Source organism: Moraxella boevrei DSM 14165 (assembly GCF_000379845.1).
Lineage (GTDB): Bacteria > Pseudomonadota > Gammaproteobacteria > Pseudomonadales > Moraxellaceae > Faucicola > Faucicola boevrei.
The window spans coordinates 57,672-115,342 of record NZ_KB903809.1 but is presented as its reverse complement, the minus strand read 5'-3'; the positions used below and the strand labels follow the sequence as shown (position 1 = coordinate 115,342).

Here is a 57,671-nt window from a genome sequence, read left to right as displayed (position 1 = left end):
CAAAATTTTCCTGCTCTTTTTTGACAATAGCCGTTAAATTATTTAGATTTTCTAATTGAAAGTTTTGAACATTATTTAGATTATTATCAAAATTGGTTAAATTATTTGTTTGAATGAAATTTATAATTTCGTTCGGTAGATCATCCGTTTGAATAACATTTCCCGTGGTCATCACCATCAGCCAACGGCAAATATTTTCCAATTCTCGCACATTGCCTTGCCAAGGGTAATCGGTCAAATACCGCAAGGCATCAGAGTTAAGCGTTTTGTGTGGTAACTGCATTTGACTCGCCAATTTTTGCATAAAAAAATCCAAGAGTAGCGGAATATCTTCCTGACGTTCTCGCAAAGCAGGCAACTGCAAGCGAATGACATTGAGCCGATAAAACAAATCTTCCCGAAATTTGCCGAGTTTTACCAAATTTTCCAACGGTTGATGCGTGGCGGCAATGATACGCACATCAACTTTTATCGGTTTTTGTCCGCCCACTCGAAAAAACTCACCATTAGCAAGCACTCGCAACAGCCGAGTTTGTGTGGATAAGGGCATATCACCGATTTCATCCAAAAACAACGTACCGCCATGTGCCTGCTCAAAACGCCCTTGACGAGCGGTAATTGCCCCTGTAAACGCCCCCTTTTCATGCCCAAACAGCTCCGACTCAATCAACTCATGCGGGATTGCAGACATATTTAAGGCGATAAATGGGCTATTTTTGCGTGGCGAATGCTGGTGTAACGCATGGGCAATTAGCTCTTTTCCTGTACCTGACTCACCTGTTATCAGTACAGTCATTGGGATACTTGCCAACCGTCCAATCGCACGAAATACTTGCTGCATCGCAGGGCTTGTGCCAATAATGCCTGAAATCGGTTGATAATTTTGGCTTTTTTTATCGTTTTTCACTTGATTATGATTTAAATTTTTATCAAAATTATCATCAAGGTAATTATTTGGTTTTTGTTGACTATCATATTGCTTTTGGTTGTTTTCTTGATAACATTGCCACGCTTTTTCCACGATTGCCAACATCGTGTCAAGGTCAAACGGCTTTGGCAAATACTCAAACGCACCTGTCTGATAGCTGTCCACGGCTGACTGCACGTCCGCATGGGCGGTCATAATAATCAGCGGAATGCGGGGAAATTGTTCGCTAACTTTGCTACTAAAATCCAAACCATTCATCAATGGCATACGAATATCGGTCAAAATTACATGGGGAAAATGAGCAAAATCTTTTGTATTTTCAAGCAGTTGCCAAGCCAATTTTGCATTGCCAAACGTTTGCACATCAAACCCTGCATCGTCAAGCGTATCTTGCAAAATCGTGCGTAACGCCACATCATCATCAATCACCCAAATTTTTTTAGCATTGTTCATTGTTTTATCCTTTATTATTTTTTATTTAAAAATTCTAAATAGTCAAGCTATTTTGTTGAAATGGTAAAAACATCTGAAATTCGGTTTTGCCACACACCGATTGTACCTTAATTAGCCCTTGATGCCGATGTACGATATCTTGCACTACCGCAAGCCCCAAGCCTATACCGCCCGCACGCCCTGTTACCAACGGATAAAAAATCTGTGGCAACAAGGTTTTATCAATGCCAAAACCATTATCTATCACATTGATTTGTAATACATTTTTGTGGCGAATGTGATTAATCGTATATTGATAGGCAATGCGAGTTTGTACGGTTATGGTTGGCTGTGGCTCGTTCACAACTGCTTGGATAGCATTGTTTAGCAAATTAAAAAAAACTTGAATAAGCTGGTCTTTATCTGCCATAATTTCAGGCAATGACAAATCATAATCTTTAACAAAATCAATACTTTGATGTTGATTTTCCAACAAAGTTAATATTTGCTGTATCGGTTCGTGAATATTTAGGCGTTGCCAATTTGGTAAGGTTGGTTTACCAAGTAATTGCCCAACCAAGCTATCTAATCGTTTGGTTTCACTAATAATAATATTTAAATAATTTTCAATTTTCACAAGTTGTTTTTGATTATCATTTTCTAAATTTATTAAACTCTGCTTATCAATTAGCTTTGGTAAGGTGCGTTGTAACAGTTGAGTTGCCCCCAAAATCCCTGCCAATGGATTTTTGACTTCGTGAGCCATACTGCGGATAAGTTGGCGAGTGATATGGTGCTGAGCCTGTTGCTGTTGTTCTTGTTGTATCAAAGTTTGTCGGTCTTTCCCCCATAACTCAATTACAAAACCAACACCTTGTTTTAATTCAATCGGCGAAACTCCATAATCCACCAAAATCGGCTGAGTTACGCCATGAATTTTGATATCATGTTGGATAAACACTTGATAAACTTGTTTGGCATTATTAAGCTGTTGTGTAAAATCATGGGTAAAATTATCCCTCTCTGCTGATGTATCAATCGGTTGTAAAATATGAAAAATAGACACAGCTAATATTTGGCTGAAACTTGCCGATAAAATCTGCTCGGCGGTACTATTGGCAAATATAATTTGATAATTTTCATCTAATAATAATACGCCTGTTAATAAGTTTTGCAATAAGTTAATAGATAATTGTTGTGAAATAAGCGGTAAATTGGAATATATCATTTGGTTTAACAGTGCTTAGTTAACAAGGGTCTAGTGGGCTTTAATGATGGTTGGTAATGTATCACAGTTGCACGAAAAACAAAAGTCTAGCGTGGCAAATTTTCGCCGAATTTCAGCAAAAATTTCGTGCTTTTGGGCAAAATTATTTTTACAATAATGTTAAAAAACGTTAAAATAGACGGTTTAATTTTTATTACAAATTAAGTGAACATCATGAGCCAACCGCAAATTTTTAATCCACAACAAAAAAACCACCACCAAGCTAACCATAATGAAAACCGCTCAGTTTCCCAAACCGCTCAATTTGCTGAAGGGCTAGAAATTCATCACGACAAAACGCCAAAAATCGGCTTTGTGTCGCTTGGTTGCCCAAAAGCATTGGTAGATAGTGAACGTATCATCACCGAATTGACCAAAGATGGTTATCAAGTCGCCAGTAACTATGACGGTGCGGATTTGGTCGTGGTCAATACGTGTGGTTTTATTGAAAGTGCAGTACAAGAAAGCCTTGACGCCATTGGCGAAGCGATTAGCAAAAATGGCAAAGTCATCGTAACAGGATGTCTTGGCAAAGATGCAGACAAAATCCGCAGTATGCACCCTGCTGTTTTGGCAGTGACAGGGGCTCATGCTTATGAAGAAGTGATTAATGCGGTCAGCCACCATGTGCCAAAACCACAAAAAAACAAAACTTACGACCCAAAAATTGACCTGATTAATGATGCAGGCATCAAATTAACCCCAAAACATTATGCTTATGTGAAAATCTCTGAAGGCTGTAATCATCGTTGTACCTTTTGTATTATTCCGTCTTTGCGTGGCGATTTGGTGAGCCGTCCGATTAATAGCGTGATGAAAGAAGCGTCCGCCCTTGCCAAATCAGGCGTAAAAGAATTACTCGTCATTTCGCAAGATACATCAGCCTATGGCGTTGATTTAAAATATAAAATGACGTTTTGGGACGGTATGCCAATCAAATCAAAGTTTTATGATATGTGCGAAGCATTAAACCGTCTGGGCGTGTGGGTGCGTTTGCATTATATTTACCCTTATCCGCACGTTGATGATGTGGTAAAACTGATGAGTGAAGATAGATTGTTGCCTTATTTGGACATTCCATTTCAACACGCCAGCCCAAATGTGCTAAAAGCCATGAAACGCCCTGCTCACAGCGAAAATGTGCTAGAACGCATTGCCAAATGGCGAGAAATCTGCCCTGATATCGTCATTCGCTCTACCTTTGTGGTCGGTTTTCCGGGAGAAACAGAAGAAGATTTTGAGTATTTGTTAGACTGGCTAAAACAAGCTCGCCTTGACAGAGTGGGCTGTTTTACTTATTCAGAGATTGACGGAGCGGTTGCTAACGATTTGCCAAATCCTGTGCCTGAAGCTATCAAACAACAACGTTATGAAAGACTTATGGCACTACAACAACAAATTTCAGCCGAAAAACTGCAAGAAAAAGTTGGCAGAACCTTAAAAGTCTTGGTTGATGAAATTGATGAAGAAGAAAATATCGCCATTTGCCGTAGTTATGCGGACGCACCAGAGATTGACGGTCATGTGTATGTGGATAACCTACCTTTAAGTGGGGATGATACAGTCAAAGTTGGTGATTTTTTGACGGTTACCATTGATGAAGCAAGTGAGTATGATTTATTTGCCAGTTTTAACTAATGGCTTTTTTGCAAGTTCCACAGGTTAATTAAGGATAATCAATGAAACATTTGCTAAGTTTGCTATTATTGAGCGTGTGTTTTATCGGTATACGCCAAAGTTTTGCCCAATTACAAGGCTATTCAGCTTATACAAATTTAAACAAATGTGAATCTGTACCTACGGAAGCAAGCGAATTATACACCGAGCGATGTCAAAGTTTAGATAAAAATTATACAGTTATTCAACACGCTTATGAATTTCAAATTTGGTTAAAATTAATGTATCAAGATGCGAGTTTGGCTTATCAAACCACATTTAGACCAATGAATTTGGGTGAAAAATTAGAGTGGCGGTATCATTTAAAAGATAAACAAAAACAATATTATGCGTTAATTTATCGTGTTAATGAATATGATGATGTTAATCCAACCATTTTGATGCACCCACCAACAATCTCAAATCTTTTGATAATAAAACTGTATAAAGAGAAAAGTTGCATTATCGGCAAAGTTGATGCTCATCAAAACAATGCCAATCAAATCGCAAGACAAATCGCTGACCATAGTTTAACCCAAAAAATGCCATGCTTACAAACAATGGCTAAACCCGAACCTAGCAGAGAATATTAATTTTTATATGAAAATTCCACCCCAAAAAATCGGCACACTCACCCATGTCCGCACAGGCAAAGCCATGCCATTTACCCGAGAAAAACTCAGTGCCATTGACAAAACCCCCACCACCGAAGTCCGATTTGTCAACGAACTTGGTATCGCCGAAGACGAACAAGCCGACCGCCGTCATCATGGCGGGCATCTAAAAGCCGTGCATCAAATGTCCACTGAAACTTACCAACGCATTAACGCCCACTTTGGCACAAACGTGGCTGTCGGTGCGTTGGGCGAAAATCTCACCGTACAAGACCCCAACTTTAACATGAATGAAACCAACGTCTGTATCGGTGATATTTACCGTTTTGGCGACGGTGCGGATGCGGTGGAATTGCAAGTCATTCAACCACGCCGTCCGTGTTATAAAATCAATGACGTGATTAATATGGTTGAACCAACTAAGCACCTTGTCGCATCGTGGCTCACCGCTAACGGTATTAGCGGTTGGTATTATAAAGTGGTAAAAACAGGCAACATGCAAGCAGGGGCGAATGTGGTTTTGGTGGCTCGTCCCTACCCATTTGCCAATTTACAAACCCTTTGGCAACTCACCAACCAAAAAGGCAACATTGACAAAGCCATTCTTGACCCTTGGCTCAATATTGAGTGTTTAGAAAATAGTTGGAAAGAAAATTTAGCCAAAAAAATGCTTTAATTTTTGGCAAAAATTTGTTATTTTATCCGTTTTAAATCAATTAATAACTAGGAAAAATTTATGACTCTCAAATGGTCTGACACGCTAGACATCGCCATTGCATTGGCAGAAAAACATCCCAACGAAGATGTGCAATATATTCGTTTTACCGATTTGCACCGTTATGTTACTGAATTAGAAGAATTTGACGATAATCCAGAAAAATCCAACGAAAAAATTTTAGAAGCCATTCAAATGGCGTGGTTAGATGAATTATAATCAAAAAAATCGTTCGTCTTCAGTTTGTCGAAAGATGACGATAAAGATGACGATAAAGATGACGATTTTGCTATAGTTTGACAGGCTTATTAAAAACGGAAAACCATCTTATCCTAAAACCGCTGTTTACGCTGAGTGGACGAGCCGATATTCATCGCTTCACGATATTTGGTAACAGTTCGCCGTGCGATATCAATGCCTTGGGCTTTTAGATTTTCGACAATGGTATTATCAGACAGCGGTTTTTTTGGGTCTTCATCATCAATCATTTGCTCAATCATCGCACTAATCGCGGTAGATGAAACACCTTCGCCGTCTTCGCTCATCACATGACTTGAGAAAAAATATTTTAAATTAAACAATCCCTTAGGCGTGAGCATGGTTTTGCTCGTAGTAATGCGTGACACGGTGGACTCATGCAAGCCGACTTCGTCCGCCACATCCTTTAAAATCATCGGTTGCATGGCGGTCGCTCCGTGGTCAAAAAACCCTTGCTGACGTTTGACAATACAAGAGGCGACTTTAAGCAGGTTTTGATTACGCTCTTCAATACTACGAATAAATAGGCGTGCATCGTACAAATTTTCACGCAAATACAGATTTTGCTCGCTTTCATCATTGCGTTTGATTAAGTTTGCGTAATCTTGATTAACACGCAACTTTGGCAAGGTGTCAGGATTTAGACTTACTTGCCAACCGTCTTTATTTTGAGCCACCAAAATATCAGGGATATCATAACTTTCTGGGGCAAAATCAAACTGACTCTGGCTTTGCTGATACGCCAATGCAGGATTGGGGTCTAAAGTGCGGATAAGTGTTAACGCAGGTTGAATATCTTCAATATTCAAACCTGTTTCTTTTAGCAAGGCATTGATATTATTAGAAATAAAAAATTCAGGATAACTTAACAGTTTTTTGGCATTTTCTAAATTTTCGGTATGCTTTGGCAAACGATTTAGTTGTAATAACAAACATTCTGGTAAGCCTCTCGCCCCCACGCCGAGCGGTTCACAGCTTTGGATTTGCTTAATCACCACCTCAATATCTTCGGGCGTAATTTCCACCTCGTCAATCTGATAAAACGACAACATCATATCCAAACTGTGGAATAACTCCTCGGTCGGCAGATGAATAAAGCCCCTATCGTCCATGCTATCGATCAAATATTCGGCAATCACCATTTCAATATCAGACAAGTGTTTAAAATTTAACTGCCAACGTACGTGGTCTTGGATATTGCCCTGCGTACTAAATTTATAATCATCATCCAGCTCATCAGCATCCACTTGCGACAAGCCCGTCGGCTCATGGATATAAACTTGATCCCACTCAGTATCAATGGACATTTCTAAGTTATCACTAGCAAAATGCTCGCTACTATCCACCGCATCATTGCCATACTCTTGATAATCACTATCTTGGTTGCTTTCATCGCTTGTATCAGATTGGCTTAATTTGCTTAGGCTATTTTTTTGCCAATTATCAAATGTTTCCACATAGTTGTCATGATTTTCAAAGTCATTCGCACCCTTGTCAACGTTGCTAAAATCGCTAACATCATCTTGCGAAAAGTCATCTTTGCCAAAATCTTGTCCTGTATTGCTAAAATCATTTTCATAATTAGCATCAAAATCCGCATCAAAATCATTGTCAATGTCATTGCCAAATTCATCTTGTTCCACCCGCTCCAACAGTGGATTATTATCCAACTTTTGTTGAACTTCTTGCTCAAGCTCAAGACTTGACAACTGCAACAACCGAATCGCTTGTTGCATCTGGGGGGTTAGGCTTAAACCCGTTGTAAGTTTTGTTCCCAGTGCCATTTTCATAACAAATCACCACATTTTTTAGCAAAAATATTATTTTGTTTGACAATATCAATCGGTGCGTTTATTTTAACCAATATTAGAAAAAATCACACAACTAGCCGATATTTTAACATTTTTTGGCTAATATCGGCAAAAAACGTGCTAAAATGCGGTAAAATTTTTACAAAAAACCGATAAAAAGGGTAAAATCCATGCTGAAAGTTGCGTGTGTTCAATTAAACAGCCAAACCGATATTCTGGCAAATCTTATCCAAATTGAAAGTGCGGTAAAAACAGCGGTCAGCCTTGGCGTGTCGCTCGTGGTGTTGCCTGAAAATGCGTTTTGTTTTGGCAAACAAGGTTTGGCAAGTCGGCATTTTCACGCCTTGCAAGATTGGTGTGGCAAATTGGCAGAACATCATAAAACTCATCTGCTTGCAGGGACGTTGCCGTGTCCGTTTCGCCCTGACGGAACGCCTGTCGCAGACGGCAAATTTCGTCAAAGCTCGCTATTATTTGAGCCGTCAGGCGATTGCGTGGCACGTTATGACAAAATTCATCTGTTTAAAGCCACCGTCAACGACCGCACTGCCAACTATGATGAAGGGCAAACCTTTGAAGCGGGCAACGAGCCTGTGGTCGCCAAAACCGCCATTGGCAACATCGGCATGATGGTGTGTTTTGATTTGCGTTTTGCCAGTTTAGCGGTACGCTTGCGACAGCTTGGGGCACAGTTACTCACCGCACCGTCCGCCTTTACTTACACCACAGGCAAGGCACATTGGCAAGCATTGCTCACCGCTCGGGCATTGGATAGCCAATGTTTGATGCTTGGTGCGGGGCAAACAGGCACGCATTTAATTAACACATCACAAAAACAGCAACAGCGAGAAACATGGGGACACAGCCAAATTGTCAATGCTTGTGGCGAAATAGTAGGTAAAATCGTGGGTGAAAAAGGGGATGAAAATATTGCCAACAATATTGCCGAATTGCCAATTACTCAACAAGCCACGTCTTGGCTCAGTTTTAGTGACAATCCTGCTGATAAAAAACCCGATAATTATCAGTTAGTTATTGCAAGCTTTGACAAATCTCAACAACAGATTTGGCGAGAAAATATTGACTTAATGGCAAGTCAACATTTTATCATTAATAACCCTTGTTAATTAATTAATTTATACAAAGTAAAAATTATGAATAGTACCTTATTTGATTATTTGAAAAAAAGTCCATTGTTTGCCAATTTTGACCCTTATATGTTTCAAATATTGGAACAACGCTTGATTTTTAAAGAACTTTCAGCCCATGAATTTTTATTTCACGAAGGCGAACACGGCGACTATGTCGCATTTGTGTTGGTCGGTAGTTTAGATGTTTTAAAAAAAGACTTAAAATTAACTAACGAAAAAACAACCAAAAATTCGCAAAATTTTATCCATATCGGCAATATTGAGCAAGGCGATACAATCGGCGAAATGGCGTTAATTGACACGCTGACACGCTCAGCAACCGTGCGTGCATCAGAAACCACGGCATTGGTATTACTGACCAAAAAAGATTTTGAAAATTTGCTAAGCGATTACCCAAGGGTAGCGGTTGAGATTTTGCGTGGCATTGCGATTTTGCTCAGTTTGAAATTGCGAAAAACCACCGAAAATTTAAGTCGTTCGCATTAATTTTTTTTAAAAAACTCATTTAAAAAACCCATCAATCAAGAACGGCGAGAACGTGGGTGAGCGTTGTCATATACCTTTGACAAATGCCCAAAATTCAGATGGGTGTAAACTTGGGTGGTACTAATGTCGCTGTGTCCGAGCAATTCTTGCACACCACGCAAGTCGCCACTATCGCTTAAAATATGCGATGCAAAACAATGTCGGAGCAAATGCGGATACACGTCTTGCGACAGATTGGCAAGTTTGGTATGGTGTTTGATGCGTAACTGTACGGTTCTGGTTGTCAAGCGTTTGCCAAATTTTTCACTGATAAAGACCGCATTATCGGCGGTATGTTCGTTTTGCCATAACTGACGGTAGGGCAAATAATCTTGTAAGGCTTGCCACGATTTTTGTCCGATTGGCACAAGGCGAGTTTTGCCACCTTTACCCAATACTCTCAATATTTGTTGGTTTTTATCAATATCGCTAAAGTTTAGCCCCACCAATTCCCCCACCCGCAAGCCACTGCCATACAACAACTCCAGCATGGCTTTATCTCTCACCCAAAGCGGAAGTTGCTTGTCATCGTCAGGCGGTGGTTGGTCTAATAATTGGTTAATAACATCCACATCGAGCAAAGTCGGTAAAGGACGTGGCGAACGTTTTAAACGGTGGGCGGTGGTGGGATTTTTTTGGATAAGTTTTTGTTTTAACAACCATTTAAATAATTGACGTAACACGGTTAATTCGTGCTGAACACTCGTTTTTGACAGTTTGTCCCTGTCTAAGCGATTGGCAAGATAATCGCTAATATTTTGACGGTGAACTTGGTGAAACTCATGATAACCAAGCTGTTGTAAAAACTGCAAAAAAGGACGTAACGCTTGCCGATAAGTGCGTATCGTGGCAAGTGTGTAATGCTGTGTGGTTAAAGTGGTGAGCCATTGCTCGGTTAACGTCAGAATATTACGCATCTTCTACCGATATTGGGGCAACAGGTTTCATGCCTGCCCCTGCCATTAAGCCTTCTGGGCTAAATACACCTTCATACACAAAGGTCGCAGGGCCGGTCATATACACAGGATAGCCGTCTTGCCAACGTATAATCAAGCTACCGCCGTACAGCTGAGCCCGAATATCCACACCTTCATCTAGCCAGCCTTCACGCACACCTGTCGCTACCGCCGCACACGCCCCTGTGCCACAAGATTGGGTTTCGCCCACGCCACGCTCATAGACACGCAGACGGATATGACGGTCGTTCATCACTTGCACAAAGCCAACATTCACCCGTTCAGGAAAGGCAGGATGCGATTCAATCGCTTTACCAAGTCGCTCCACATCCGCCGTTAAAATATCATCCACCTTAATCACCGCGTGCGGATTACCCATATTTGCCACATACAGGGTGACAGGCGTACCGTCCACATTCAGACGATAGGAATTTTGTACTTTGGTAATGGCTTTTGGGGTAAATGGAATATCATCAGGCTCAAATTTTGGCTTGCCCATATCTACTTGTACCCAGCCGTAATTATCAGTGCTTAAGGTAATCACCCCGCTTGCGGTTTCTACACGGATACGCTGTTTAAAGGATAACTTGCGAGCTTGCACAAACCGAGCAAAACATCTTGCACCATTCCCACATTGCTGAACTTCTGAGCCGTCTTGGTTAAAAATACGGTATTTAAAATCCACGTCAGGGCGAGTTGGCGGTTCAACGATTAACAACTGGTCAAACCCAATCCCCAAATGACGATCGCCCAACAACCTAACAAAATCTGACGTTAAATCAAGGCGTTGGGTAACCAAGTCAATCAGCATAAAATCATTGCCCAAACCGTGCATTTTTGTAAATTCAATCAACATACTATTTCCTTAACATTTTTAGTTTTCTTGATTTATCTAATACTATATTAACATGATATGCCATAATTGATAAGTGTTTTGTCAAATTTACCCCAATTTATCTAATTTTTAACAAAAATCAATCCAACAAATGTTCACACTTCCACAGACTTTCGAGTGTTTCACGTTCACGGATTAGGTGAGCCTGTCCGTCGTCAATTAACACTTCGCACGCTCGTGGACGGCTGTTATAATTGCTTGACATGGTAAAGCCATACGCCCCTGCCCCTGTAATAGCAAGCAGGTCATTTTCCACCAAGCTTAATACACGATTTTTTGCCAAAAAATCCCCTGTTTCACAAATTGCCCCAACGATATCCCACGTTTTTGGCTCACAGTTAGTATTTAGAGTAACAGGCACAACCGCCATCACCGCTTCATACAACGTTGGACGGATTAAGTCATTCATGGCACAATCCACCACTGCAAAATTTTTGTGATTGGTCGGTTTTAAAATATCCACTTTGGTAACTAAAACCCCTGCATTCGCCACGATACTCCGTCCTGGTTCTAAATACACTTTTAAGCCTAATTTTTGTAATTTCGGCAATAAAGCATTGGCAAAATCCGCTAAATCTACAGGAATTTCATCAGTATAACGCACGCCAAGACCACCGCCCAAATCAATATGTTTTAAGTGAATGTCTTGTTGCTTTAATTGCTCGATCAATTCAATCACTTTATCCAATGCGTCCATAAATGGGCGAATTTCGGTGAGTTGCGAACCGATATGACAATCAATACCAATAATGTCAAGATTGGGTAAATCTTTAGCGATTTTATACACATTTACGGCATCATCGTGGCTAATGCCAAATTTATTTTCTTTTAAACCTGTAGAAATATAAGGGTGGGTTTTGGCGTCCACATCAGGATTGACACGCAATGAAATCGGAGCGGTTTTGCTTAATTTTACCGCCACTTCACTAATGCGATTTAGCTCGCTTACCGACTCCACATTAAAGCATGCGATACCAACGTCCAACGCTTTTTCAATATCGGCATGACTTTTACCAAGCCCTGAAAACACGATTTTTGTTGGGTCGCCACCTGCTTTTAATACACGAGCCAGCTCACCACCTGTTACCAAGTCAAACCCTGCCCCAACTTTTGCCAAGGCTTGCAACACGGCAAGGTTGGAATTTGCTTTCACCGCATAGCAAATTTGGTGAGAAATGTCAGAAAAACTGTCATCATAGGCTTGATAATTTGCCAAAATCGCTTGTTTGCTGTATACATATACAGGCGTGCCAAACTCATTAGCAACGGTGTTTAGATCCACGCCGTCCATCGTCAAACGGTTATCGGCATATTCCAAAAATGGCAAATGGGCAACGTGCTTTCTTGGATTAACGGTAACAATATCATCGTGAGTCATGGGCTTTCCTTTTGTTTTTTTAAATTATTTATAAATTAAAATTAATAAGATTGTGAATTTTCGTCCGAAATTTCATCCGCTTTATTTTCCAAATTATTGTCTAAACGATTTTCGCTATTGCTCAAATTATCAATGTCGGCTTGCTGTTGACGGTTTAAATCCGCCAAACTTGCATCATCATTTATCGCTTGGGTTGGGATAGCTTGGTTCGATTTCTTGGGCAAATATAAGTCGCCTTTTTGTCCACAAGCGCTTAATATCAATGCTCCGCAAGCTAACCATACGCCCATTTTTGTATTTTGCCAAACCGTTTTATTTGTCAACATAAACAAGTTTCCATTATTAAAATTTATCAAAAAAAACACGCTATTTTACCTTGTTATCGTGCATTTTGATAGCAAAAAATCCATGCTTTTTTGCATCATAAAGATTCACCAAATTTTGTTAACTAGCTATACTAATTGCCACAAGCACCATTAAAAAACTTTCGGCAAAAAGCACTTGCTTTTTAAAACGGTTTTGAGTAAAATAGTCGCTTTCATTACGCTGATAGCAACGTCAAGTTTATTCCAAATCTTGTCAAAATTGTAAATGGTTTTGCCATTTGATATCATTTTAGCATTGTAATAATTAATTCCCCTTTATTGTCATACCTTTACTCACCTAGTAAACCAAAACTAGCAAAATAGAAAATGACACTTGAGATTGCAATGCTCAAATAACACGATTTTTGTGTTGAACATACTTTAATCGACCTTAACCGCCTATAAGAAGGTTAACACCGATTAAAGAACCGAGTTTTGCTTTTTTGCGTGTAATTTTTACACTTAAAACTAAATTGTTAATAATAACGACAAGCCTAATGGTTAGGATTGTCGGTTGTTGTTGATGTTTATTTTTAAGATTTTGTTTTTAAAAGGTTTTTTATGACAAGTATCAATGATTTTTTAACCACCGCTCACCAAACCCACAACCAAGCCGATACGTTTAATCCTGAATTAAGCGAGATTTTACAAACCCTTGAAAATACTGATGATTTAGTAGACGAAGACAGCTTGCGTTTTAGCGATTTGGGTTTGTCGCATATTTTGTTAAAAAGTATTGAGAAAACAGGCTACACCACGCCAACCCCTATCCAAGCCCAAGCCATTCCTGTAGCGATTGCAGGACGTGATTTGTTATTATCCGCCCAAACTGGAAGCGGAAAAACTGCCGCTTTTGTGTTGCCGATTTTGCACCAACTAAGCGAAGCCCCTGCTACCAAAAGCAAGCATCGCCAACCCAAAGCAGTTAAGGCATTGATTTTGACCCCTACACGTGAGTTAGCCCACCAAGTTTCCGACAGCATTCGCCGTTATGGCTCTTCCATGCGTGATTTGTTTAGCGTGCCGTTGGTCGGTGGTTCAGCGTATGGCGGGCAAATTCGTGCCCTAAAAAAAGGCGTGCAAATTATCATCGCCACCCCAGGTCGCTTGCTTGACCATATCCATGCAGGGCGTGTGGATTTGTCTGAGCTCTCCATGTTGGTGTTAGATGAAGCAGACCGTATGCTAGACATGGGTTTTGCTGATGATATTAATGCGATTTTGGACGCTACCCCTGACAGCCGTCAAACCATTATGTCATCCGCGACATGGGACGGTGCGGTAGGCAAAATCGCCGAAAGTTTTACCGAAAATCCAGAACGCATTAGCATCAAAGTAGAGACTGCTCATATTGATGAAAAAGTGTATTTTTGTGACAATTTTGAGCATAAAAACAAACTGTTAGAACACTTAATCTGTGATAACGAACGTAGCCAAGCAATTATTTTTACCGCCACCAAACGCAGTAGCGAAGAGCTTGCCGAGCGTTTACAAGATTGGGGGCATAAGGTTTGTTACCTACACGGTGATTTGCCACAAGGCAAGCGTAACCGTATCGTTGCCGACTTACGTAGTGGAAAATATCAGCTTGTGGTGGCGACCGATGTAGCGGCTCGTGGTATTGATTTACCAAACATTAGTCATGTCTTTAACTACGATTTGCCCCGCCAAGTAGAAGATTATGTACACCGTATTGGACGTTCGGGACGTGCAGGACGTACAGGCGTTGCAATTAATTTGTGTAGCCGTGATGACCGCCGTCAGCTTGGCAATATCAACCGCTATCTAAAACGTGATATGCCCGAAGCGGTGTTAGAAGGACTTGAGCCAAAATTTGTAGAACGTCATGACCGTGATAAAAAAGGACGGGGCAAAGGACGTTTTGATAAAAAATCAGGTTTTGGTAGACGTGAAAAATCATTTGGACGTGGCGAACGTTCCGAGCGTTTTGGTAGAAATGACAGAAATCGTTTTGATGACCGTTCTGAACGTGGCGAAAATGTTGAACGTTTTGAGCGTTCAGAACGCAGTCACCGTGCTGATTATCAAGACCGTCCACAACGCCCAAAATACCAAGAACAACGCTTTAACCGTGATGAACGTTATGCCGAACATAACCAGAAACGTGAAGAACGTTTTGACCGTGAGCCAAGATTTGAGCGTGGCGAACCTAATCGCTTTGAACGCACGGAACGTCATAGCAACCACGAACGCTCATTTGACAAAAAACCCCGTTTTGCCCGTGATGGGCGTCATGACAATGGCAGACACTCCGATGATTTTGGCAAAAAACCACGTAAATTTGGACAAGATTTTGAAAGCAATCGTTCTGATTATCGTGGCTCTGATCACCGTAACGATGGGCGTAGTCATGAACGTGGTGAGCGTGGCGAAAAACGTGATTATCACAGCCGTGATGAACGCCCAAACCGTCGCTATGGTGAAGAAAAACGCTTTAACGATGATAGACGTGGCGACAGCCGTCCATTTGCCAAAAAAGACCATGCAGGCAAAAATTTTGATAAAGGTGACAAAAAATTTGACAAAAAATCAGAATTTGGCTCACGCAAACCTAAAGGTGTGAAAGAAGAACTTTACGGTTCGTCTGCCCCACGCCGTCGTCCACGTTAATTTTTGCCAAATAATTGACATAAAAAAAGAGAAACCTTCGGCTTTCTCTTTTTTTTACGTTTAACAAAATAGATAAGAAAATTTGATTAATAAGGCGAGTAAACCACTTCTACGCCGTCTTCACCAAAATCGTCATCATCAAAATCTTCGCCATCATCGCCCTCATTTGCCAAACCTTCACGTTGGGCTTTTCGCATAGCACGGTAGGCTTCTTTTTGCTCTTCGGTATTGGCACGCACTTCGGCTTCTAGGCGTTCAAAACGTAAACGTTGCTCTTCGGCAAATTCTGGGCTTTGCTCTTCCAACTCTTTTTCACGGTCAATTTCATTCATCAAATGAAATACCACATCTTCCACGCCTGCCCCTGTTAAGGTTGAGGTGCGAAACACTATGCCTGTCCAGCCAAGCTGTGCCACGATATGCGTGCATAACGCATTTTGCTCTTCTTCTGGTACTTGGTCAATTTTGTTTAAAATCAAGACTTGCGGTAATTTTGCCAATTCTGGAGAAAATTTTTGCAATTCATTTAAAATCACTTCAGCATTTTTGACAGGGTCGCTACCGTCAATCGGCTGTACGTCCACGATGTGGAGCAGTCTGCGAGTACGAGCCACGTGTTTTAAAAAGCGAATGCCAAGCCCCGCCCCTTGAGATGCTCCTTCAATCAACCCTGGAATATCCGCCATGACAAACGAACGTCCCAAACCCACGTCCACCACGCCCAAGTTTGGCACAAGCGTGGTAAATGGATAATTGGCGACTTTTGGGCGAGCCGATGACACTTGACGGATAAAAGTAGATTTACCCGCATTTGGCAAACCAATTAAGCCGACATCAGCAACGACCTTTAGCTCAAGTTTTAGCTGTTTTAATTCACCTTCAAAACCTTTGGTTGCTTTGCGTGGGGCTTGGTTGGTCGATGTTTTAAAATGGGTATTGCCCAATCCGCCATCACCGCCTTTTGCCACCATAAGTTTCTGCCCACGTTCGGTCAAATCACCAATCACTTGGTCGGTGTCTAGGTCAATAATCGTCGTACCGATTGGCACGGTCAAAAAAATGTCGTCAGATTTGCGACCTGAGCAGTTTTTACTGCGTCCGTTTTCGCCACGTTTGGCTTCGTAACGGCGAGTGTAGCGGTAGTCCACAAGGGTGTTGGTGTTGTCATCAGCGACGACGTACACGCTACCGCCTTTACCACCGTCGCCACCGTCAGGCCCACCTTTTGGAATGTATTTTTCACGGCGAAAACTGACAATGCCATTGCCACCGTCACCTGCTTTGACTGTTACGACTGCTTCATCAATAAATCGCATAGTAAAAACCTTTATAATTATAGATAAACCGCCTATTATAACAGATTTTTTAGCCAAAAACATATTTTAATCGGCTTAATCGACAAACATTTAATCCGCAATAAAGGTAAAGCTATTATCACGAAATTCTTCGTAAGCATCGGCAGGCGGTGGTGGTAATGGACTGGAGGATTGCACGGCTTTTTTTAGGCTGTTTTTAAATGCTTCATCGACACTGCCTTGCACACGCACATTGCTAATCGCTCCTGATGGTGCGATGCTAAATTGAACGGTAAGTTTTTTACCATTACTGTTGGTCGGTGGGTGCCAATTTCGGTCAATAATACTTTGGATTTGGCTTAAATAACCTGTCGAATTTACCCCATTTCTCGCCCCTTGGCGTGGTTCGCCATTACCGCCTTGGATGCCACCTTGTGGGCTGTTCGAACTGTTGCTATCTTTGGGTAAATCTTGCCCATCTGAGGTGATATTTTTGCTAATAATCTTAATGCGTTTATCATCCCCACGTTGTTGGATTAAATCGCTGGCACGTTCCATATCAGCACGCAAGCCTGCTTCAATCTCGTCAATGCGACTTTCCGCCGTTTCATAGTCGCTTAACGTTTCTTGTTGTTGGGCAAATTTTTGATTAAGTTCGTCAACAATGCGTTGTTGTTCCGCTTCGTGTTGGGCGTTAATTTGCTGGGCTAATTGGGCTTGTTGGGCTTGAAACTCGGCTTCTCGTTGGGCGATTTCTTGCATAATTTTCGCCGTTTCTGGCTTAGTTGGTACTAAATTTGGCTTATTTTGATGATCATTTAAAGTTTGCCCTACGTGGTCAGCGTTATTTTGCTGATTGGCTTGGATTTGCCCTTGTAACTCGGACAATTCTTCAGGCGAAACTAGCACGGTTTGCATCGGTGCTGGTGGGGCTTCGCTATGAAAATATAGCACCGTTCCCACCAAGATACTATGTCCCAAAATACTGAGCAAAATCGCCCAAAAGCGATAATCTTTGGTTTTCACAGGGACATAGACAGACGTAACTTCAGGGTGCATCGCATTTCTCGTACAAAAAAACTATTCGTCCGTTTTCGACTTTTTGCTGGATTTAGATTGGCTTTCAGGTGGTGCGGTGAGCAGTCCAACTTTAACAATACCTGCTTGTTGCAATTTTGCCATAAGCGTTATCACATCGCCATACGGATTGCTTTTATCCGCATTTATCATCACATTTAGGTTTGGCGTGCCGTCTGTGTTGTGGTATTCAGGCAGTTGTTGCAAACCTTGTAACGTTTCTACCAATTCTCGTTGGCTCATCGGCTCATCGGTTTTGTCCTGATAGCTCAGATACACATCGCCATTACTGTCTAAAGACACAATCACAGGCATTTGTGTGCCTTGTTCAATGGCTTTGGTTTGGGCTTTTGGCAAATTAATATCCACACCTGTGGTGAGCATCGGTGCAGTTACCATAAAAATCACCAACAACACCAACATCACATCAATATACGGTACGACATTCATACCTGCGTTGACTTTTTTGCCAATAGAACGGCTAAAAGGATTGGCTTTCATACACGCACGCCCCTACTGAATAATTGGGTTTTGGATTTGATTTGTCTCCACATTGGGCAAGCTATTTTTCGACAAAGGCGTGAAAGGCGTTGACGGCTCATCTTGATTATCACGCAACAACATCCCTGTCATTTCATCACAAAATAACGCACGGCTTTGATAAACTTTTTCGGTTTTTGCGGTAAAATGGTTAAACGCCAACGCCGCAGGAATGGCCGCAGACAAACCCAATGCCGTGGCAATCAAGGCTTCGGCAATCCCCGGTGCGACGGCTGACAGTGTGGCTTGGCTAGACGTTGATAACCCCATAAACGCCACCATAATCCCCCATACCGTGCCAAGCAATCCGACATATGGCGACACCGACGCAATACTAGCAAGCAACGCCAAGCCCTGCTCAAGCTCCAACTGTTGACGTCCTAGACCAACACGCAACTTTCGCTCCACCCCGTCAATCACATCCGCTTTGACTTGGCGACTACGGCGTAACTTAATATATTCGGTAAAGCCGATAAAAAATATCTGCTCCAGTCCACTCCGCTCGGTGTTGCCTTGCACACCTTTATACAAAGTTGGCAACTCAATGCCTGACCAAAAAGTTTGTTCAAAATAATCATCTGCTTGATAAGCCGTTGATAAACGACTATTTAGCCGAAAAATCGTCACCCAACACAACAAACTTGCCAACAGCAAACTTGCCATGACCAATTTGACAAACATACTCGCCTGCATAATCAGGCTTAACACATCAATTGAACCTTCCATCCAGCTACCTACCGAGGATTTTTTCAAATAAATTTAAAAATTATTAATCAATTATGCCGCCAATATAATCAGCAACCGCATCCACAATTTGTGCCAACCAAAAATCCGTCAACATCGGTGACGCCATACATTGTTGTTGCAAATCTAACGCAATCGCAGGCGGTAATGGCAAAAACTGCTGACTTGCCCACTGTTGCCACACTACCACATTTTGCCATTCATCGGTGCTAGTTTCCGCATTGGTTTCTCTGTCACTTGGTTGACCGACTTGTTGACCGACAACTTGAAATGTCATATTCGGTTGCTTGCTGATAAATTCAGCATCCCCAACCAATTGCCAATGTTTAAATACCGTACTTTTAAAGGCATTTTCTACCGCATTTTGTAAGTTATCATGACATAACAATTCAAAATTTTTTAAAGTATTCGTCCAATGTAACCGCAAGGCAACTTCTGGATTTTGGCAAAAAACCACCAGTTTGCCTTCAAATTTTAGTTGATACGGTTTTGCAACTTTGTTAATATCAATATTTAATAATTTTGCAAAATCTTCTCGTATCATCACATCATCAAACCGCTTTAACAACGCCCCATTTAACGGTTTTTCGGCTTTTAAAGCATTGTCCAGCTGTTCATAATGATAAATTAATTTCATCGGCTCGTTCTGACTAACCAACGCGTTGGTGACTTGACAACGATGCACTTGCCAATCCATGATATTATCAGAAATAAAGTCAAAAAAATTAATCATTTGCTGATTTTGTGGTGAGATCAATTCGCTTGTGTCGGTCATAACAGCCTATCGTAAAAAGATATCGTGGTAAAAAACGTGCTTATAGTACCTGTTTTTGCCAAAAAAAACCATCAAATTTCGCCAAAAGTACAAAAAAATTGACAAAGCTCACTTTACCAATTTTTTGTTAAATGTTCGGTTGAACGTTTCAAAGCCTAATTAAACTTAAAGGTATAACACGCTTAACAACAAACCAAACGCTAACACAAACCACAAAACAAATACCGTACTTAGCCATTTGCGGTTACTTTTCCATTGTTCGCAGGCTTGATGTTGTAAGTCGGTTGCTTTGTCTGCATCCGCATTTATATCATGAATTTTAGCGGATTGATAGTTGTCAGATTTGTGGGTTTTCATGCTATCATTCGCGTGTTTTTTAGTTTTGATAGTTTCATGTTTTATGGATTTTTGATAAAACAACAAATGGTGCAAATTATAAAAATTCCCATGCGGTCGTTCGGTAAAATCAGTCATTGCAAGATTATTCATCGCTTTTCCTTATTTATCTCAATTTATCTCATTTTCAATTTAAAAGTTTAATTTAAAAGCTACCAAAGATTTTGACGTTTTTATTATAAAACGACGGTACGTAAATTTGGGTTTTCTGCGGTTAATTTTTGCCAATTTTGATAGTGTTTTTGTCAACTGTGTGTATTTTTTGCTAATTTTATTGCTTATTTGATGATTGATTTTGCTTTAAAAATAAAATTTTGTTGGTTAAAAAGCAAATTTGTTAATTCTTTTTGATTTTTTTGCTGTTTTACTAATTTTTTTGTCGTTTTTGTATTTTTTTTCGGTATAATAACCTACTTTTTTGCAATTTGCCTGTAAGAACTTTTCATAATTATTGTTAAAAAATTTTTGTAAAAACAATTAAAAGCAATGATTAATTTTATTAAATATTTTACAAAGTTATTTTTTGCAATAAGACAGGCTAAATTGTCGTTTAATCACCCTAATTTCAAAGGGTAGAATACTTTTACCCTTTGCTTCTCTAGGTACAGGAGTAAGATAGCATTGACAACATCTGCACAGTCTAGCGTAACGCTACAAAAAAACCTCGCCCTTTGGCATGTGATTATTATTGGCTTGGCATATATTCAGCCAATGACATTATTTGATACCTTTGGTATGGTATCTCGTGATAGTGGTGCGCACGTTCCCACATCTTACATTTTTGCCCTTTTAGCGATTATGCTGACATCGGTGAGTTATGGTCATATGATTCGCCGTTACCCATCTTCTGGTTCTGCTTATACTTATGCCCAAAAGGCCATTCACCCCAATGTGGGTTTTTTGGTTGGTTGGTCATCTTGGCTTGACTATTTGCTTGCCCCAATGGTAAACATTATTTTAGCAGAAATTTATCTAAAAGACATTTTCCCTAATGTGCCAACGTGGATTTGGGTAGTAAGTTTAACAGCACTGATGACGGTGGTTAATCTATTTGGTGCAAGGTTTGTTGCTCGCTTCAACAGTACCATTGTGTTTGTTCAGCTTGGGGTGATTGCCTACTTTACTTACCGTGTGTATGACTTTTTGGCACATGGCGTCACTGCTGACGGTGCGATTGATACCGCCAAATATCAACTCTGGACGTTTGACCCATTTGGGGGTAGCGGGACAGAGATTAGTGCGTTAATCGCTGGTGCAACGATTTTGTGTTTTTCCTTTACAGGGTTTGATGCGTTATCAAGTCTTGCAGAAGAGACCAAAGATGCGAAAAAGACCCTACCAAAGGCGATCGTTTTAACGTCTTTGATTTCGGGGATTATTTTTATCATCAGCACCTATTTTATGCAGATTTATTTCCCAAGCGACCCAACCAAATATTTTGAATTGGTGGACGAAACCCAGCCTGAAATTTTAAAATATATTTTAGGTGAAGCTCAAAAAACCATCGTGCTATATTTTGCGATTATTACAGTCATGGCATCAGGGATTTCGGCTCATGCAGGTGTGTCTCGTTTGATGTATGTGATGGGACGTGATGGGGTAATTAACAAAAAATTCTTTGGCTCATTACACCCAAAACTGCGTACCCCTGTGAACAATATTTTGTTAGCAGGTTTAGTCGCTTTAACTGCAATCCCGTTTGAATTAGAAGATGTGGTTGAGCTAATCAGTTTTGGTGCATTGACAGCGTTTAGCTTTGTCAATTTCTCGGTGGTATGTCAATACATCTTCCGTGATGGTCAATACAAAACTGGTAAAGATATCTTTAATTATTTTGTTGTACCGACAGGCGGTTTTATTGCCGTATTCTTGATGTGGTTAAACATTGACCCAACGGCTTTAAAATATGGTTTGATTTGGGCATTTATTGGTGTCTTCTATCTAGCGTATATAACTCATGGCTTTAAACGCCCTGCACCACAATACAACGAAAATCTACCAGATGATTAATGGTTGTTAATTTATCTTTTTCAGAAAAGGCGGATATCAAGTTATCCGCCTTTTTTTACAAAAAATTTTACATTTGGGCAAAATCAGATTACAATGCCTGTTAATTGTTAACAAAAATTTTGACAAAAATCTTAATAACGTTGGATAAAACCGATAGAAAAGCCATGACAACTCTACTTTTTACCCACTCACCATTTGCTGACACCACACGACAAGGCATTGAATTTATTGAAAATTTTTATCAAAATTCAGCCCAATCTGCACCGCTCAACATTTTTTTATATTCAGAAGCGGTACATTTAGCCAATCGCCTAAACTGGCTACCGAGCGATACGCCAAACCCTGTAAAAAACTTTCAACAGTTGTTAGCAAAACATAAACTTTCTGCCAAAGTCTGTGTCAGTACCGCATTGGCTCGTGGCATCGTGGACAGTGAAAACGCTAAACGCCATCAAATTGATGGTGAAAATCTTGCAACATCGTGTGAATTGGTCGGTTTGGGTGAATTTGCCATGTTTTTACATAACTCAACTGATGTTTATCAATTTTAACTCATCTAAAAAATCATGAAAATATTAATCCAAATTAATGCCGATAATGTGTTACTCTGTCATGAAGCCTTGAGCATGGCGTTTGCATTAGCCAGTTTTGACCATGAAATTCAGCTTTTTTTGGGCGATTATATGTGCGATTGTTTACACGCTGAGCCTGACGGTAAATTTGCCAAAATGCTCACATCGTTAGATTTGTACGATATGCCAAATTTTTGGGTAAATCAACAAAATTTTAACAAAATCAAGCATTTAAATCTTACAAGCCAACTTGTTGAAAATCTTGTTGAAAAGACAAATAGCAACGAATTTGACACAAATTTTTATTTATAATTAATTAAAGAATTAAAAAATATGGCGAATATTAACCCAATTAGCCCAAATAAACCGATAGATAACCTTGATGCGAATGGACATCTTATTAATCCTGATAATTGGACACCTGACATCGCCCAACAGCTTGCCAAGAGCCTTGAGATACAGCTTAATGACACGCATTTTTTGGTGTTGTCGGCGGTGCGTGACTATTATCAAACCTTTGGTCATCCGCCGACCACTCGCCCACTGATTAAATATTTAAATCAATGTTTACCAAATTTACAGATGGACAATGCCAAATTACAGAGCTTGTTTAACACAGGTCTGGTCGCTCGCCATGTCAATCGCTTGGCAGGATTACCAAAACCTGCCAATTGTTTGTGATTTTTTATCAATTTTTGGAAAAAATTACTTGGGGTCATACGGCACGAGATTTTCATAACCGACACTTTGCCCCACATCACCGCCAAAACCCAACTGTCGCCACACTTCAAACAGGGTAATCGCCACGCTATTGGACAAGTTCAAACTACGAGAAGTTGGCAACATCGGCAAACGCAACCAATTTTGCTCGCCAATACTCGCTCGGATTTCCTCTAACAACCCTGCAGTTTCCGAACCAAACACCAACGCAACATTGGTTAACTTACTAAAATTTTGTTGATAAAATGGCTGTGACAATTTGGTGGTTAACGCCACTATCCGTTCAACGTTTGCCAGTTGTAACGCTTGCTCACACGCTCGCCAATTTGGATAAACCTTTAAATCGGCAAACTCATGATAATCCAGCCCCGCTCGGCGTAACTTTTTATCATCTAACTCAAATCCCAATGGCTCAACCAAATGTAGCGTCGCTCCTGTATTAGCACATAGACGAATAATATTGCCTGTATTACTCGGCATTTTTGGTTCGCATAGCACGATATGTATCATAATCACTCAACTTTATTTGATTAAAAACTTAATGAACAGCTTTTTTTTGCCAATTTTACCAAAAATTTACAACTTGGTAAAAAAATTTACATAAAAACTATAGTATGGTAAGCCAATGCTCGGTAATATAGCAACAAGTTTTGCAAACAAATATTTGGGTAATATTGATACTTTAGTAACATTTGCAAAATTTAACCGCCCTTGGGCATTCACATTGAATTTACATTTGTAAGGAATTTATCATGAAAAAATTAATTATCGCAACTGTTGCTTCTGTATTTGTATTGACTGGCTGTAACACCGTTAAAGGTTTTGGTAAAGATGTATCAAAAGCAGGCAACGCTGTAACTAATACTTCACAAAAAGTTGAAAACAAAATGTAATTTTTGTTAAAAATTTTAATTTTTGTTAAAAACTCATCATTTGTTGATGGGTTTTTTTGTACCAATGATTTTATGGTAAAATTCAACAAAATTCTATTAAAATTTAGGAAAAAAATCATGAAAAATCATCTTTCAAAAATGTTTATTTTAACTGTATTTAGTAGTGTTGTTTTGACAGGTTGTAATACTGTTCGTGGTATCGGCTCAGACATCGCAAGTGTCGGCAATGGTATCGTGAATACCGCCAACAAAGTCAGCTACAACAATCAACTACGTAAACAAGCGACAACCTATCCGAATAACAGCTACACCCAACCACAAAATTACGACAACTATAACAACCAAAACTACAACACTTTACCAATGCCAACTTACTCACAGTAATGGTTAAGCATAAAAAAACGCACAAGGTTGTGCGTTTATTGCTTTGTCAAAGATTCAGCAATTGATATTATTGGTTTTTTGACAAATTTTCAGGGATATAGTTACGCAAATACGCAAGCAATGCGGACGTTGCTTCACGGCGGTAGCTTTCACTGATTTTGCCTTCAGAGCGATATGCCATTTGCAATACGCCATTGACGATACCATAACCTACTAACATTTGCTTATGGATACCGTCAAAGTTTGGTACTTTGAACTGACTTGCCAGTTTTTCATAAATCATTTGTGTGATTTGTTTTTCCATCTCGCTACCAAACTCGTTGTTTTCAAAAGCAGGAGCATCAGTTTCATAAATCAAGCGAGCCACGGTTGGGTCGGCTTGAATTGCTTCCACGCCTGCTTCAATCAATGCCGCTAAATAATCTGACCAACGGCTGTATTTACCTACCTCCAGTGCCTCTAATTTCTTTAAAATCTCACTGGTATTTAAAAAACGCAATGCCAAAAAAATCGCCGACACATTGGGGAAGAAGTGATACGCTGAAGCACGTGGAATGCCGGCTTTATCACACACATCGGCAAGGGTAATTTCGGCAATCGGACGAGTTGCTGATAATTCTTTAGCAGCGGCTAACAGTTTTTGGCGACGTTTACGTCCTTGTTGGCTAGTAAATTTGAATTTGTTTGGAACAAGGCGACGTGCTAATTCTGAATCAGCAAGGACGTTGTCAATTTTTTCATCATAAGAACTTGGCATAGAAATCTCCAGTGACTGTGTGATTGGTCAATTTTTACAAAACTTGTTAGTTTAAAGTTAGCCTTTATACATTGACGCTTATTTATAGGAGTTATCATAACAGATTTTCGTCAGTTGTTGAGTATTTTATTGTTTGAATTATTAATAATTTTTTAGGCAATTGTAAAATTTTGATAATTTTTTTACGATGTTTCTCTATAAAAGATTGATAATTATTTATGCTTAATAAATATTTATAAAAAATAAAAAACTAATAATTAAAAAAGCCAAAAGTTTCCCTTTGGCTTTTACAAAATTTATGTAAAAATAATTTTAGACTCTTAGGCTTTGATACGATACCAAGCATCACGTGCTGCTTCACGAGCTTGAGCCCAAGCTAGACGTGATTCACCTTTTACTTCGTTCCATGAACGCTCTAAATCAGTTTCCACATCCTCAAAACGTGTGGTCGCATCATAACGGTGACGATTTGCATAACCAACGGCATAAGCTGGTTGGTAGTCACGATCATAGCTATAATCTGTGTTATAGTAAGTTGCTGAGTTGTAGCCTTCACGCCAGTAGGTATCTTCACCTGTTGGGTCGATGGCTTCACCTGCAGCGTGTCCTGCTTGACCACCAACCACAGCACCGATTGCACCACCGATTAACGCCCCTAATGGACCGCCGATTGCACCGATTGCAGCACCTGCGGCAACACCAGCACCTGCCCCTAGACCAGTACCAACTGGGTGTGAACCAGGCTCACCAGTAATTGGATCACGGTTTAAATCTCTTTCTTCAACGATAGTTGTCATGATACGACTCCTTTTAAATTAAATTTAAATATTTTTGTTAAGTTAAATCAATGTTTGTTGTTAAACGAACCAAATTAAATTTGCTGAATTTGCGTCGGTTATTGTTCATCGATGAACTTAAGCATATATTACCTTTTTTCTCATACCCAAAATAGATATATTTTGTGAACTGCGTTGGTGTATTAGCGAATTTTGGTAAAAATGTGTAAAAATATTTTTTCATTTGTAATTTTTAATTCATTTTGGTTATGCTTTGATATATTAAGTAATGTTTTGTAGGCAAAAAATCTTGAAAAAATGAGTGAATTTAGCAAAAATGGCTGAAAAAAGAAAAAATTGGAATTTTGATTGATTTTTTTGCAAAATTGTCACATGATAGGCGATATTTTTCTCATCTCATTTTTTATATCAAGTACCAATTATCTTAAAATATGAATATCCACAAAAAAACCGAACAAAAATTTATTAAATCCACTAAAAAAACTCAAAATTTGAGTGAAAACATTCAAGCCAACCATTTACAAGCGTTAGATTTTCACCAATTAAAACGCCATAGCGACCCCACTCACCTGCCTGCCGATAGCGGACAGGCGAAAAAGCTTTTTGGCAATAAAAGCGATGCAGAAATGCTCGGCGTAGGACAAGAGCGTGCCTGCCAAGCGATTAGCACGGCGTTGGATATTCATGCGAACGGTTACCATATTTTTGCATCTGGTGAGAATGGCTTGGGCAAACGCACGCTGATTACCAAACTTTTGTCGGAATACGCCAAAACTCGTCCTTTACCATCTGATTGGGTGTATGTGCATCATTTTACCGATAGCCGTTCGCCGATTGCATTGGCGTTGCCGACAGGGACAGCACAAGATTTTGCCAATGATATCAAACAGTTATGGTTATCCGCCAAGCGTTTGTTAAATCAACGTTTTCGCTCGGAACATTATCAATCCAAAGTAGAAGCCATTAAAAACCAAATCAGTTTACAAGAAGAACAGGCTTTTTTGGCATTAAATGAAGAGGGCAAACAGTTTTCGCTAACTTTGAGCGTACGACCGTTTGACAATAAACCTGTTTTTGTGCCTGTTGATGAGAATGAAAATTTGGCAGATTTGACCGAGAATTTATCAAACACAAAATCGCTCAAACATGGGTTAGATTTGGCAAAAAATACGCAAAATGTTAGCCAACATTCTACCGATAACCTGACAAATCCTAGCACGCCAAAAAAGCAACAATCTTGGCAGAAAAATCATATGCAAAAACGCTTAAGTTTGTTAACCGTGGCATTAGAAAAAATTGAAGATGAAGCCAATCAAACTTTGCAAGCCCTACACCACTCGCTTGCCAAACGTGCATTAACGCCATTATTTGCCCCATTACAACAAAAATATGCCAAATCGCCCAAAGTTTTGGACTATTTGCAAGCGATTTTTGACGATATGCTAAAAAACGTGGAGCGGATTGTTAATGAAGATGATGATGAGTTTTTGCCCAGTCATTTTTCGCCTGTGCCTGCCCGTTATTTTGTCAATGTTATGGTGTGCCACGACCCGACACAGCACGTTCCGATTGTGTTTGAAGATTTGCCAACCCATTTAAATTTGCTCGGTCATGTGGAACAAATCACACATATGGGGACGGTGTCTACTGATGTGAGTCTCATTCGTGCAGGGTCGCTCCACCGTGCCAATGGCGGTTATTTGCTACTAGAAGCCAGTAGTTTACTAGAATATCCGTATGCTTGGCAAGGGTTAAAACGTGCGTTACAAATTCGACAAATCAAGATGTCAAGTCTTGAACAAATGTTGACTTTGACAGGTTCAATCAGCCTAGAACCACAAACCATTCCGCTAGATGTCAAAGTGATTTTGCTCGGTGAGCCTGATTTGTACTATGATTTGTTAGAATTTGAGCCTGAATTTAATACGGTATTTAGAATCCGGGCCGATTTTCAAGACACAATTGCTCGCACGCCTGACAATGAATTGGCATTGGTCGCAAAAATGGCGGATATGATTGATAAATATCAGCTATCAACCTTTGATAATACAGCGTTGGCGACTTTGTTAGATTATTTGAGTGAGCAGGCAGAAGACCAAACCGAACTTAGCCTACAGAGCAACCGTTTGGTACAATTATTGTTAGAAAGCAATCGCCAAGCCCAAACCAAAAATTTTAAAATATTAAATAAGCATAATCATTTAAGCAAAAAAACTGAAGCAAAAGTAACCGCCGAACACGTCCGCCAAGCGATTGCCGATATGCAATATCGTTCAGGGTATCTACGCCAATTATTTTGGCAAGAACTGGAAAAAGGACAACAGCTTATCAGCACCACAGGCGAAGCGGTTGGACAAATCAACGCCTTGACCGTCATTAGTTACGCAGATAGCGAGTTTGGAATGCCTGCTCGCTTAACAGCTAACGTGCATTATAGTGCAGGTGACGGCGATATTTTGGACATTGAGCGAGATGTGGATTTAGGTGGGGCAATTCATGCCAAAGGTGTGCTAATTATGAGCAGTTATTTGCGTGGCTTATTTGCCGATGATTATGCCTTAAATTTTACCGCCTCACTCGCTTTTGAGCAAAGTTATGGTGGCATTGATGGCGACAGTGCCACCGTTGCCGAAACTTGTGCCTTACTATCTGCCCTTGCCAAAGTGCCGATTTTTCAGCATTTGGCGGTAACAGGCTCAATGAACCAATTTGGGCAAGTGCAAGCAGTTGGCGGTATCAATGCCAAAATCGCAGGTTTTTTTGATGCGTGTTTGGAAAAGGGCTTGACAGGCAATCAAGGTGTCATTATGCCAAAAGCCAACTTAAATCAACTCATGCTTCGCCAAGATATCATTGAAAAAGTTGCACAAAAACAATTCTTTATCTATGCGGTGGAACACGTCAATGAGGTCTTGCAGTTATTGACAGGAATGCCAATTGATACTCTCAACAAAAAAGGCAATTATCAAAAAAACACCCTATATCGGCAAATTGCCAAACGACTAGAAAATTGGGCAGAAAAAGATAACGATGCTAAAGGATAAAACTTATTCAACAAACTATTTAATCATGATTGACAATTAACGGCTTTCTAAATCCAATAAAATCCGCTTAATCTCTAATCCGCCTGTATAACCACCAAGTCCGCCATCGCTCGCTATTACACGATGGCAGGGAATGATTAGGCTAATTGGATTTCGTCCGTTGGCGTTGGCGACCGCCCGAAAAGCGGTCGGTTTGCCGATGTTTTTGGCAAGTTTTGCATAACTAATCGTTGTGCCATAAGGGATTTTTAACAGTTCAAGCCACACTTTTTGTTGAAAACTTGTGCCTTGTGAAATATCGAGCGGTACATCAAACTCGGTGCGTGTACCGCTGAAATATTCATCTAACTCATTGACGATCTTTAATAAAATGACTTTGTCTAAATCCTCTGATTTATCATCTTTTAAAGTATCAATATCAACAAAATCCGCTTGTGCTTGTAATTTACCCAAAATTCGTTCGGTTTTTTGAGTAAACCAATCAAGGGCAATGAGCTTGCCATTATTTACCACAAGCGTCATCATCGGTAAATCAGTGCGATAAATGTAAGTAGTTGATATCATTTATCATCGTCTTTTTCAAACAATGCTTTGACAAAATCATCAGGGGCGAATGGTCGCAAATCATCAATTTTTTCACCCACGCCGATAAAGCGAATTGGCACATCCGTGTTTTCAGCAATGTTAAAGACCACGCCACCTTTTGCCGTACCGTCTAGTTTGGTGATGGTTACGCCTGTTAGCGGTACAGCTTCGTTAAAGATTTCCACTTGATTAATGGCGTTTTGCCCTGTGCCAGCGTCTAGCACAATCATCGCTTCGTGCGGAGCAGTCGGGTCAGCTTTTTGCATGACACGAATGACCTTTTTTAGCTCTTCCATAAGATTGGTTTTATTTTGCAAACGCCCTGCAGTGTCAGCGATTAACACATCAATGCCACGAGCCTTTGCCGATTGCATGGCGTCAAAAATCACTGATGCACTGTCCGAGCCGTGACCTTGGGCGACCACAGGAATGTTATTACGCTCACCCCAGACTTGTAACTGCTCGGTGGCAGCAGCACGGAAGGTATCACCTGCGGCAAGCATGACAGATTTGCCTTCATTTTGTAATTTTTTGGCAAGTTTACCAATCGTTGTGGTTTTGCCTACACCATTTACGCCAACCATTAAAATCACAAACGGTTTTTTAGTCGTATCAATGTCTAAAGGTTTAACTTTTGGCGTTAAAATATCGGATAATTCTTTTTGCAAGGCTTTGTACAGTGAATGCGAATAAATCAAGTCGCCCCGTGCGGTGGCTTCGGTCAAGTTTTTGATAATGCGATTGGTGGCGTTCACGCCGATGTCAGCGACAAGTAATTGGTCTTCCACTTCCTCTAACAGCTCATCATCAATTTCTTTACCACCGATTAAAATATTGGTTAAACCTTCAGTGAAGTTTTTACTGGACTTTGACAGCCCTTGTTTCATACGGGAAAACCAACCGCCTTTTTGCTCTTGTTGTTCAGTTGTATTCATCAGATTACCTTATTATTTAAAAATTTATTAAACATGCTTAAAAAGCCACTTATTCTAAGTCTTCTAAATCTAACCAAAAATCATAGACAAATTCTTTACCAATTTGGTCTAAAACCGTGGCTAAATCTCGCCCTTGCTTGTCTTTACAACGTGATAAAATCATGCTTAAATACGCATGACGCTTGTCATACAAGGCATTGTCATAGCCAAAATAACGGTCTTTGTCGGTTTTTGCCTGTTCCAAATAAAAAGTAAATTTATCTTGAAACCGCCCAAGCACATCCACGGTCAACGGCTGACGCTGATATTGTCCCCTATCATCAGGTAACGCCACATCTAACACGGTAAACACGACACGAAACTCGGCAGTATCATCCACATATTTAATATTAGCGTGTTTTTCTTCGCTAAGTTTGGCATCTTTTATCAAAAACGGGGCAACAAAATATTGCTTAATCCGTTGTAGCACCAACTGGGGCAAGCTCTGTATATCCACCACCGCTTGCTCGCTCACCTGCGTGGTATCATCATTGTCAAAACCTTGCAACATTTGAGAAACATCGCCCACGATAAAGTTCACCAGTGGCAATGAATACCGCTGTTGATAATGCAAAATTGCCGTATCCATTTTGTGATATAGCTCGGCAAGCTCGCTCAAATTACGGTATTTATCAAGTGAAGCTTCATACACGCTGTAGCTAAACTCAAGATTTCGTACTCGCATATCACGACTATCTACCGTGGTTAGTCCCAATTCTTCTCGCCATAATAAATCTGACAAACTGTCACTAACTGATAGTTGCTCAATATTACCCAACTCTTTGATTAAAATATAAATTTTTTGCATTTGTATTCTTTTTTTAAAGTATGCTGTCAAAAATTTTCATAAAGTTTTGACAAAACCCTTAGAATGATAACTATTAGAAGATTGCTATTTTACATGGTTATCAGCGATTTGTCATATTAAAAACGATATTTTACATAAAAAACTGCTAGAAATTTGTGAGTTTATACTTTATGATAGCAAAAATTTATTCACCGTTTTAATTTGGCAAAATTTTATGAAACATTTTATGAAAAATTTTTACCTTTTTGGCAAAAAACCACAACTTTTATTCCTTAGCATGATGCTAGCAAGTTTAACCGCTTGTAGCACTTTAAGTCCAAAAAGCAATGGTTTAGCCACAAAAAATATTGACCAAACATCAATTAATCAACAAAAGTTAGCAAATCTTTCAACAAATAAGTTAGCCTTAGATAGCAAACAAGTTTTAGCAAATCGGCATGAATACCGCCTAGACAATGGTTTAAAAGTGATTATCAAAGAAGACCACCGTTCGCCGATTGTGACTAGCCAAGTGTGGTACAACGTGGGAGCAAACGATGAACCCCAAAATTTGGGTGGAATATCGCACTTGCTCGAACACATGATGTTTAAAGGCACGAATAAAGTCTCTTCTAATGATTTTGAGCAATTAGTTGCCAAATTTGGTGGGGTAAATAATGCCTTTACTAGCTATGACTATACCGCCTATTATGAAGTATTTCCTGCTAATCGGTTAAATTTAGCTTTAGAATTAGAAGCTGACCGTATGACCAATTTGCAATTAAAACAAGCCGATTTTGACAGCGAACGCCTTGTGGTAATGGAAGAACGCCGTCAACGCACCGATGACAATCCCCAAGCATTGGCATTTGAACAATTTAATAAAATGACCTATCCTGACAGCCCAAAAGGCAAGCCTGTGATTGGTCCAATGGCAGAAATTCAAGCGATTAAACTTCAAGATTTAAAAAAATGGTACAAAACGTGGTACGCCCCGAACAACGCCACAATTGTAATTGTCGGTGATGTCAAGCCTGCTGATGCGTTGGCTCAAGTGAAAAAATACTTTGGTGATAAAAAGCCAAGCCAATTGCCGAGCCGTCCAAGCGTTGCCCAAAAAGCCTTTCGTGGTTATCAAGAACACACCGCCGAATTGCCTGTGCAAAATCCAAGCCTACTCATGGCGTATAATTTGCCAACATTAACCACCGCAAAAAATCCTATAACTGCCTATACCTTGGCATTATTATCACAAGTGTTGGACGGTGGCTTGTCTGCACGCTTAGAAAAAAACTTGGTGCGTGAACAACAGCTTTTGACAAGTGTTTCAAGCGGTTATAGTGCTTTTGAACGTGGCGATGATTTGCTCATGATACAAGCCACACCAAGAGACGGCGTGAGTTTGGAACAAGCCAAACAAGCAATTATCAATGAAATTGAAACATTAAAAACCGAAGCGATTTTGGACAGCGAATTACAACGTGCAAAAACCGCCACCATGACAGGGCTAATTTTTAGCCAAGACAGCGTACAAGGACAAGCCCAAATGATTGGTAGCTTAAACGGCATCGGTTTGGACGACCGCATGATTTATGAATTACCGACAATTTTTGACAAAATTAATCAAACACAACTTCAACAAGTTGCCAAACAGTATTTGACCAATGATAATTTAACCGTGTTAAAAGTGGTTAAAAAAGCCCCATAAATTGACTTATTTTTATAAAAAAAATTTACATAAAACTTTTAGGAAAATTACATGAAATCACCCTTCTTTAAAAAACAACAATTAAAAAAGCCACTCATTGTCATGTTAAGTCTAATGAGCATCACAAGCCACGCTGACAGTCATGCGACTGGCGAGCTTGACCCAACCGCTCCGATTATCGCATTAGCAAATCTTGATAGCCTAAAAAACGAAAGCAAACTTCATGTTAATCTGCCCAATATTCAACATTTTAATACCGATAACGGCGTGCCTGTCGCCTTGGTACAAACGCCAAATTTGCCAATCGTGGATATTGCATTGTATTTTAAAGCAGGCTCGGCGTATGATGAGCAGATAAAACAAGGCGGTTTTGGCATCGCCAGCCTTACCGCAAGTATGCTCAAAAAAGGGACGAGTGAACAGAGCGAAAACCAAGTCGCAGAAAAATCCGAGCAACTGGGGGTGAACCTATCGAGTCATGCTTATAAAGACATGTTTATCGTGAGTTTACGCAGCTTGTCCGATAATAACCATTTGACCCCTGCGGTTGATTTGATGAAAGAGATTATCAGTGAACCAACTTTTCCCCATGAAAGTTTACAACGGACTAAAGCCCAATATTTATCCGCCATTCGTGAAAACCAAGAAAACCCAAGTGCGATTGCCAGCCTAAGATTTGACCAAGAGTTATACGGTAATCATCCATATGCTCACCCAACCATCGGTACAGAACAAAGTATTGCCAACATTGAACGAGATGATTTGGCACAATTCGCCAAACAATTTTTGGTCAATAAAAATTTAAATATTGCAATTACAGGCAATATTAGCCTAGAAAAAGCCAAAAAAATCAGTAACCTATTAACAAAATCTCTCCCACAAGGCAACAAATCCCCAACTTTGCCCAATGTAACACCGCTCAGCCAAAGCAAAACGGTACATATTCCCTTTGACAGTTCGCAAACCAGTATTAGCATGGGACAAGTTGGTTTAAAACGTGGCACAGACAACAAAACTTTACAACAACAGACCAATTTTGCCTTAGCCGATGAAATTATCGGTGGCAGTAATTTTCAAGCACGGCTCATGCGTGAAATCCGCAAAAATCGTGGCTTGACTTACGGTATCTATAGCAGTGCTACCCCAATGCAAGCCCAAGGTAGCTATGAAATCAGCCTATCAACCAGTAATGACAAAGCCGATGAAGCAGTTAAGCAAACTTTAATTATCCTAAAAGAGGCAATAGATAATGGTGTTACCCAAGACGAACTCACTTTAACCAAAGATAGCCTAAAAAATAGCTTTCCGCTAAGTTTTAGCAGTAATAGCAGTATTAACAGCACGCTTGGTATGATGGGATTTTATGGTTTGCCTGATAGTTATTTGAGTGAATATCATCAACGCATTGATAATGCGACATTAAATGACGTTAATAAAAGTTACCGAGAACTGGTTAAACCTGATAACTTTTTAATTGTTACCGTTGGCAATCAGAAAACCCAACAAAAATCAACTAATCAACCATCATCGAAGTAAGATTTTTGCTGATAATTACGTCATAGACAAAGTTTTGTGGCTGGTAGCGTGTACCGTTATAACTCAAGCGTAAGGTATGACGGTCAAATTTATCCGCCACAAACGCACCATTGGCAAAATTAAAAAACACAGGCGATGCCAATACTGCTTTGACATCGGCGGATGTAGTGACTTTTAGCCTATCGCCTGCGTTAAGATAGACCAAATACTCGCATTGTTGATTGACGAATTTTTCATTTTGACGCACGATAGATTGGCTAACGAATTGAAAATCCACCAATTTTGGGCAAACATCGTCCTTTTGCGATGCGACTCGGGCAAAACTTGTGGTTAAATTCTCGGCAAAAGTTTGGCTTTGAATAGGTTGTGCTTGTGAAGACATGGCAATTGTTTGTGCGTGCAAAGTTTGGCTGTTTAAACTATTTTGCATCGCTTGGGTAAAATTACCAATATTTGTTGATTTTTCACGAATTGGCGGTTGTGCATCGACGTGCTTTGCTAATATTTGTTGCTCGCTCTGCGTTGAGTAACAACCAACCAAATTAACTGTTGTTAGCATCAAAATTGCTAGCAATGATTTGTTAAAATGACTTAAATAAACTCCATTTTTTTGCAAAATTTTTGTCATTATATGTACCTTTTATATTACTGAAACTTTTGCGTTAGCACACTATTTTTTTGGTTTACAAACGCTTATTTTAACAAAAGAAGCCAAATTTTCTGTAATTATTTTGCAAGCTACCGCATTTTTTTATATTTTTTTTGTGAAATCCCCTATCAAATTTTTTCAAACACAGCTAAACTAAACAGTTTTAATTGATTTCTTGATTATAACTAATAATTGTATCTAACTTATGTCAAAAAATATCGGTCAATTCCGTTTTTCTCGCCAAACCAGCCATTTTGGCAATGACCTAACGCCAACTTTTTGGCAACGCGTGCACCTTGACCCATGGTTGCTGATCTTACTGTTTGTCACGGCGTTGTCGGGCTTGGGGATTTTGTACAGTGCATCCGCCCAAGACATGGGGTTGTTGTTAAAACAGACGCTAAGTTTTAGCATTGCGTTTACTGTAATGATTGTCATGGCTCAAGTTCCGCCGAGTATTTATCGCAACTTTACTCCATTTTTTTACATTATGGGTATTTTTTTGCTGATTTTGGTAGAAATTATCGGTGAAATTCGGCTTGGGGCTCAGCGTTGGATAAAAATCCCCGGTTTTGGGAGTGTTCAACCGTCCGAGTTTATGAAGCTTGGAATGCCAATGCTTACTGCCTGGTTTTTATCACGCCGAGAACTACCGCCTAGATTGCCAACGGTATTTATTACTTTGGTATTGATTTTAATTCCTGTATTGTTAATCGCCAAACAGCCCGACTTAGGTACGTCATTATTGGTCGCATCTAGTGGTTTATTTGTACTATTTTTGTCGGGTTTGCCGTGGTGGATGATTGGCACGGCGATAGCGATTTTTATTCCGTTTGTGTTGGTGTCTTGGGAATATTTACTGCACGATTACCAAAAACGCCGTGTTATGACCCTACTTGACCCCGAAGCCGATGCGTTAGGCGACGGCTGGAATATCATGCAGTCCAAAACTGCTATCGGCTCTGGCGGTATCAGTGGCAAAGGCTATTTAGCAGGCACACAGTCGCATTTGCATTTTTTACCCGAAGGGCATACTGACTTTATTATCGCCGCTTTTTCCGAAGAATTTGGCTTAATTGGTGTCTGTTTGCTGATGTTTTTGTACTTTTGTATTTTACTTCGTGTGCTATATTTGGCTTATAGCAATACTCAAGTTTATGGTCGTTTATTGTGTGGGGCGATTGCCATGTCATTTTTTGTGTATGTATTTGTTAATGCAGGCATGGTATCAGGGATTTTGCCTGTGGTTGGCGTGCCATTACCGTTTATTAGTTATGGCGGTACGGCGTTAATTACGCTCATGGCAGGTTTTGGCTTGGTGATGTCCATGTCGTCACATAATCAACATTAATTTGTCAAAAATCTGTCAAAATTTATCCGAGAATTTATCAAAAATACCTAACAAATTTTTATCAAAACGACCATTTATCTGATTTTTTGTTAAAAAATAATGCAATTTTGGTAAAAATTTGTTATTATTTTGGCGATACAAATGGTAAAAATCTATCTAATCATTGGTAAAGTTTTGGCAAAAATCGAAAAAATACGCCAGAAAACTTACCTTTAATGGTATTTTTTACACCAATTATCTGTATTTTGCACAAATTTACAATATTTTTTGTTATTGTAACAAAGTAAAAGTATGGAGTAATTTTTACTTAAATAATCATCTTACTCATATTTTAGCATAAAATAAATATAGCAGAACCTTGAGAAGACAGCAAATTTGTCTAATTTTAAAGTCTTATGATAAAAAGAATTATTGAGGTGCTTATGTTAAAGCGTCAAACTCGTCATTTAGCCTTGTTTACTTGTTTTTGTTCATCATTGGCAATCAGCGTCCCAAGCCACGCGAAAACCACGAGCAACGACAACTTAGACCACGTTTTAAACGAACTGTCTCGCCAACATAGCAACGCATCTGACCTAGTCAAATCGGCTCGCCAATCATCTACTATTAGCAACTCATTGGCAATGAACAGCCAATTACTCGCCAAAGAAAACAGCGAAAAAACAGGAAATGACAAAGATGTCTTAGAGCGTTTATCCGCAGTTGCCTCTAATACCGTGAGTAAATTTAGCCAAACCGGGGTCGCATCGTGGTACGGTCGCCAATTTCAAGGCAAAAAAACAGCCAGTGGTGATATTTTTGACCAACACGCCTTTACAGCGGCTCACCGCTCACTACCAATGAACTGCTACATCAAAGTAACCAATAAATCCAACGGCAAAAGTGTTGTGGTAAAAGTAAATGACCGTGGACCTTTTTCTAGCAGTCGTGTGCTAGATTTATCCTACGCCGCCGCTAAACAAATTGGTATCGTGAGTTCAGGTACAGGCAACGTTATTATTGAACGTGTTGCAACGCCAAATTAATTCATTTTTTCAAGATTTGCTTAAACAAAAAAAGCATGATAGTTTATATCGTGCTTTCTCATTTGTCATTACTTGTAGCTTTGATTTAATGACTTTATCAAAAAACTTAGGCAGCTGCTTTTTGTTTTTTTGCAGACTTTTCAATGCCCATTTTTACCAATTGCCACAAAAATCCTAACACACAACCCACGGTAATTACCACCATAATCGGCAATAATCCATTAAAAATAATCGCCGTATCTTGTAACAAAATACCATACGCGACTGAAATACTCGCAGGAGCGATTTCGGGTTTTGTACCAAGTGATGTGGTTGGCGTCAGCAAAATCGCAAATAAAATAATCCAGCTTAAACCTGCTAAGGTTTTGGGCAAAATCCGCACCACCAAAATCCAAAGTAACAGCACCACGACCGAAAAACCAATATATGCTGTCATCGGCAACTGTTCTTCAGGGATGCCTTTAACAAGCTGTGTCCACCAAACGATAATTTCGCCCAGTATTTCACCAATCTGGTCTAACGAGATAGGAAGTGCCATGAATTGCCTTTTTTGCTAAACTAAATGTGGTATTTTACCACAATTTTGGATTATTGCCATTTATTTTGTTGGGCTTCCGCCATTTTTAGGCGAGCTTGGCGTTCCCACTCTTCTTCGGCAGGCATTTGCACAAAATAACCTTGATTTTGTAATTTTTCCAACACTTCGGCTTTGTCCACCCTTGCTAATTTTTTAGTAGTTACTAAATCAAGGTGCATGACAAAACTTTCTTTGCCCAACGCTTGACGAAAATCTTTGGGCAACACCGCCAACCAATCTTTGATATCATCGACATCATCTGGGTAATTAGGGCGAGCGATATAAACGTACAAGTCGTCTTTTTTGCTAAATTTATAAATATCAACGTGCATAAAGTTGCCTAATTTAAACGTTAAAAAAATGCTAAAATCTAGCGTATTTTAGCATTTTTTTGTCAATAAGGGTAAAATTTCTAATTTTTTAAACTTTGACTTACACTTGTGAAAGTGCCGACAGCACCGCTTTTAACATGGCGGACACCGTACTTGAGCAAGTACCAATACCTGACACAATTTCACCATCCACATTTAATTGCAAATAACTGACCGCATTGGCATTGGTGTTGCTTTGATTTTCGGTTACCAAGGCGTGTTCAGCATAATTAATGACGTGAATTTGTTTGCCCAATTGTTCGCTAACGCCTGCAATAAATGCCGATAATACCCCATTGCCCTGCCCCACGATTTCTACAACTTCATCATTTTTTAATATTTCACCACTAAAGGTAACCTCACCCTCTTGGTTATTAATTTGGTAATCTTTTAGTTTTAATATAGATTGGTTTAAATAATTCTTTTCAAAAATCGTAATAATATCATCAGCCGTTAATTCTGTTTGACGTGCTTCTGCCTCGAATTGTACCACTTTACTAAAATCAATCTGTGTCCAGCGTGGCAAATTAAAGCCAAAATCACGCTGTAAAATATACGCTACACCGCCCTTACCTGACTGGCTGTTAATGCGTACCACGTCTTGATAGCCACGTCCAATGTCCGCAGGATCAATCGGTAAATAAGCCACGTCCCAAACACCTTGCGTTTGTTCAGCATATTTTTCGTTAAAATCCAATGATTTTTTGATAGCATCTTGGTGTGAACCACTAAATGCCGTGAACACAAGCTCCCCAACATAGGGGTGGCGTGGGTGAATTGGCAACTGATTACATTCACTCACCACTTGGGCGATTTCGCTCATATTGCTAAAATCTAGCTCTGGGTCAATGCCTTGGCTATACATATTCATCGCCATGACCATGATATCCATATTGCCCGTGCGTTCGCCATTGCCGAGTAACGTGCCTTCAATACGGTCTGCCCCTGCCATTAGCCCCAATTCACTACTTGCCACCGCACAACCCCTGTCATTATGGGTGTGTAAACTCACAATCACATCTTTACGCATTGGCAAATGTCGGCAAAAGTACTCCACTTGGTCGGCATAAATATTTGGCGTAGAGCTTTCAACCGTTGCAGGCAAATTGATAATCACTTTTTGTCCCAAATCTGGTCGCCAAACTTGGCACACCGCATCACATACCGACACGGCAAAGTCGGTTTCTGTTTGGCTAAAACTTTCTGGTGAATATTGGAAAGTCCATTCTGTTTCTGGGTATTCTTTAGCAATATCACGCACCAAAGTTGCCCCTTGTACCGCAATATCGGTGATTTCATCAAAGTTTTTTTGATAAACTTTTTCACGTTGTACTTTTGATGTGGAGTTATAAACATGAACAATGGCACGTTTTGCCCCTTGCAAACTTTCAAATGTACGGCGAATCAAATGTTCACGAGCCTGTACCAACACTTGCAACGTAACATCTTCAGGCACATGACCACCTTCAATCAACTGACGTGTAAAATCAAATTCCACTTGAGCGGCGGACGGAAACCCAATTTCAATTTCTTTAAACCCTACTTCTACCAAAGTTTTAAAAAAACGCATTTTTTGTTCAATCCCCATTGGCTCAATCAAGGCTTGGTTACCATCTCGCAAATCCACACTCACCCAAATTGGGGCTTTGTCAATCACCTTATCGCACCAAGTACGGTGTTCTAGTTTTGGTGCAAAAGCAAATAGACGGTATTTTTGATGATTAAAGGCTGAATTTTTTGGCGTCATAATCTTTCCTACAAATAAAAATCTACAAGAATGTGCTTTGTATTATACTAAAATTTTCTCATGAAAAATCACTAATTTTGCATAAGTTTTAGCAAAATTTTGAATAAAAACACTAAAAAATATAAAAATTTTAGAAAATCATGCTAATATACTAATAGCAATATTTAGCCAGAATCATTCCTAATCAAAAAACCCAATAAAAACAAGGTATTTTTATGCAAAAATTAGACAATATTGATATCAAAATCTTAAAAATTTTGCAAGAAAATGCTCGAATTAGCAATCTTGAACTAGCCGAAATGGTGAATTTAAGCCCCACCCCTTGTGCCAGACGTGTAAAAATATTAGAAGAAACTGGCGTTATTAGTGACTATCAAGTGAAGATTAATCAGCGAGCCTTGGGTTATCAGTTATCGGTTTTTATCGCAATTAGTATGGATAAACATACCGCAGAACGCTTTGATAATTTTGAACAAAAATTAAGAGAATTCCCTGAAGTGGTAAGTTGTAGCGTTGTCACAGGGCGTAGTGAGGACTATTTGATTAAAGCTATGGTAAAAAACATGGCTCATTATGAAGAGTTTTTATTACACCGCTTAAACAAAATTGAAGGCGTACAGCAAGTTCATACGAGTTTCGAGTTACGAGAAGTTTTTTCTCGTTCTGTTACTCAGTAATAGCATTTAACATAAAAAAAGACGGTGCTATCAACACCGCCTTTTGCCATCTTAACCCTTTATTAGCTTAAGATTAGAAGCGTACAGTTGCACCAACTTTAGCAATTGGTAACCACTTTAGATTTTTGTCATCAAGTCTTTCTTTAACAATTTCTTGAGCTCTTTCAGTACCAGCAGTACCTGTTACTGTGGTTTTTACATCACCCACATACGCTGCACCCAATTCACCAAACACGCCCCAACGCTCAGAGATGTTCGGACGATAACCGATGGTTAAATAAGGAGCTAAGTCGTTACGGCTTTCTGCTTCTACAGAAACACTTGAACCACTGGCAACGATAGCCTTATCACCATCTTTAGCTTTAACCGTTGCAGTTTCACCTGCTCTTGGGGTTAAAGTAGCTTTTAAAGTGTTGTCGTTGTAGATAACGCCTGTACCTACAGTGAAGCCATTGCCCCATGGACGTAGATTAACTCCTAGGTATGGATTATTCATATCCAAATCGTATTTAAAATCACCTTTAAAATCTTCGTAACCATCACCTAAGATTTTTTTGTAATTTAAATAAGAGTCGTTCGCATCCAAATTAATGGTATCATCAAATGAACCACCGTTCCAACCTGCAACAAGTTCAGTTTTGTCGTTTACGCCCCATGCGATGTTACCACCGTAACCTAGCGTACCGATTTCAGCACTAATCGCAGCTGGGTGAGTTGCTTTATTGAAGAAAGTTTTAGTGCCTTCAACCAATTGAGTGGTAGTGTTTTTGATGATACCGTTGTTTGGGTTATAAGTCGTGGTAGAAACTGCCACTGGCTCTGCAACCACCTGTTGGTCAACGATAACTTCGTCAGCGAATGCTGATGTTGCAAATAATGCAACTGGTAGTACGGCTAATTTTAAAGTTTTCATAAACTTTTCCTCTAGTTAAACGAATTTATTATTTTAACATATTTCAATTGCAATGATTAACTAATAACCAAATTTTATTAAAATATATTTTTGCTTTATAACAATTTATGAATGACATATTTTGTTACGAGTTGCCTTTTGCAATATTAAAGCGTATTTTTTGCTGTTTGTCATTTAATTTATTGGTTATTTATGTAGCATTATGTAAAAAATTTCAAGCTCATGTAATTAACTGCAAGTTTTGTGTGTTTTTTATCACAATTGTATTGAATATTTTGAGTCAAAAAGAACTATTTGTTGGCTAAGATATTTATGATGGAGAGTTTAAAAATAAAAAATGGGTGACTTTTGACGGATAATTTTTTACAATATAGCGTTGCCAAGAGATGTTGCAGTAAATTATCTTCTTTTAAAAAAGGGATAACTTATTAGGCTTGGTTTAATTATTTAAAAAGATAATTATAAAACAACGACATCTGTTTATCTTTTTTTAACTTCTTTATAAGGAATAGACAGATGTCTAATTTTACCGACTATAAAGTCGCTGATATCGCTCTTGCCGATTTTGGTCGCAAAGAGATTAAACTTGCCGAAGCCGAAATGCCTGCCCTAATGGGACTGCGTAAACGCTACAAAGATACTCAACCGCTAGCCGGTGCAAAGATTGTCGGCTGCATCCATATGACCATTCAAACGGCTGTTTTGATTGAGACTTTGGTGGAGCTTGGGGCAGAAGTTCGCTGGACTTCTTGCAATATCTTTTCTACCCAAGACCACGCCGCCGCCGCCATTGCAGCGACTGGTATTCCTGTTTTTGCATGGAAAGGTGAGACCGAAGCAGAGTACGAATGGTGCCTTGAACAGCAAATCCACAAAGACGGTGAACTTTGGGACGCCAATATGATTTTGGACGACGGTGGCGATTTGACCGCCCTAATTCACAATAAATACCCACAAATGCTTGACCGCATTCACGGTATTTCTGAAGAAACCACCACAGGCGTGCATCGTCTCATTGACATGCTAAATAAGGGCGAGCTTAAAGTTCCTGCGATTAATGTCAATGATGCCGTTACCAAATCCAAAAACGACAACAAATACGGCTGTCGCCACTCATTGAATGACGCTATCAAGCGTGGTACAGATATGCTATTGTCTGGTCGCCGTGCGTTGGTGATTGGTTATGGCGATGTCGGTAAAGGTTCGGCTCAAAGCCTACGGCAAGAAGGTATGATTGTGCGAGTAACCGAAATTGACCCAATTTGTGCGATGCAAGCCTGTATGGATGGATATGAAGTCGTGTCACCCTTTATTAATGGTGAACAAAATCAAGGGGTTAATCGCACTTTGCTTCAAGATACCGATTTGGTAGTTACCACAACAGGCAACTACCATGTTTGTAATGCAGAAATGTTAAAGGCGTTAAAATCAACGGCGGTGGTGTGCAATATCGGGCATTTTGACACCGAAATTGACACCCAATTTATGCGTGATAATTGGAAATGGGTAGAAGTCAAACCACAAGTGCATCAAGTGTACCGCTCAAATGTCAAGTCTGATTATTTGATTTTGTTGAGTGAAGGTCGCCTTGTCAATTTGGGTAATGCCACAGGACATCCGTCTCGTATTATGGACGGCTCATTTGCTAACCAAGTGTTAGCACAAATTCATCTTTACAAAGAAAAATTTGCTGATTTGCCAGCCGACAAAAAGCAAGAAAATCTTTATGTTAAAGTTTTGCCAAAAAAACTTGATGAAGAAGTCGCCGCCGCCATGGTCGCAGGTTTTGGTGGTATGATGACCAAACTCACCCAAGAGCAAGCCGATTATTTGGGCGTGAATATTGATGGTCCGTTTAAAGCAGATGAATATAAGTATTAATTAGCCGTTAAAAATCGGTGTGAAAAATACGAAAAATCTGATACTATAGTGAAGACTAAATTAAAATAAGCACCGTTCGCCCTGAGCTTGTAGCTTGTCGCAGGGTAACGGTCTTAGGTTTAACAGGCTCACCATGAACGACCTTGTTCAGTACAACTTAGTTTTCACTATAACATTGTACTAAAATGACCACACGAGCCGTGATGCTTGGTATATTCAGACAGATCGTGTGGTTACAATAGATGAGTTAATATTATACGACTATCGCCATATTATCACGGTGCAAAATAGCTTTTTCTCCCAATTTATCGCCTAGAATTTCGCTGATTTCTTGACTACGTTTTCCCACCATTTGTTTCGCAAGATTGGCAGAAAAACTCACTTGACCGACCGCCACACGCGTGCCTTGAGCGTCCATGCATTCCACCACATCGCCTTCGTCAAAGTCGCCCTGCACTTCCACCACACCAATTGGTAGCAGGCTTTTACCATTTTTAACAATCGCTTTGACCGCACCGTCATCAAGAATTAACCGCCCCGCCATACGAATATGAGCGGCAAGCCATTGTTTTTTCGCAATTTTTTTGTCTTCTTCATTGGTAGTTAATAGCGTGCCAATCGGCTCGCCCGCCACCACACGGCTAATCACATCATCATAGCTCCCATTGACAATCACAGTCGGACAGCCACCCATCGCCGATAAACGTCCTGCACGAATTTTGGTTATCATACCGCCACGCCCCAGTTTTCCACCATCACCTGCGATATCAAACAGATAATCTGCCATGGCTCGCTCGGTGTGAATAAGGGTCGCATTTGGGTTGGTACGTGGATTATCGGTAAATACACCGTCTTGGTCGGTCAAAATAATGTACAAATCGGCTTTTACCATACTCGCCACCATAGCCCCCAAGCTGTCATTATCGCCAAACTTTATCTCGTCTACGCTAACCGTATCATTTTCATTAATCACAGGCAACACTCGCCAGTCAAGCAGTTGGTGCAAGGTATTGGCAGTGTTTAAGTAACGATTGCGATTTGCCAAATCATCATGGGTCAATAAAAGTTGGGAAGTTTGCACGCCGTATTGAATACACGCCTGCCACCATGTTTCTATCAAACCCATTTGCCCTACCGATGCACAGGCTTGTAAGGCTTCCAATTTTTTTGGACGTTCGTCAAGGTTCATACGTACCACACCTTCTGCCACTGCCCCTGACGACACAAGTAGCATACGATAGCCGCTATTTTGCAATTGGGCAATTTGTTTTGCCCATTCATAAATAGCAGTGCGGTCAAGCCCTCGTCCGTTGTTGGTTAGCAGTGATGAACCGATTTTTACCACCATGGTTTTGCCATTAAAGGTGCGTTTTTCAAGGGTGTTTGTCATAATTTTTCCAATAGTTCGTTTCGATAATTTATGCAAAAATTTGTCCAAAAAAAATTTCCAATATTTTTGTACATTTTGTTAAAAATAGTTACCATAATAAATCGCAAATCACCTAAAAATCAAGTATTCTGATGCTTTTTTTAAACTATTTTTATCATTTTTCAAAATAACTTGCAAACATATTGCAACTTTGTAAAATTTTGGCTACACTAGCAGTTTTAAAACCCTGTTTTTAGGGGATTTTTCACGGTTAATTTTGGGTAATTTTTCTTATGAAACACCTTGTTTTAAGTACGTCTTCATCTTGCTTAGCTAATTTAAATTTAACACAAAATATACAAAGTATTCCGTTACATTTAAATATTAATAATGTGGATTTTCTGGACGGCAAAAACATTAATCCTGCATCATTGACCCACATTATGCAAACGTCACCCAGTGCGTTAGCAAAAACGTCACCACCAACCGAAGCCGAAATTAACGCCATCTTTAAAGACTTGCACGCCAAAGGTTATCAGACCTTATTTGTGTGTACCTTATCGTCAAAATTTAGTGATACTTACGAAACTATCCAAAACTGTCGCCGTGCCTTTGACGGTAAAATGAACATTTATGTTTACGACAGTCTTAACCTAAACTTAACCGAAGGGGCAATGGCGTACGAAGCCGACTCGATGCTCCGTCAAGGTAAAAACATTGCCGAAGTGACACGTCGTTTGGACTATATCCGTGACCATAGTGCTTTTTTCTTTACTTTAAGTGATTTAAGTTATATTACTAAAGCCCGCAAATTATCCGCACCAGCGAGCTTCTTTGCCAATTTATTTGACATTAAACCAATCATGGAAGTCAACCAAGAAGGTTATATTGTAGCCACCGAAAAAGTGCGTAAAATTGACCCAACCTTACGCAAAATGGCAGAAAACGTTCAACAATTAATCAAAAATGACAATGCTTTCGTGTACCTTGCAGACGCAGGTTTTGACCATTTAACCAGCTACTTTGCCAATATTTTGGAGCGAGAATACGGCTTAAGTAATTTACCTGTAATTCCTGTGTCTAGTGTGTCGTTAGCCAACCACGGGTACAAAGGTGTAGGCATCGGCGTGTTTTACGGTGATTTACCAGAATTGGTTGATCATTTTAAAAACTAATACTTAATAGATTATTTTATGAAAATTTTAGAATCCAAATATTATCAGCCACGCAAAATTTTAACGTCAGACGATAACAATTCGCCCTATCCGATTGAACTTGTTGACGATATACGGCGTTACAATAGCAAATACAATCCGTTTGAAAGTCTACTTGATGATCTTTTTCCAGGCATTCATGTGGGTAATTTTGAAATGGTTATTTTAAAGGAAAAGTTAAAAGACTTTGAACGTTGCACTGACTTTCATACCTTGGCATATTCGCACAAAAACAACGTGCTATATGAGCGTGAAATGTGTTATTTTCACCCAAAATACGAAGTTTTTTTGTTAACCAATGAAGATTTGTCCAATGAATATGATGAGTATATTTTTGAGTCGGGCTTGTTAAAAGTAACCAGCGTATATTACGAGTCCATTAACCCAAAATCGCCTGAAAATATCCGTCATATTTTTGATGAGTATCTGCAAAAATATGTGTCTGACGAAGCCAAAGTATCAATTTTGTTTAAAGAACCGCACGGCTTTACCTTTAAAACGCACCGTATCAAGCCGTTTCCGATTAATCTTGATACCATGTATGACGATGAGTTTTTACCGATACATCAGCATATCAAAGAAAGTCTGACCCACGAAAATAAAGGCGTGGTGTTACTGCATGGTATCGCAGGTTCAGGAAAAACCAATTATATCAAATGGTTAACCAGTCAAGTGCCGAACAAAAAATTCGTATTTGTTCCAACCAACATGATTGGCTATCTGACAAACCCTGAGTTTATGTCGCTATTGGTGGATAACAAAAATTCAGTACTGGTGCTAGAAGACTGTGAAAACTACATCGCCGAACGCACCGTTGATAATGCCAATACCGATGTGGTGTCGTCTATCTTAAACATTGCGGACGGTATGCTGTCGGACGTGCTAGAATGTCAGTTTATTTGTACTTTTAACTCGGATATTTCCAAAATTGACCAAGCTTTACTCCGCAAAGGTCGCTTAATTGCTGAACATAAGTTTAAAGAATTGTCGGTAGAAAAAGCTAACGCCTATCTACAGTCTATTGGCAAAACCGAGACCGTGGATAAACCACATTCGTTGGCAGAGTTAACCAACCTTGACAACATGGCGTATAAAGAAAAAGAAGTGGAAAAGGTGAAGTTTGGCTTTATTTAATTTAAAACTAAACTAATTTTTTTGGTTAGTTATTTTTACTTAATTGATTTTTAATAGGTGCGAAGCTTCGGCGATGCTCGGGTAAAACCCCATATTTTTCAATCGCTTGCAAATGTACTGCCGTTGGATAGCCTTTATGTTTTGCCAAACCATACTGCGGATATTGTTTATCCATTGCCACCACATCCCTATCTCGCACCACCTTTGCCAATACGCTTGCCCCACTAATACAGGCGTGTTTGCTATCGCCTTGTATCACTGCTTGAAAACAGTAAATTTTTTCTAAAATGATGGCATTATCAAGATTTGGTAATTTATTACCATCTACAAAAATGCTAAATTTGGCTTGATTGTCTATTAATAGTAACTTTTCAATGGTCTGCTCAATCGCCATTTTCATGCCCAGTAAAGTGGCTTGCAAAATGTTAATTTCATCAATTTTACTGGGTGGGATTTTGATAATACTATAGGCAGTTGCTTGTTGTTGTATGATTGGAAAAAGTAAGTTACGTTTTTTTTCAGATAGTTTTTTTGAGTCGGTCAAAGCTGATAAAGCATGATTTGGTATGATGGCAACTTCGTCCGCCTCGTAAATGTCAGTTTTACTGGTTAAAATGTTGTTAGAAAAACAAACCGCTGAGATGACGACATCGCCGAGTAATGGTCCACGACCAACCTCGTCCACGCCAATGATAAAATGATTTTGCATGATGATTACCTGTTAAAACTGGCTATTATACGCCAAACTTGCTATGACATCAGCAAAAAATATTGTATAATGCGGTGGCATAACCAGTTTTGTGGGGTGTAATTGGTGTGTTAATATTTTTATTAAAATCAGCCTATATACCTATTGGTTTGATGTAGATACAATTTTTGTGATATTTAATTTTTCACAACTTTATTAGGAAAACTTTATGAATATTTTAGTCATTGGCACAGGCGGACGAGAACACGCCCTAGCGTGGAAAATCGCTCAAGACGACAAAGTCAAAACCGTATTTGTCGCTACAGGCAATGCAGGCACCGCAACCGAAAACAAACTGACTAACGTTGACCTAGATGTCAAAAATCACACCAAATTGATTGACTTTTGCCAAAACAATAGCATTGAATTTGTGCTTGTTGGACCTGAAGCACCGCTTGTCGCAGGTCTTGTTGATGATTTAACCAAGGCAAATATTAAAGCATGGGGACCTACCGCCTATTGTGCCCAGTTAGAAGGCTCAAAGGCTTTTGCCAAGGATTTTATGATGAAACATAATATCCCCACCGCCAACTATCAGACCTTTAGCGATGAAAATCAAGCGATTGATTATATTAAAGAAAACGGCACGCCAATCGTGATTAAAGCCGACGGACTTGCCGCTGGCAAAGGTGTGATTGTCGCCATGAACGAAGACGAAGCGCTTGATGCTGTGCGTGATATGCTCTCTGGCAATAAATTTGGCGATGCAGGCAGTCGGGTGGTGATTGAGCAGTTTTTACAGGGTGAAGAAGCGTCATTTATCTGTATGATTGACGGTAATAATATTTTGCCCATGGCGACGAGCCAAGACCACAAACGCAGTGGCGAAGGTGACACAGGGCTAAACACAGGCGGAATGGGTGCGTACAGCCCTGCTCCTGTCGTAACCCAAGAGGTACACGATAAAGTCATCGAGCGAGTCATTCGCCCAGTTGTCAATGCCATGAAAGAAAACGGCACGCCTTATACAGGATTTTTGTATGCAGGGCTGATGATTGATGATAAAGGCGACCCTTATGTGATTGAGTTTAACTGCCGATTTGGCGACCCAGAAACCCAGCCAATCATGATGCGGTTGCAATCGTCTTTGGTGGCATTGATTGAGAGCGGTCTAAAGGGTAATTTGCCAAAGTCCGCTGATTGGGATAGCCGTGTGGCATTAGGCGTGGTGTTAGCAAGTCATGGCTATCCTGAAAACTCAAGCAATGGCGATGTGATTACAGGTCTAAATCAAGACTTTGGGCAAGACATTAAAGTATTCCACGCAGGTACCAAAGAAAATGATAAGGGCGAGATCGTCACTGCAGGTGGTCGTGTGCTATGTGTCACCGCCCTTGCCGACACTATTAAAAACGCCCAAGAAAAAACCTTAACAGCGTGCGAAGCTATCAACTTTGAAGGCAAGCAATACCGCCGTGACATCGGTTGGCGAGCGATTGCACGCTCATCGCTGTTTAACAACTAAAATGCGAGTTTTAGCAAAAAAAACTTGTCAAATACGTTAAGTTTAGCTATATTAGACAAAGTTTTTACCTTGATAATTTGTATGAATTTATCAAGTGAATGACTTTCGCAACATTGTTAAAATTTTTATTGTTAAAATTTCTGATGATTTTTAACAAATTAAATTTTAGTTTTCTTTAACATTCTGATAATCAGGAGAGCACGATGACTAACGCACACGAGCGTATCAGACACGAAGGATTACGAAGCAAAATTATGACTGCCGAGCAGGCAGCTGAGTTTGTCAAGGACGGTATGAACCTTGCCATTACTGGCTTTACAGGTGCAGGTTATCCAAAAGCTTTACCAACCGCCATCGCCAACAAAGCCAAAGAAGCCCATGCCAAAGGCGAATCTTTCGGCATTGGTATGGTAACAGGGGCATCAACTGCTCCAGAATGTGATGGCGTATTGGCAGAAGCCAACGCAATCACATTCCGTTCACCATTCCAATCTGACCCAACTTTGCGTAATAATATCAACGCAGGCAAAACCGCTTACCAAGATATGCACCTATCACACGTTGAACAGCAAATGCGCCAAGGTTTTTATGGCAAATTTGACATTGCGATTGTTGAAGCATCAGGCATTACCGAAGAGGGTGATCTGATTTTTGCAATGGGTATTGGACACGCAGTAGAAGCAATTAAAAACGCTGAAAAAGTTATCGTAGAAGTGAACACCGCCCAAAACGCAGGCTTAGAAGGTATGCACGATGTGTATGACGAAGTGGGCTTACCCCCATTTCGCAAACCAATTCCATTAGTTGGTGCGTTTGACCGTATTGGTTCGCCATATATGAAATGCCCTGCCGATAAAATCGTGGCGATTGTACTAACCAACGGTGGCGACCGTAACTCTAAGTTTGCTGACCCTGACGAAACGTCAATGAAAATCGCTGCTCAAATCATTGACTTTTTAGACCATGAAGTAAAAGCAGGGCGTTTGCCAAAGAGCTTACTTCCACTTCAATCAGGCGTGGGTAACGTTGCCAACGCAGTAATGGCGGGTCTTTTGGACGCACCTTTTGAAGATTTGGTAGGCTACACCGAAGTATTACAAGACGGTATGCTTGACCTTATCCTTGCCAAGAAAATGAAATATGCATCAGCGACTGCTCTGTCATTTAGCCCAGACGCATTACAACGCTTTAACGACAACATTGAATTCTTGCGTGATAAGCTCATCCTTCGCCCAATGGAAATCAGTAACAACCCAGAAATCATTCGCCGTCTTGGTGTCATCGGTATGAATGCGATGATTGAGGCGGACATCTATGGTAATGTGAACTCAACGCACGTCATGGGTACAAAAATGATGAACGGTATCGGTGGTTCGGGCGACTTTACCCGTAACGGCTTCTTCTCGTTCTATGTGAGTCCATCAACCGCGAAAGGTGGAGCAATCTCGTCAATCGTGCCAATGGTCAGCCACCACGACCACACCGAACATGATGTGATGTTTATCGTTACCGAACAAGGCATGGCGGATTTACGTGGTAAATCACCAAAACAGCGTGCTAAACTCATCATTGAAAACTGTTCACACCCTGATTACCGTGATATGCTCCGTGATTATTATGAGCGTGCTGAAGCGTTAAGTGCGAAAAATGGTGGCGTACATACCCCACATATCTTGCTAGAAGCCTTGTCTTGGCATCAAAGATTTGTTGAGACTGGCGATATGCGTATTAAATAAGCGTTTTTTGTTAAACCAAACTGAAAAATACCGTCAATTGGCGGTATTTTTTATTTTAATCTCAATAATTGCTAAGATACCCAAGAATTAACATCTTAAATTCTTTATTTTAATAAGTACTTTTTAAGATAGAGTTAAAACCAATATAACACTGTAGCATTGGGAATTTTACATATTACAGTCTTCTGCAGAATTTTTTGCACCAGAAAAAAGACTGCCCCGTAATATTAAATCTTGTCTATTTATTTTACCCGCTAGCCCAGTGACTATCTGACCAGACTTTAAATGATTGACAGCAATGCAATTTACCTACTTACTTGATACTCACAAATCTCATTTGGTTGTGTTGGATTAAGTCCATAAAAATTGAATAGCGAAATATATACATTAATGATTTTTTTAAAGTCTTTTGTATCTATAACTGTAAAATTTTGTGTCCAGCCTACTAGCAAACAACTAACTACTAGTAAACTCATTGTAAGATATTTTCATTTTTTATAAAGCCTTTAAAATCATATCACTAGCTAAATATTAGCAAAATTTCCCCCAACCCACAATGATCAAAACCACCTACCCATTCGCCATCTCCCACAACTTTTCCAAACGTTTGTCCGATACAGGTGATTTGGTTTTCATTGGCTGAGCGAACAATTGTATGCGAAATTCTTCCACTAGCCAACGATAATCAGCAATTTTTGCGTCATTGGCACGATTTGCCAGTCGCTCCATATGTTTATCCAACTGATACACACCGTCAAGGTCTGTATCCAGATTATGCTCCAACCGTTCTAATCGCACCAACAATGCCTGTAAATATCTGGGATATTGTTGCCAATGGGCATAATCCATACGATAAATAAAATCCGATAACTGCAAATCATCAAGTTGGTCTTCAATATCATCAATATTTTCTTCAAAAATATCTCGGTCAAGCATGAGCAGTCTTTGCCGAATTTGTTGCCAAGTCTGATAAATATCTTGTAATTGCCTTAACACAGTCTGCCCTGTTAATAAAAAATTGCTTAATACAATCTGCTTACTTTTCTCAAATTCTGTCTGATTTAATGGCAATTTAGCAAATAATTGTTTATATTTATCCATGATTTTTTGTCCAACTGGCACAGTATCATGGTCAAAATTGGGCGAAAACTGTACAAAAGTTGCATCTAAAGTCGCATCAATCACCAGTTTTTTTAATTTTTCCAAATCGCCAAGTGGTGCAAATGCTAACTTAAAACTTTTATCAATTTGACTGGTCAATTGTTTGGCTTTTGCCCCAAGTTCATTACGCATTAACGCCAACACGCCTTGATAGTGGGCGTTGATTGCCGAATATATGTCGGTAAAATGATGAATAGACACTTTTTCTCGTTGTTCACTTTCCACAACAAGGGCAGAAAATTGTTTAATCAACACGCCTGCACTGTGTTTATTTTGGATAAAATCAAAATGTTGCGGAAATTCATCGTGCAAGCCCTTAGAGCTACACACCGCCTGACTGGTCGCCACTTGATGCCGTTGTTTTAACAGGTCAATATCTCTCCCTTTTTCAATCAGCCGATTTTTATCATCAACAATGGCAATTTGTGGTTGCAAATAACTGTCAATGGCTTTGGCGTTAAAATGTTTGGGTTCAATGAGCTGATTATTTTGTCCACGCACACCCATACTATTTAGGGCTTGGCTTAGTTGGTTGAGCAGACCTGTTTGATGATTTTTTGCTAAATTTTCAAAAATTTGTTGGGCTGTGTCAGGAATTGGCACGATTTGACGGCGAATTTCTTTCGGTAAACTTTTTAATAATTGTAACACCAATTCATAACGCCAACCTTTAATCCCCCATAACAATTCCACAGCATCCAACTGTGGCAGAGCAATTAACGGCACTTTAATGGTTACGCCGTCATCATCGCTGGCAGGGTCAAACACATAGCTTAACGGCAGTTTTAACGCTCCCAGTTGCCACGTTTCGGGGAAGGCTTTTGTGGTCGGTGCGGTATCCGTTAAAACATCTTTATCACTAAAAAACAAATACTTAGGGTCGTTTTTTTCAATTTCTTTTCGCCAATCTTCAAATGCTTTTCGGCTAGCGATATGCACAGGCACTCGGTTGGCATAAAATTGATACAACACTTCTTCATCAACCAATAAATCTCGTCTGCGTAATTTGTCTTCAATCAAGGACACATCAGCAACTTTGGCGATATTGTGTTGCAAAAATGGCGGTTGTTTATCTTTGGGAAACAGATTACCCAAAATCAGGGCATCTCGGATAAAAATATCGTGAGCTTCGTCTCGGTTGATATGTTCATAATTCATTAACTGTTTATGAACCACAATTAAACCAAACAGACTTATTTGGGCATACGCCTTGATATGACCCGTTTTTACCGACCAATGCGGTTCAAAATAATGGTATTTTAGTAAATCGCCTGCTCCTGCCAAAATCCATTCAGGTTCAATTTTTGCCAAATTTCGCATAAATACTTGCGATGTTTGCACGATTTCAAACGCCATCACCCAATCAGGATTTTGTTTAAACAACACACTAGACGGGAAAATTTTTGCTTTATGCTGACGAGCGAGCAAATATTCGCCACGTTTATTTTTCACCGCTTTGCCTGATGAATTGATATCGGTGTCATTGGATTTTTGGGCAATAAATGACAAAAGCCCAGTCAATAACGCTCGGTGAATGGGGGCAAAACTGGCAGGTTCATCATTGATTGTTAAACCCAAATCTTGCACCATCTGTTTTAATTGTTCATGGGTTTGTTGCCATTCTCGCAAACGTGGTGAGCTTAAAAAATGTTTTTTAGCAAACGATTTGCGTTGGCTATTGCTAAGTTTGCCATGATTGTCTTGATATGGACTTGGGGCAAGGATTTGTTCATCATTTTCAATACTTTTTTGCCAAAGTGAACCAAAAATCGCTTGCCAAAGACTGATATAAAATAAAAAATCACTGTCCGCTTGGCGAAATAAGGCGTGTTTTTGGTCGGCTTGGGTCTGTTTGTCGCTTGGGCGTTCTCGAGGGTCTTGCACCGATAAAGCGGAGACAATCACCAATAATTCTCGCAAACAGCCAAACTGTTCCCCTGCTATCAGCATTCTGGCTAAACGTGGGTCTATCGGCATTTTTGCCATATTTTGACCGATTGGCGTTAACATATTGGGCTTTTGTGCTTTTTTATGGCGGTTATTTTTATCAGTTTTTAACGCATTTTTATCGCTAATCGCCCCCAATTCAGTCAATAATTTATAACCGTCATTCACCAAACGACCGTCTGGCGGTTCAATAAAATCAAAATCCGACACATCGCCTAAGCCCAAATTTGCCATTTGCAAAATCACACTTGCCAAATTGGTTCGCAAAATTTCAGGCTCGGTAAATTCTGGGCGACTGTTAAAATCTCCTTCACTATACAAACGAATACACACGCCCGCCGACACCCGTCCGCAACGCCCTTTTCGCTGATTACTGGCGGACTGGCTAATCGCTTCTATGGGCAACCGTTGCACCCTTGAACGATAATCATAGCGAGAAATCCGAGCAAAACCCAAATCAATCACATAACGAATGTTGGGAACGGTCAAAGATGTTTCTGCCACGTTGGTGGCAATGATAATGCGTCTTCCACCTGTGGGGTGAAAAATTTGTTGTTGTTCAGCAAAACTTTGTCTTGCAAATAACGGCAAAATTTGGGTATGGCGAAATTGTCCTTGATTGACATATTGTTGTAAAATATCCGTTAAATCGTGAATTTGGGCTTCAGTTGCGGTAAAAATCAAAATATCAGCTTGTTCAGCATGACCTTTTTCGCTCGCATCTTGATAACATTCGTTCACCGCTTGGATAATGGCTCGTGGCAAATTTTCTTCCACATCATCAAAATTATCATCATCAGCACTTTTAACAATCTCATCAGTCAAAGGACGGTAACGCACTTCCACAGGATAACTGCGACCTTCCACAATAAATACTGGGGCATTTTTCTTTTGTTTGCTTTTTTTGTCAAAGGTAGCAAAATATTGGCTAAACCGCTCGGTATCAAGGGTGGCAGACGTGATAATGACCTTTAAATCTGGGCGTTTTGGTAATAATTTTTTTAGATAACCCATGATAAAATCAATGTTTAAGCTACGTTCGTGGGCTTCGTCAATGATAATGGTATCGTAACGGCTTAAAAAACGGTCATGGGCGAGTTCAGCAAGCAAAATGCCGTCCGTCATCAGCTTGACAATGGAATTTGCCGAACCTTTTTCACTAAATCGTACTTTAAAACTAACGGTTTTACCCAAATTTTCGCCCAATTCTTCTGCGATTCGGTTTGCCACGCTTCTGGCTGCTAGTCGTCTGGGCTGGGTGTGTCCGATTTGCCCTGTAATGCCACGTCCTGCCAGCATGGCGATTTTTGGCAATTGGGTGGTTTTGCCTGAGCCTGTCTCGCCTGCCACGATGATGACTTGGTTGTCTTGAATGGCTTTGATTAAGGTTTGGGCTTGAGAGCTAACAGGTAAGTCTTCGTTTAGGTGAATGGTCGGCAAACTGTCAAGGCGAGCTTGGACTTGTTGTTGTGATTTTTCTAGTTGCAATTGGTATTTTTCGGTAAGGCTTTGGTAGTTTGGGTTGTCTTTGTCAAGTTTTTTCAGTTCACTAAAGCGTTTTTTTAGAAAAAAACGGTCTTTTGCCATAATTGGTTTTGGAGTTGTTGGATTTTTTATCATATACTTATTTCTTTAATAGTATCAATAAATTGTGATTTTTTTGTTAAGGTTTAAATAGAAAATATGCAACAGTTAATATAAACATAAGAACTACTAAACCCATAATAAACCGAAAATATTTTGGCTGTTCATGTTCATCAGTAAATTCAATTAAACTTAGCTTTTCATCAATTAGTTTATCTATCTTATCAGCTAAATTTATGTCTGTATTTTCTTGAATATTGATGATTTCTTTTATTTGATGTTCTAAAACTAAAATTCGTCTATATCTATATAAAGCATTTAAATTATCTTTATACTCAGTTATTTCCTTAGTTTCTTGAACAATCACAGTTTTTGTTGGTTGGTTAATTAGGTTAGCCAATTTATGTTTTAATAAATCTAATTCTTGATACATTAAATTTTGTTTATCAATAATTTTTTGCATTGGTAAGTTAATATCTGTCTGTAGTTCAGCAGTAGTTTCATGTGTTTGAATATATTGATTTTTCCAATTTTGGTAAAGATTTTGCTCACTCTCTTTATTCAATACTTCAATCATATTTCCATACTTTAAATACCAACCTTTTGCAACTCTAAACCTGTTAATATGTTCTTTATTATGAAATTTTTCTATAATTTGATGGGCAAAAATTTTTGATAAAAATTTATGAATATCCACATCAAAAGTATCGTCAAAAACTAACTCATCTTCAAAAAACCATTTTAGATATGCCACCAATTTATCAGCTTCAAAAAAAGTTGCTGAAAATACAAGTGTCCAATCATTGTAATGAGCAAATTTTGTTCTATTTAAATCTTGAATAACTTCTCCACAATTTAGTGTATCACCGATTGTAAAAAAACCACCATTATCAGAAATGGCAAGATATAGATAATGATGATTTTCAATAGGTTGTGTGTCATTGTG

At 39.6% G+C, this 57,671-nt stretch carries 52 protein-coding genes (2 of these 52 cut by a window edge); 24 read left to right on the top strand and 28 right to left on the bottom strand.

Annotated elements, in window-relative coordinates:
* On the bottom strand, positions 1-1,381 hold the 5' portion of the coding sequence (locus A3G3_RS0110990) for a sigma 54-interacting transcriptional regulator (protein WP_019520571.1). Its footprint begins 296 nt before the window's first position; the window shows 1,381 of its 1,677 coding nt (coding positions 1-1,381); it begins with the start codon at positions 1,379-1,381; its stop codon lies off the left edge, out of view.
* Positions 1,382-1,415: 34 nt separating this feature from the next.
* Positions 1,416-2,588, bottom strand: coding sequence for a two-component system sensor histidine kinase NtrB (locus A3G3_RS0110985; RefSeq protein ID WP_019520570.1), 1,173 nt, complete (start codon positions 2,586-2,588; stop codon positions 1,416-1,418).
* Positions 2,589-2,801: 213 nt separating this feature from the next.
* Between A3G3_RS0110985 and rimO the strand changes: the two genes are divergently transcribed.
* Genes rimO through iscX form a run of 4 tightly spaced genes read left to right on the top strand, consistent with a single transcriptional unit; the run spans position 2,802 to position 5,831 of the window.
* Positions 2,802-4,265, top strand: a complete 1,464-nt coding sequence (rimO, locus tag A3G3_RS0110975; protein WP_019520568.1) for a 30S ribosomal protein S12 methylthiotransferase RimO — start codon at positions 2,802-2,804, stop codon at positions 4,263-4,265.
* A 41-nt stretch (positions 4,266-4,306) separates the two neighbouring features.
* Positions 4,307-4,876, top strand: a complete 570-nt coding sequence (locus A3G3_RS0110970) for a hypothetical protein (RefSeq protein WP_019520567.1) — start codon at positions 4,307-4,309, stop codon at positions 4,874-4,876.
* Positions 4,877-4,883: 7 nt separating this feature from the next.
* Positions 4,884-5,573: an MOSC domain-containing protein gene (locus tag A3G3_RS0110965; RefSeq protein ID WP_019520566.1), complete on the top strand. Its 690-nt coding sequence runs from the start codon at positions 4,884-4,886 to the stop codon at positions 5,571-5,573.
* 60 nt (positions 5,574-5,633) lie between these two features.
* Positions 5,634-5,831: a Fe-S cluster assembly protein IscX gene (gene iscX, locus A3G3_RS0110960; protein ID WP_019520565.1), complete on the top strand. Its 198-nt coding sequence runs from the start codon at positions 5,634-5,636 to the stop codon at positions 5,829-5,831.
* 113 nt (positions 5,832-5,944) lie between these two features.
* Here the strand turns inward: iscX and A3G3_RS0110955 are convergent, their stop codons facing one another.
* Positions 5,945-7,660, bottom strand: coding sequence for an RNA polymerase factor sigma-54 (locus A3G3_RS0110955; RefSeq protein WP_019520564.1), 1,716 nt, complete (start codon positions 7,658-7,660; stop codon positions 5,945-5,947).
* Positions 7,661-7,851: 191 nt separating this feature from the next.
* On the opposite strand from A3G3_RS0110955, the gene A3G3_RS0110950 reads away from it, so the two are divergent.
* Both A3G3_RS0110950 and A3G3_RS0110945 read left to right on the top strand, forming a co-directional pair.
* Positions 7,852-8,808, top strand: coding sequence for a nitrilase-related carbon-nitrogen hydrolase (locus A3G3_RS0110950; protein ID WP_019520563.1), 957 nt, complete (start codon positions 7,852-7,854; stop codon positions 8,806-8,808).
* A gap of 27 nt (positions 8,809-8,835) precedes the next feature.
* Entirely contained in the window at positions 8,836-9,318 is a 483-nt protein-coding gene (locus tag A3G3_RS0110945; protein ID WP_019520562.1) for a cyclic nucleotide-binding domain-containing protein, read from the top strand.
* Positions 9,319-9,353: 35 nt separating this feature from the next.
* On the opposite strand, the gene A3G3_RS0110940 is transcribed toward A3G3_RS0110945, so the two are convergent.
* The 4 genes from A3G3_RS0110940 to lptM form a co-directional block, all read right to left on the bottom strand.
* Positions 9,354-10,274 (bottom strand): tyrosine recombinase XerC, encoded by a 921-nt coding sequence (locus A3G3_RS0110940; RefSeq protein ID WP_019520561.1) that lies wholly within the window; start codon positions 10,272-10,274, stop codon positions 9,354-9,356.
* Positions 10,267-11,169: a diaminopimelate epimerase gene (dapF, locus tag A3G3_RS0110935; RefSeq protein ID WP_019520560.1), complete on the bottom strand. Its 903-nt coding sequence runs from the start codon at positions 11,167-11,169 to the stop codon at positions 10,267-10,269. The genes A3G3_RS0110940 and dapF overlap by 8 nt, the downstream gene beginning before the upstream one ends.
* 118 nt (positions 11,170-11,287) lie before the next feature.
* On the bottom strand, positions 11,288-12,586 hold the full coding sequence (gene lysA, locus A3G3_RS0110930; RefSeq protein WP_019520559.1) for a diaminopimelate decarboxylase: 1,299 nt from the start codon (positions 12,584-12,586) through the stop codon (positions 11,288-11,290).
* A 41-nt stretch (positions 12,587-12,627) separates the two neighbouring features.
* Positions 12,628-12,912: an LPS translocon maturation chaperone LptM gene (lptM, locus tag A3G3_RS14940; RefSeq protein WP_019520558.1), complete on the bottom strand. Its 285-nt coding sequence runs from the start codon at positions 12,910-12,912 to the stop codon at positions 12,628-12,630.
* A 600-nt stretch (positions 12,913-13,512) separates the two neighbouring features.
* Here lptM and A3G3_RS13720 point away from each other — a divergent pair.
* Positions 13,513-15,582 carry a DEAD/DEAH box helicase gene (locus tag A3G3_RS13720; protein WP_019520556.1) on the top strand — a complete coding sequence of 690 codons (2,070 nt, stop codon included), beginning with the start codon at positions 13,513-13,515 and terminating at the stop codon, positions 15,580-15,582.
* Positions 15,583-15,668: 86 nt separating this feature from the next.
* Here A3G3_RS13720 and obgE read toward each other — a convergent pair whose 3' ends face one another.
* The 6 genes from obgE to A3G3_RS0110885 all read right to left on the bottom strand — a co-directional run bounded on the left by obgE (position 15,669) and on the right by A3G3_RS0110885 (position 20,502).
* Positions 15,669-16,898 carry a GTPase ObgE gene (gene obgE, locus A3G3_RS0110910; RefSeq protein WP_019520555.1) on the bottom strand — a complete coding sequence of 410 codons (1,230 nt, stop codon included), beginning with the start codon at positions 16,896-16,898 and terminating at the stop codon, positions 15,669-15,671.
* A gap of 90 nt (positions 16,899-16,988) precedes the next feature.
* Complete coding sequence (locus A3G3_RS0110905) at positions 16,989-17,936, bottom strand: cell envelope integrity protein TolA (protein WP_019520554.1); 948 nt, start codon at positions 17,934-17,936, stop codon at positions 16,989-16,991.
* 21 nt (positions 17,937-17,957) lie between these two features.
* Positions 17,958-18,455 carry a protein TolR gene (tolR, locus tag A3G3_RS0110900; protein ID WP_019520553.1) on the bottom strand — a complete coding sequence of 166 codons (498 nt, stop codon included), beginning with the start codon at positions 18,453-18,455 and terminating at the stop codon, positions 17,958-17,960.
* Positions 18,456-18,467: 12 nt separating this feature from the next.
* A complete protein-coding gene (gene tolQ / locus A3G3_RS0110895; RefSeq protein ID WP_019520552.1) occupies positions 18,468-19,220 on the bottom strand; it encodes a protein TolQ in 753 nt (250 codons plus the stop codon).
* Positions 19,221-19,263: 43 nt separating this feature from the next.
* A complete protein-coding gene (locus tag A3G3_RS0110890) occupies positions 19,264-20,013 on the bottom strand; it encodes a hypothetical protein (protein ID WP_019520551.1) in 750 nt (249 codons plus the stop codon).
* A gap of 165 nt (positions 20,014-20,178) precedes the next feature.
* The gene (locus tag A3G3_RS0110885) at positions 20,179-20,502 is read right to left on the bottom strand and encodes a hypothetical protein (protein WP_019520550.1); all 324 of its coding nucleotides are present in this window, start codon (positions 20,500-20,502) and stop codon (positions 20,179-20,181) included.
* Between the two features lie 522 nt (positions 20,503-21,024).
* On the opposite strand from A3G3_RS0110885, the gene A3G3_RS0110875 reads away from it, so the two are divergent.
* From A3G3_RS0110875 to A3G3_RS0110860, 4 genes are all read left to right on the top strand, one after another.
* A complete protein-coding gene (locus tag A3G3_RS0110875) occupies positions 21,025-22,419 on the top strand; it encodes an APC family permease (protein ID WP_040631761.1) in 1,395 nt (464 codons plus the stop codon).
* A gap of 164 nt (positions 22,420-22,583) precedes the next feature.
* Positions 22,584-22,970: a DsrE family protein gene (locus tag A3G3_RS0110870; protein WP_019520547.1), complete on the top strand. Its 387-nt coding sequence runs from the start codon at positions 22,584-22,586 to the stop codon at positions 22,968-22,970.
* Between the two features lie 15 nt (positions 22,971-22,985).
* Entirely contained in the window at positions 22,986-23,303 is a 318-nt protein-coding gene (locus A3G3_RS0110865; RefSeq protein ID WP_019520546.1) for a hypothetical protein, read from the top strand.
* Positions 23,304-23,324: 21 nt separating this feature from the next.
* Complete coding sequence (locus A3G3_RS0110860; RefSeq protein WP_019520545.1) at positions 23,325-23,672, top strand: TusE/DsrC/DsvC family sulfur relay protein; 348 nt, start codon at positions 23,325-23,327, stop codon at positions 23,670-23,672.
* A gap of 24 nt (positions 23,673-23,696) precedes the next feature.
* Here A3G3_RS0110860 and A3G3_RS0110855 read toward each other — a convergent pair whose 3' ends face one another.
* On the bottom strand, positions 23,697-24,221 hold the full coding sequence (locus A3G3_RS0110855) for a tRNA (cytidine(34)-2'-O)-methyltransferase (RefSeq protein WP_040631760.1): 525 nt from the start codon (positions 24,219-24,221) through the stop codon (positions 23,697-23,699).
* A gap of 242 nt (positions 24,222-24,463) precedes the next feature.
* Between A3G3_RS0110855 and A3G3_RS14355 the strand changes: the two genes are divergently transcribed.
* Both A3G3_RS14355 and A3G3_RS0110840 read left to right on the top strand, forming a co-directional pair.
* The gene (locus A3G3_RS14355; protein WP_026213003.1) at positions 24,464-24,604 is read left to right on the top strand and encodes an entericidin A/B family lipoprotein; all 141 of its coding nucleotides are present in this window, start codon (positions 24,464-24,466) and stop codon (positions 24,602-24,604) included.
* Positions 24,605-24,721: 117 nt separating this feature from the next.
* Complete coding sequence (locus A3G3_RS0110840) at positions 24,722-24,988, top strand: hypothetical protein (RefSeq protein WP_019520541.1); 267 nt, start codon at positions 24,722-24,724, stop codon at positions 24,986-24,988.
* Positions 24,989-25,055: 67 nt separating this feature from the next.
* On the opposite strand, the gene A3G3_RS0110835 is transcribed toward A3G3_RS0110840, so the two are convergent.
* The gene (locus A3G3_RS0110835) at positions 25,056-25,745 is read right to left on the bottom strand and encodes a TetR/AcrR family transcriptional regulator (protein ID WP_019520540.1); all 690 of its coding nucleotides are present in this window, start codon (positions 25,743-25,745) and stop codon (positions 25,056-25,058) included.
* A gap of 320 nt (positions 25,746-26,065) precedes the next feature.
* The gene (locus A3G3_RS0110830; RefSeq protein ID WP_019520539.1) at positions 26,066-26,542 is read right to left on the bottom strand and encodes a hypothetical protein; all 477 of its coding nucleotides are present in this window, start codon (positions 26,540-26,542) and stop codon (positions 26,066-26,068) included.
* Between the two features lie 431 nt (positions 26,543-26,973).
* Here A3G3_RS0110830 and A3G3_RS0110825 point away from each other — a divergent pair, with 431 nt between their 5' ends.
* Positions 26,974-29,586: an ATP-binding protein gene (locus A3G3_RS0110825; RefSeq protein WP_019520538.1), complete on the top strand. Its 2,613-nt coding sequence runs from the start codon at positions 26,974-26,976 to the stop codon at positions 29,584-29,586.
* Positions 29,587-29,622: 36 nt separating this feature from the next.
* Here the strand turns inward: A3G3_RS0110825 and A3G3_RS0110820 are convergent, their stop codons facing one another.
* The 3 genes from A3G3_RS0110820 to A3G3_RS0110810 are packed head-to-tail and all read right to left on the bottom strand — an operon-like array spanning position 29,623 to position 31,953.
* Positions 29,623-30,150: a methylated-DNA--[protein]-cysteine S-methyltransferase gene (locus A3G3_RS0110820; protein ID WP_019520537.1), complete on the bottom strand. Its 528-nt coding sequence runs from the start codon at positions 30,148-30,150 to the stop codon at positions 29,623-29,625.
* Positions 30,147-31,106 (bottom strand): signal recognition particle-docking protein FtsY, encoded by a 960-nt coding sequence (gene ftsY / locus A3G3_RS0110815; RefSeq protein ID WP_019520536.1) that lies wholly within the window; start codon positions 31,104-31,106, stop codon positions 30,147-30,149. Before ftsY ends, A3G3_RS0110820 begins: the two co-directional genes overlap by 4 nt.
* A 49-nt stretch (positions 31,107-31,155) precedes the next feature.
* Positions 31,156-31,953: a hypothetical protein gene (locus A3G3_RS0110810; RefSeq protein ID WP_019520535.1), complete on the bottom strand. Its 798-nt coding sequence runs from the start codon at positions 31,951-31,953 to the stop codon at positions 31,156-31,158.
* 226 nt (positions 31,954-32,179) lie between these two features.
* Here A3G3_RS0110810 and A3G3_RS0110805 point away from each other — a divergent pair, with 226 nt between their 5' ends.
* Positions 32,180-33,640, top strand: coding sequence for a M16 family metallopeptidase (locus A3G3_RS0110805; RefSeq protein ID WP_228702731.1), 1,461 nt, complete (start codon positions 32,180-32,182; stop codon positions 33,638-33,640).
* 51 nt (positions 33,641-33,691) lie between these two features.
* Positions 33,692-35,176, top strand: a complete 1,485-nt coding sequence (locus A3G3_RS0110800; protein WP_019520533.1) for a M16 family metallopeptidase — start codon at positions 33,692-33,694, stop codon at positions 35,174-35,176.
* Here A3G3_RS0110800 and A3G3_RS14560 read toward each other — a convergent pair.
* The gene (locus A3G3_RS14560) at positions 35,154-35,735 is read right to left on the bottom strand and encodes a hypothetical protein (protein WP_211207565.1); all 582 of its coding nucleotides are present in this window, start codon (positions 35,733-35,735) and stop codon (positions 35,154-35,156) included. The two genes, A3G3_RS0110800 and A3G3_RS14560, sit on opposite strands and share 23 nt — an antisense overlap.
* A 295-nt stretch (positions 35,736-36,030) precedes the next feature.
* Between A3G3_RS14560 and rodA the strand changes: the two genes are divergently transcribed.
* On the top strand, positions 36,031-37,176 hold the full coding sequence (gene rodA / locus A3G3_RS0110790; RefSeq protein ID WP_019520531.1) for a rod shape-determining protein RodA: 1,146 nt from the start codon (positions 36,031-36,033) through the stop codon (positions 37,174-37,176).
* 422 nt (positions 37,177-37,598) lie between these two features.
* A complete protein-coding gene (locus A3G3_RS0110780; protein WP_040631777.1) occupies positions 37,599-38,201 on the top strand; it encodes a septal ring lytic transglycosylase RlpA family protein in 603 nt (200 codons plus the stop codon).
* Positions 38,202-38,307: 106 nt separating this feature from the next.
* On the opposite strand, the gene A3G3_RS13710 is transcribed toward A3G3_RS0110780, so the two are convergent.
* From A3G3_RS13710 to leuA, 3 genes are all read right to left on the bottom strand, one after another.
* Positions 38,308-38,739 carry a hypothetical protein gene (locus tag A3G3_RS13710; RefSeq protein WP_019520528.1) on the bottom strand — a complete coding sequence of 144 codons (432 nt, stop codon included), beginning with the start codon at positions 38,737-38,739 and terminating at the stop codon, positions 38,308-38,310.
* A 50-nt stretch (positions 38,740-38,789) separates the two neighbouring features.
* Entirely contained in the window at positions 38,790-39,110 is a 321-nt protein-coding gene (locus tag A3G3_RS0110770) for a YcgL domain-containing protein (RefSeq protein ID WP_019520527.1), read from the bottom strand.
* A gap of 100 nt (positions 39,111-39,210) precedes the next feature.
* Positions 39,211-40,896, bottom strand: a complete 1,686-nt coding sequence (gene leuA / locus A3G3_RS0110765) for a 2-isopropylmalate synthase (protein ID WP_019520526.1) — start codon at positions 40,894-40,896, stop codon at positions 39,211-39,213.
* Between the two features lie 215 nt (positions 40,897-41,111).
* Here leuA and A3G3_RS0110760 point away from each other — a divergent pair, with 215 nt between their 5' ends.
* A complete protein-coding gene (locus A3G3_RS0110760; RefSeq protein ID WP_019520525.1) occupies positions 41,112-41,573 on the top strand; it encodes an Lrp/AsnC family transcriptional regulator in 462 nt (153 codons plus the stop codon).
* 73 nt (positions 41,574-41,646) lie between these two features.
* Here the strand turns inward: A3G3_RS0110760 and A3G3_RS0110755 are convergent, their stop codons facing one another.
* On the bottom strand, positions 41,647-42,486 hold the full coding sequence (locus A3G3_RS0110755) for a hypothetical protein (RefSeq protein WP_019520524.1): 840 nt from the start codon (positions 42,484-42,486) through the stop codon (positions 41,647-41,649).
* Between the two features lie 516 nt (positions 42,487-43,002).
* Here A3G3_RS0110755 and ahcY point away from each other — a divergent pair.
* A complete protein-coding gene (gene ahcY, locus A3G3_RS0110750; protein ID WP_019520523.1) occupies positions 43,003-44,367 on the top strand; it encodes an adenosylhomocysteinase in 1,365 nt (454 codons plus the stop codon).
* Between the two features lie 253 nt (positions 44,368-44,620).
* Here the strand turns inward: ahcY and proB are convergent, their stop codons facing one another.
* A complete protein-coding gene (proB, locus tag A3G3_RS0110745; RefSeq protein ID WP_019520522.1) occupies positions 44,621-45,757 on the bottom strand; it encodes a glutamate 5-kinase in 1,137 nt (378 codons plus the stop codon).
* Between the two features lie 272 nt (positions 45,758-46,029).
* Between proB and A3G3_RS0110740 the strand changes: the two genes are divergently transcribed.
* Entirely contained in the window at positions 46,030-46,911 is an 882-nt protein-coding gene (locus A3G3_RS0110740) for a DegV family protein (RefSeq protein ID WP_019520521.1), read from the top strand.
* A gap of 18 nt (positions 46,912-46,929) precedes the next feature.
* Complete coding sequence (locus A3G3_RS0110735) at positions 46,930-48,084, top strand: AAA family ATPase (protein ID WP_019520520.1); 1,155 nt, start codon at positions 46,930-46,932, stop codon at positions 48,082-48,084.
* Between the two features lie 25 nt (positions 48,085-48,109).
* On the opposite strand, the gene A3G3_RS0110730 is transcribed toward A3G3_RS0110735, so the two are convergent.
* Complete coding sequence (locus A3G3_RS0110730) at positions 48,110-48,793, bottom strand: ribonuclease HII (RefSeq protein WP_019520519.1); 684 nt, start codon at positions 48,791-48,793, stop codon at positions 48,110-48,112.
* Between the two features lie 208 nt (positions 48,794-49,001).
* On the opposite strand from A3G3_RS0110730, the gene purD reads away from it, so the two are divergent.
* Positions 49,002-50,297 (top strand): phosphoribosylamine--glycine ligase, encoded by a 1,296-nt coding sequence (gene purD, locus A3G3_RS0110725; RefSeq protein WP_019520518.1) that lies wholly within the window; start codon positions 49,002-49,004, stop codon positions 50,295-50,297.
* A 203-nt stretch (positions 50,298-50,500) separates the two neighbouring features.
* A complete protein-coding gene (locus A3G3_RS0110720) occupies positions 50,501-52,033 on the top strand; it encodes an acetyl-CoA hydrolase/transferase family protein (protein WP_019520517.1) in 1,533 nt (510 codons plus the stop codon).
* A gap of 570 nt (positions 52,034-52,603) precedes the next feature.
* Here the strand turns inward: A3G3_RS0110720 and hrpA are convergent.
* On the bottom strand, positions 52,604-56,761 hold the full coding sequence (gene hrpA / locus A3G3_RS0110715; RefSeq protein ID WP_019520516.1) for an ATP-dependent RNA helicase HrpA: 4,158 nt from the start codon (positions 56,759-56,761) through the stop codon (positions 52,604-52,606).
* Positions 56,762-56,804: 43 nt separating this feature from the next.
* Positions 56,805-57,671 carry the 3' portion of a hypothetical protein gene (locus tag A3G3_RS0110710; RefSeq protein WP_156802160.1) on the bottom strand. Its footprint extends 51 nt past the window's final position, so only the last 867 of its 918 coding nucleotides appear in the window; its start codon lies off the right edge, out of view; its stop codon occupies positions 56,805-56,807.

Excerpts from the sequence above, each read along its gene's own strand:
- A3G3_RS14355 (WP_026213003.1), top strand. The coding sequence starts at position 24,464 with ATGAAAAAATTAATTATCGCAACTGTTGCTTCTGTATTTGTATTGACT.
- lysA (WP_019520559.1), bottom strand. The coding sequence starts at position 12,586 with ATGACTCACGATGATATTGTTACCGTTAATCCAAGAAAGCACGTTGCC.
- A3G3_RS0110870 (WP_019520547.1), top strand. The coding sequence starts at position 22,584 with ATGACAACTCTACTTTTTACCCACTCACCATTTGCTGACACCACACGA.
- A3G3_RS0110905 (WP_019520554.1), bottom strand. The coding sequence starts at position 17,936 with ATGCACCCTGAAGTTACGTCTGTCTATGTCCCTGTGAAAACCAAAGAT.
- A3G3_RS0110855 (WP_040631760.1), bottom strand. The coding sequence starts at position 24,221 with ATGATACATATCGTGCTATGCGAACCAAAAATGCCGAGTAATACAGGC.
- A3G3_RS0110945 (WP_019520562.1), top strand. The coding sequence starts at position 8,836 with ATGAATAGTACCTTATTTGATTATTTGAAAAAAAGTCCATTGTTTGCC.
- A3G3_RS0110970 (WP_019520567.1), top strand. The coding sequence starts at position 4,307 with ATGAAACATTTGCTAAGTTTGCTATTATTGAGCGTGTGTTTTATCGGT.
- proB (WP_019520522.1), bottom strand. The coding sequence starts at position 45,757 with ATGACAAACACCCTTGAAAAACGCACCTTTAATGGCAAAACCATGGTG.
- A3G3_RS0110720 (WP_019520517.1), top strand. The coding sequence starts at position 50,501 with ATGACTAACGCACACGAGCGTATCAGACACGAAGGATTACGAAGCAAA.
- purD (WP_019520518.1), top strand. The coding sequence starts at position 49,002 with ATGAATATTTTAGTCATTGGCACAGGCGGACGAGAACACGCCCTAGCG.
- A3G3_RS0110985 (WP_019520570.1), bottom strand. The coding sequence starts at position 2,588 with ATGATATATTCCAATTTACCGCTTATTTCACAACAATTATCTATTAAC.
- ahcY (WP_019520523.1), top strand. The coding sequence starts at position 43,003 with ATGTCTAATTTTACCGACTATAAAGTCGCTGATATCGCTCTTGCCGAT.
- A3G3_RS0110740 (WP_019520521.1), top strand. The coding sequence starts at position 46,030 with ATGAAACACCTTGTTTTAAGTACGTCTTCATCTTGCTTAGCTAATTTA.
- A3G3_RS0110885 (WP_019520550.1), bottom strand. The coding sequence starts at position 20,502 with ATGAATAATCTTGCAATGACTGATTTTACCGAACGACCGCATGGGAAT.
- A3G3_RS0110780 (WP_040631777.1), top strand. The coding sequence starts at position 37,599 with ATGTTAAAGCGTCAAACTCGTCATTTAGCCTTGTTTACTTGTTTTTGT.
- A3G3_RS14560 (WP_211207565.1), bottom strand. The coding sequence starts at position 35,735 with ATGCTAACAACAGTTAATTTGGTTGGTTGTTACTCAACGCAGAGCGAG.
- A3G3_RS0110950 (WP_019520563.1), top strand. The coding sequence starts at position 7,852 with ATGCTGAAAGTTGCGTGTGTTCAATTAAACAGCCAAACCGATATTCTG.
- A3G3_RS0110865 (WP_019520546.1), top strand. The coding sequence starts at position 22,986 with ATGAAAATATTAATCCAAATTAATGCCGATAATGTGTTACTCTGTCAT.
- A3G3_RS0110820 (WP_019520537.1), bottom strand. The coding sequence starts at position 30,150 with ATGATATCAACTACTTACATTTATCGCACTGATTTACCGATGATGACG.
- tolQ (WP_019520552.1), bottom strand. The coding sequence starts at position 19,220 with ATGGAAGGTTCAATTGATGTGTTAAGCCTGATTATGCAGGCGAGTATG.
- A3G3_RS0110810 (WP_019520535.1), bottom strand. The coding sequence starts at position 31,953 with ATGCAAAAAATTTATATTTTAATCAAAGAGTTGGGTAATATTGAGCAA.
- A3G3_RS0110760 (WP_019520525.1), top strand. The coding sequence starts at position 41,112 with ATGCAAAAATTAGACAATATTGATATCAAAATCTTAAAAATTTTGCAA.
- tolR (WP_019520553.1), bottom strand. The coding sequence starts at position 18,455 with ATGAAAGCCAATCCTTTTAGCCGTTCTATTGGCAAAAAAGTCAACGCA.
- rodA (WP_019520531.1), top strand. The coding sequence starts at position 36,031 with ATGTCAAAAAATATCGGTCAATTCCGTTTTTCTCGCCAAACCAGCCAT.
- A3G3_RS0110770 (WP_019520527.1), bottom strand. The coding sequence starts at position 39,110 with ATGCACGTTGATATTTATAAATTTAGCAAAAAAGACGACTTGTACGTT.
- ftsY (WP_019520536.1), bottom strand. The coding sequence starts at position 31,106 with ATGAATACAACTGAACAACAAGAGCAAAAAGGCGGTTGGTTTTCCCGT.
- hrpA (WP_019520516.1), bottom strand. The coding sequence starts at position 56,761 with ATGATAAAAAATCCAACAACTCCAAAACCAATTATGGCAAAAGACCGT.
- A3G3_RS0110800 (WP_019520533.1), top strand. The coding sequence starts at position 33,692 with ATGAAATCACCCTTCTTTAAAAAACAACAATTAAAAAAGCCACTCATT.
- A3G3_RS0110735 (WP_019520520.1), top strand. The coding sequence starts at position 46,930 with ATGAAAATTTTAGAATCCAAATATTATCAGCCACGCAAAATTTTAACG.
- iscX (WP_019520565.1), top strand. The coding sequence starts at position 5,634 with ATGACTCTCAAATGGTCTGACACGCTAGACATCGCCATTGCATTGGCA.
- A3G3_RS13710 (WP_019520528.1), bottom strand. The coding sequence starts at position 38,739 with ATGGCACTTCCTATCTCGTTAGACCAGATTGGTGAAATACTGGGCGAA.
- A3G3_RS0110825 (WP_019520538.1), top strand. The coding sequence starts at position 26,974 with ATGAATATCCACAAAAAAACCGAACAAAAATTTATTAAATCCACTAAA.
- A3G3_RS0110940 (WP_019520561.1), bottom strand. The coding sequence starts at position 10,274 with ATGCGTAATATTCTGACGTTAACCGAGCAATGGCTCACCACTTTAACC.
- A3G3_RS0110755 (WP_019520524.1), bottom strand. The coding sequence starts at position 42,486 with ATGAAAACTTTAAAATTAGCCGTACTACCAGTTGCATTATTTGCAACA.
- rimO (WP_019520568.1), top strand. The coding sequence starts at position 2,802 with ATGAGCCAACCGCAAATTTTTAATCCACAACAAAAAAACCACCACCAA.
- A3G3_RS0110835 (WP_019520540.1), bottom strand. The coding sequence starts at position 25,745 with ATGCCAAGTTCTTATGATGAAAAAATTGACAACGTCCTTGCTGATTCA.
- A3G3_RS13720 (WP_019520556.1), top strand. The coding sequence starts at position 13,513 with ATGACAAGTATCAATGATTTTTTAACCACCGCTCACCAAACCCACAAC.
- A3G3_RS0110730 (WP_019520519.1), bottom strand. The coding sequence starts at position 48,793 with ATGCAAAATCATTTTATCATTGGCGTGGACGAGGTTGGTCGTGGACCA.
- A3G3_RS0110955 (WP_019520564.1), bottom strand. The coding sequence starts at position 7,660 with ATGAAAATGGCACTGGGAACAAAACTTACAACGGGTTTAAGCCTAACC.
- A3G3_RS0110840 (WP_019520541.1), top strand. The coding sequence starts at position 24,722 with ATGAAAAATCATCTTTCAAAAATGTTTATTTTAACTGTATTTAGTAGT.
- obgE (WP_019520555.1), bottom strand. The coding sequence starts at position 16,898 with ATGCGATTTATTGATGAAGCAGTCGTAACAGTCAAAGCAGGTGACGGT.
- lptM (WP_019520558.1), bottom strand. The coding sequence starts at position 12,912 with ATGTTGACAAATAAAACGGTTTGGCAAAATACAAAAATGGGCGTATGG.
- A3G3_RS0110860 (WP_019520545.1), top strand. The coding sequence starts at position 23,325 with ATGGCGAATATTAACCCAATTAGCCCAAATAAACCGATAGATAACCTT.
- A3G3_RS0110965 (WP_019520566.1), top strand. The coding sequence starts at position 4,884 with ATGAAAATTCCACCCCAAAAAATCGGCACACTCACCCATGTCCGCACA.
- A3G3_RS0110805 (WP_228702731.1), top strand. The coding sequence starts at position 32,180 with ATGAAAAATTTTTACCTTTTTGGCAAAAAACCACAACTTTTATTCCTT.
- dapF (WP_019520560.1), bottom strand. The coding sequence starts at position 11,169 with ATGTTGATTGAATTTACAAAAATGCACGGTTTGGGCAATGATTTTATG.
- A3G3_RS0110890 (WP_019520551.1), bottom strand. The coding sequence starts at position 20,013 with ATGACCGACACAAGCGAATTGATCTCACCACAAAATCAGCAAATGATT.
- A3G3_RS0110830 (WP_019520539.1), bottom strand. The coding sequence starts at position 26,542 with ATGACAACTATCGTTGAAGAAAGAGATTTAAACCGTGATCCAATTACT.
- leuA (WP_019520526.1), bottom strand. The coding sequence starts at position 40,896 with ATGACGCCAAAAAATTCAGCCTTTAATCATCAAAAATACCGTCTATTT.